Below are 57,671 nucleotides of genomic sequence, written 5' to 3'. Positions count from 1 at the left end.
CATAATGCTCTGCTATGAATTCGAAAAAACTATCTCCATATTGTTCTTGGTGAAAAGAAGCGTGCTCCAAAAGTATATTGAGTTTAGAAACATCATCAAAACCAATATTGAAACTTTGAAAAAGTATCAGATTTGCAAATAGTATGGAAAACAACTTTGTCATATCGTCTATCAAAAATAAATAAAAAACTTAAGATTAATTGACACTTAGGTTACATTGTTAAACAATAGCACTTAAAAATAGGCTTTAAGCTGTATTGTTCCAGTATGAATAGTTTTACTCATTTCGCTTTTTCTTCCAAAATAATTAATATTTAAATCTAAAAATTTTGTTAGTCTTTTTTGAGCCAACAAACTCCAAGTAAAGTTTTTTCCGGGTTGTAAACCTTCCATCATTTGATAACCGACTGGTGAATTTGAATTTCCCTCAAACTTATTTGAAAAATAGTTAACCTCTCCAGTAATTGTCGATTTTTGGCTATTTGAAATCGCAAAAGACATTCCATACTTTTGCTGATTTAATGTTTCTAATCCACCAATTTTATTTTCTTTGTTTGAATATTGGTAGTACACATCAAAACGTGAAGAATCATTAAACAAATATGAGAGTTTTGGGATTAATTTTGTTTCATCAATGTTATAATTCTTGCTTACAAAATTTTCGCTGTTACTTTTATTCGTATTGAATGACGATCCTAAAGTTAGCAGCCACGTATTTATTATTTTATGACTAAAGTTTAATTGATGGCTCTTCAAATTATTTTCAATAAAGCCGAAAGACAAAACATTTCGAGCTTTATTAGATAAGTATGTATAAGATGTTGTATAATGCTGCTTTCCTCGATTAAAAAATAGCACATTTCTAAAATTTAATTGTAGCCCTAATTGATTTTCCGCATTACTCTCAAAAGGATTTAGGTTAAAATTATTTCCTTCTCTTTTTACTTTTCTATCAATTAAGTAAGATGTCTGATTATAAAAATGAGACCAGAATTTTTCACTCTTATTTTCTGATGATGACCAAATTGATGGATTAATAGTTAATGTTTGACTTAATCTATTTTGATGCGTTTTCAAGAATATTTGATTTGGCAATAATACTCTTATATACTTTCCTTGGTCTTGAAATTGTGCTACTTCAAATTCTTCTAGTTCTTGAATCCCATTGTTATTATAGTCAATCCAAGTATAAGTCCCTTGTCCTGGTTCAACTTCAACATAGGTAAATTCTTGCTGAGGTAATGTTCCAGAGTTAGTTTCAAAAACTGTATTCCAAAGTAAAACTTGCTTAAATAGTTTTTGGTTGTATTGAATCCTTGAGTTTAGAGACTGTTCATCATCAACAGTATCATCCTCACTGTTTAAAAGACGGTAATTTGTATAAATGCTTAAATTGGTATTATTATTTTGTATAAGCTTTGAATTTATATAATATGTATTAGATGTATTTACCTTTTGAAGTTGCCCATTCTTAATACTATCGTTTACCCTATTTTTATAACCAACTTCCACAAATACGTTGGTACTATCACCAATTCCTGTAAACACTTCATAAGATGAAAATTTTTGACTTAAAGATGTTAATGTATTCGTTAATTTTTCCTTTTGCTCATTATCTTCAATAGCCACTTTTGTTCCAATCCATCCTTTATTAAAATTATAAGCAATTCTGTTAAAAGATCTTGAAAATTCCGAAGTATTTAAACTTGAACTGGATGCTAAAAAGCTTGAATTGGAAAATACATTAAACCTTCCTAACCTCAAATCAGCTAAAATAACATGTCGATTCCCATTAAAATTTTCAGAATACCCTAAATGCTCAAATTGATAGGTAGCTATGCCTTTATTACTATGAACTAACTGCAACCCTGTTTTAAATAATTGTTGATTTCCAAGAGGCATATCTAAATTCCAATCTCTATTAAATTCCGCATAATATAAACGCTCAATAGTTTTAAAATCTTTTTGAATATAATCCCCATCAACAAAGGCATTTAAATTCCAGAGACTATCATTTTTAATAATATTTTGGGTGATTTTTAATTTGCCAGCAAATCCATTATTATTTGTGTCATCTAATGCCGAAAATGTGTTAAGATCGTTTTTGCTAGCAGAAATTTCAAAATCAACAGTTGTTTTTTCCGAAGGTCTATAAGCCCCATTTACAACAGCTATTTGTAATTTTGTTGGAGCGATTAATTGTAATATAGGCTCGTAATTTCCTTGAGGCACACCTAAAATTGGTTCTACGTATTCATAAATTGTAGAAATAGCATTGGTGTTACTCACTATATAATTGCCTTGATTATCACCAACTATTGTAAACCTTACACCAAATAGTTCATCATTTGGGTCATTAGAAAATACGAATGCTTCAACACCACTTATAATTTCTTTTTTATACAGAATTCTATTCTCATTAAAAGCTTCAGGAACTGCCGAAGGTGCTACCATTAAAGTACTATCGTCTCCTGCATCTTTTAATATTTGTACTTGTTCTGTCGAAAGATTTTGCTGTAATGGCTGGTTTTTTGCATCATTTTCGGTATAAACCGAAGCACCTATTTTTAATTTTTCGCTTTGATAATTGCCTCCTCCATAACCAACAAATCGTGAATAATTTCTATCACTAAATTGATAATCTACTACAATTCGCATTTCGGAAGTAATAGGATAGGTTGCATTAAAAATAATTTCGCCTGCATTATAATCAATAATGTAGTCGTTATTCTCGCCTCGTTCTAAAGCAATTCCATTTACATACACTGTTTCACTACCAGACACAATTAACACAAATAGTTCGCCATTTTGTCCTTGCAATTTATACGGTCCTTGATTACCTTCTTGTCCTTTAAAAGTACTACTACTAAATTGTCCTCTAACCAAAGCTCCAGCTGCAAAAACATTCGATTTAGAATCGTTTCCATTTAAATTAGCATTAATAGAGAGTCCTTGAACACGCTTTGAAAATTGTCCGAAATAAGAATCTGTGTTTTGCAAATCGATATCTCCAGCACGTATATTCCAAGTATCACTATACAATTCAATAAATATTTGGTCAAATTCATCCAAACGCTGTGAATAACCACTTTCTTGTAATGGAATATTAGCATCTTGTATAGAGGCTCTCAATGAAACTTTATCATTTAATTTACCTAAAATTTGTAAATCCAATTCACTATTTAAAACCGAATTTTGATTATTCCCAATAGTAACACCTCTTGAAATACTTCCAGTTGTTGTTAAACCATCAAAAGGAATAAAGTTATTTGTTTCACTTGGTTGTGATAACTTATATAACTTATCTAAATTACTTGTGTTTTCAACAATAATACTCTCATCTAATTGCTTATAGGTTCTTGTTAAAAAGTCTGGGTAACGCAAATATTCTATAATAATAGAATCGGTTTCAATAGGTTTTTTAAAAGTTAAAAGCGCTCTAGAAAAATCAATAGTATAAAACGTAGAATCTAAAGCAACTCCACTTTTAAGCTTTACTAAAAATTTACTAGAATTAATACTCACACTATCCACCAATATAGAATCTTTAACAATAACCTTTTTAGTCTTGTAATTAGAAGTTTGCCCTTGAGAAAAGCTCAAAAAACAAAAGAAAAAAAAGAAAAAAGTTAGTGTTAATTTCATCTAGTATGATAAACTAAAAAGCTTGTAAAATATTTTGTTAATAGTTTTAGTTAAAACTCCTTTAAAATAATAGTGTAAAAGTACAGCATTATTTATTTTAGCTGAAACCAACTTTCCTTATATGAAAGGGAAGTTATCCCAACCATGTGTTGGGACCTTTTCAAATTAAACTAAAAATTAAAAAGATTCCCATTTTCATGGGAAAACAATATGAAAATCATTTCTTATAACGTCAACGGAATTCGCGCAGCAATTAACAAAGGTTTTATTAATTGGTTACAAAGCGCTAGCCCAGATGTGATTTGCTTACAAGAAATAAAAGCATTAGAAGAGCAACTGGATTTGTCTGTTTTTGAAAACGCTGGATACAAACATAATTATTGGTTTAGTGCTCAAAAAAAGGGCTACAGTGGTGTGGCAATTTTAAGTAAACTAGAACCTGACCATGTAGAATATGGCACAGGAATCCCTACAATGGATTTTGAAGGACGAAATATTCGTGCCGATTTTGGAGACCTTTCTATAATGAGTATGTACTTACCTTCTGGGACAAATCAAGAAAGACTTGATTTTAAGTTTAACTATATGGACGAAATTCAAGAATATTTAACCTCCCTTAGAAATAGCAAACCAAATTTGGTTGTATGTGGTGATTATAATATTTGTCACGAAGAAATTGATATTCACAATCCTAAAATGAAAAACGTTTCAGGTTTTTTACCCGAAGAACGTGAATGGCTTGGTGGATTTATTGATAGCGGATTTATAGACTCCTTTAGACATTTAAATAGCGATTTACAGCAATATAGTTGGTGGAGTTATAGAGCTAATTCAAGAGCCAATAACAAAGGTTGGCGTTTAGATTACGCTATGGTAGCAAAACCATTACAAGAAAACATTAAAAGAGCCGTTATACTCACTGAAGCTGTGCATAGTGATCATTGCCCAATTTTAGTAGAAATAAAAAAGTAATCAAATCTATATAATAGCCTAACAACAAAAACAATAACAGTTATGATTAAAAAAATTTCATTAATAGCAATAATAGCAACACTTGCTGTGTCATGTGTATCTCCAAAAGTTTATAAAGAGTTAGAAGATAAATACACAAACTTAAAAAAGGAACACAGGCAATTATCCGACGATAATGAAACACTTCAAAATGCTAAAATCAAATTAGAAAATAGCTTAAAAGATCTTCAAAAAAACTATGATAATGCAGTTGCTACTCGCGATAAATTACAAAGTGAATACAATGCTTTAAAATCTAATTACGATAATTTAACAGCATCGTATGATGCTTTAGAAAAAAATAGCTCAGCAGCTATAGCAGAAAATGTAAAAAAGAACAGAGAATTATTGGCACAACTTGAAGCTAAAGAGCAAGCACTTGCAGCTGAAAACTCAAGACTGGAAGCTCTTAAAAAACAGTTAGAAGATCGATCTAATCGTGTTGCAGAATTAGAAAGCGTTATCGCTGCAAAAGATAAAGCAATGACCGATTTAAAGAATGCTATTTCAAAAGCATTAACCGATTTTGAAGGCAAAGGCTTAACAGTGGAGCAACGTGATGGAAAAGTATATGTTTCTATGGAAAATAAGTTGTTATTTGGCTCAGGAAGTTGGGCGGTTGGCTCAGAAGGAAGAAGAGCAGTACAGCAACTTGGTGCAGTTTTAGCAGATAATCCTGAGATAGCCATTTTAATAGAAGGCCATACTGACAATGTACCTTATAAAGGAAACACACAATTAAGCGGTAACTGGGATTTATCTACTAAAAGAGCAACAGCCATTGTAAATATTCTAAGAGAAAATGCTAATATAAATCCTGAAAATTTAACAGCTGCAGGACGTGGTGAATATGCTCCTATAGATACTAACGATACTGCTGAAGGGAAAGCAAAAAACAGACGAATAGAAGTGATTTTAACACCAAAATTAGACGAACTTTCTAGGTTACTTAATGATAATTAATAATTGCGCACAATTTAAACTAAAAGCAGATGAATAAAGTTGAAGCCAGATTAACTGAATTAGGAATTCAACTGCCTGAAGTTCCTAAGCCAGTTGCAAATTATATACCTGCGAAACAGACAGGAAATCTAATTTATGTTGCAGGACAAATTCCTGTAGAGAATGGAGTCATAAAAAAAGGAAAACTTGGAAAAGATTTAAGTTTAAAGGAAAGTAAATATGCAACTAAACTTTGCGCAATAGGTTGTTTAGCTGCAATTAAAACTATTTGCTCGCTAGATAAGGTAACCAGTATTGTTGCTATGCACGGATTAGTAAATTCTACTTCAGAGAATACCGAACAAGCAGATGCTATGAATGGTGCTTCCGATTTTGTTGTTGAAGTATTTGGAGAAATTGGAAAACATACTCGAACAGCAGTTGGTGTTAGTGTGCCTCATAATATTGCAGCTTCAGTATATATGGTAGCTGAAGTTGAGGAATAAAAACTATTCACAAACAGGTTGTTATTCCAAATTTGGCAAACATATGAGAGAAACAGTATTCTTAACATTTTGGGTTCTTCTTTTAACAACTTTCACGAGCTGTACAGAGGAATATCCTGAAAATCTAAAAGTTGGAACCTTTAAAACTACGACTGAATTAAATACTGTGAAATATTTATATCGGAATTATGATTATCAATATATCTATTCGGAATCTCATCCTAGTGGGAATAAATTATCTAAAATAACGTGGAAAAACTCTGGTTATGAATTAGAAACTATAAATAAAACAAGCAAGTTTGATTCTTTGACTCAAACTATAGTTCTTGACAAATATGAAAAGAATAGTTCATTTACAGAAACTACGTTTACAGATGGAATTGGATTAAAATTCACAACGGAATGGACAATGATTGACGAATCACCTGACCAGAAACTAATTGAAATAATGAAAGAAAACGGAATTAAACCGAAATAAATACGTTTGCCAACACCGTATATAAAAAATTGCTGGTATTTGGCTTAAGCAAAGGTCATTACTCCTTTGCCACGTCTGAATTTTCTTCGGAAATTCCTCGCACGCAAACCCGCAACTTTCCATATGCAAACTCGTTAATAATACAATTATATTAATAACCTTTTTCAGCTCTTAAAACATGAAATACACAACTCTACCAAACACCAATATAAAAGTCAGTAAAATTTGCCTAGGCTCTATGACTTGGGGTAATCAAAATACCGAAGTTGAAGGTCATGCACAACTAGACTATGCTTTTGACAATGGCGTAAATTTTATTGATACAGCAGAGTTATATCCTGTCCCAGCAACTGCCGAAACACAGGGTAGAACCAGTTACATTATTGGTACATGGCTGCAAAAAACAGGAAATCGTGATAAGGTAATATTAGCAAGTAAAATTGCTGGAAATGGCGATTATACAGCACATATTAGAACTACTGGGTTTAGTCCAGATTCCATACGAGACGCTATTAACAAAGAGTTGAAACGCTTGCAAACTGATTATATTGATTTGTTTCAGTTACATTGGCCAGAACGACAAACTAATACATTTGGAGTTAGAGATTATGCACACAACCCAAACGACCCATGGCAAGACAACTTTAACGAAGTACTTCAGACCTTAGATGAAGTAATTAAAGAAGGTAAAATTAGACATGTAGGCTTATCTAACGAAAAAGCTTGGGGAACCATGCGTTATTTAGAAGAATCTAAAAAAAATAATTTGCCTAGAATGATAACCATACAAAATGCGTATTCCTTATTAAATCGCGTATTTGAAGGTGACATGGCTGAAGTTTCGATACGCGAAAATATTAAACTATTGGCTTATTCTCCATTAGCATTTGGTGTATTATCTGGTAAATACATTAAGGGTACTGCTGCAGAAAACTCAAGATTAAAACTATTTCCAAGATTTGCAAGATATAGTAGCGTACAAGCTACCGAAGTTACAAAACTATACTTACAATTAGCCGAGGATAATAATTTAAGCTTAACACAAATGGCATTAGCATTTGTAAACCAAAGACCATTTATTGCAAGTAATATCATTGGAGCAACAACTGTCGAGCAATTAAAAGAAAACATTGATAGCATTAATGTAGAGTTAAGTAATGAGCTTATAAAAGAAATTAACACCATACATGCTGCAATCCCTAATCCAGCACCTTAAATTTAAAAAGTCATTAAATCAAAAAAGCCTTACTCGCATTGAGTAAGGCTTTTTTTATAATGTAATTTCGTTACCATTTTTGTCTAAAAAATGATACTCTAGATATGTGTAAGCATCTCTTGGTAATATTTTTACCCATTTTTTATGTTCAAAATACCATTTTGAACGTTGTGATGGAAAACCTTTTGTTAAAAAGGCTGCTATAAAAGGATGTGTGTTTAAAGTCACCTTTTTATAGTCTTTTTTAATAATCAAGTCCAGATCATGTTTGATTTTTTCTACAATCTTAATTGGAGCTTCAACCTCATTTCCATTAACAACTCCATTAGGGTTTTCCTCTCGGGTTTTAATGTTCATTTCAGGTCTTACTCGTTGTCTGGTTATTTGTATCAATCCAAATTTACTTGGAGGCAAAATTTTGTGTTTTGCTCTATCATCTTTCATTTCATCACGAAGATGATTAAAGAGCTTCCTCCTATGATCAGCAGAAGCCATATCTATAAAATCGATAACAATAATGCCTCCCATATCACGTAAACGTAACTGTCTTGCAACTTCTGATGCCGAAATTAAATTAACTTCTAATGCTGTATCCTCTTGGCTTTTTGCTTTATTAGAACGATTACCACTGTTTACATCTATTACATGAAGTGCCTCGGTATGTTCTATTACCAAATACGCCCCTTTTGCCATAGAAACAGTTCGTCCAAAGGATGTTTTAATTTGTCTTTCTATTCCAAATTTTTCAAAAATTGGAACGTTAGACTGATACAACTTAACTATTGATTCTTTTTTTGGTGCAATTTCTTGCACATAATCTTTAATTTGAATGTAAAGCGATTCATCATCTACTACTATTGAGGAAAAAGAATCATTAAATATGTCTCTTAAAATTGAAGAAGCTTTATTCATTTCTCCTAATACTTTACTTGGATGACTTGCTCTTTGTAGCTTTTTACACATTGCGATCCAACGATCGTACAAATTTTGTAAATCTCTGTCTAGTTCTGCTACTTTTTTGCCTTCTGCAACTGTACGTACAATTACTCCAAATCCTTTGGGAGTAATACTTTTTAATAATCGTTTTAATCTGTCTTTTTCTTCTCTACTCTCAATTTTTTGAGAAATTGAAATACGGTCAGAAAAAGGGACTAATACCAAATATCTACCTGCAATGGATATTTCCGAACTAATTCTCGGTCCTTTAGTAGAAATAGGTTCTTTAACGATTTGCACTAATGCAGACTGATTTGATTTTATGGCATCATTAATTTTGCCGTCTTTATCAATATCTTTTTCAAATGGGAAATCTTTTAAAGAGTAATCTTTAAGTTTACCTGTGCTTACACGTTTGATGAATTTTAAAAGGGAAGGAAGTTTAGGACCTAAATCATGATAATGCAAAAATGCATCTTTCTCATAACCTACATTAACAAATGCGGCATTTAGACCTGGAACAGATTTTCGAATTTTGGCTAAAAACACATCGCCAACCGAAAAATTGCTGCCACCTTCATCTTTTTGTAATTCAATAAGTTTTCCATCTTTTAATAAGGCAAAATCAACATTGTTTGAACTAGATCTAATGATCAATTCTTTATTCATTTTGTTAATTTTTATCCATACAATTAATGTACAGATGGATTAAACATATTATTTGATTCACAGGGTTTTAATCCAGGAAATTCATGATTACGTTAGGTAGTAACATAATTAATACATGAATTTAATATCAAAGAACGATTTTTAAATAAAACTGAAAAAGTAGTTGTACAACTACTTTTTCAAATTATTTTTTCTTGTGACGATTAGCGCGTCTTCTTTTTTTACGCTTATGCGTCGCTACCTTGTGTCTTTTACGTTTTTTACCACTTGGCATAAATAATGCTTTTTTAAATTAATACTTTTTTTAATGTCTTATTTTACTTCAACATTTGCTTTAACACCTTCTACAAAAACTTTAGCAGGCTTAAATGCTGGTATATTATGAGCTGGAATTTTAATAGTTGTATTTTTTGAAATATTTCTACCTGTTTTCTCTGCTCTTGTTTTTACGATGAAACTACCAAAACCTCTTAAGTAAACATTATCTCCTCCTTCTAAAGAGTTTTTAACTTCTGTCATAAAAGTTTCTACTGTTGCTTGTACATCTCCTTTTTCAATTCCTAATTTCTCAGAAATTTTAGCTACTATATCAGCCTTCGTCATTATTAATTATTTTTAGGGTTATCTATTTATTATAAGGGTGCAAATATATGTATTTTATATTCAATATTTCAAGCCTAAATCATTAAATTTTAATCCAATAAACGTTTATTTTTGCAGCTCATATATTTTTTAAATGATTTTTTCTGATATTTTAATTAGCTGGTATTCAGTACATAAACGTGATTTGCCTTGGAGAAGAACTAAGAATCCTTATTTAATATGGCTATCTGAAATTATTTTACAACAAACACAAATTAAACAAGGGCAGCCATATTACGAAGCTTTTGTAAACAAATTTCCTACTGTAAATGAACTTGCAAATGCTAAAGAATCAGAGGTTTTAAAATTGTGGCAAGGTCTAGGGTACTATTCTAGAGCTCGAAATTTACATTTTTCGGCCAAATACATTTCAAAAGAACTACAGGGTAATTTTCCTAAAACTTATAAAGAATTGCTAAAACTTAAAGGTGTTGGCGATTATACAGCAAGCGCTATTGCATCTATTTGCTATGATGAATCTACTGCTGTAGTCGACGGAAATGTATACAGGGTTTTATCTAGATGTTTTAATATTGACACACCAATTAATTCTGCAAAGGGTATTAAAGAGTTTAAAGCCTTAGCGCAACAACTTCTTCCAAAAGCTAATATTGGCGATTACAATCAAGCCATTATGGAGTTTGGCGCTGTACAATGCAAACCAGCAAATCCTAATTGTAATGAATGTCCTTTAAGTATTAGTTGCAAAGCTTTGAACCTAAATAAAATTAGTGTGCTTCCTGTAAAGCTTAAAAAGACTAAGATTAGCAAAAAGTATTTTAATTTTTTGGTGTTTCTTTCTAATGATAGCAAAACTATACTCGAACAGCGAACTGAAAAAGGCATTTGGCAAAACCTATATCAGTTTCCTTTAATAGAGTCACAAAAAAGTTTGACGAGAGAAAACTTAAAGTCGCATTCAAAAATTAAGGATTTATTAAATGAGAATGCATATGAACTTAGTTTATATAATGACAATGACATAATTCATAAACTATCCCATCAACATTTGTATACTAAGTTTTGGGTTATTGAAGCTCATACTCTTCCTAAAGGAAGTATTCCTATATCAACAATTAGACAATATCCTGTACCAATATTAATCGGAAATTTTATTGAGCAATTTAATTTTTAAAAGCTTTTTTATTACTTTTAAATAAATCAATTTAAAAACCACTAATTTTGTGGTCTAAAACAATTTATTATGTCAGGAACGTTAAACAAAGTAATGCTAATTGGGCATTTAGGAGATGAAGTGAAAATGCATTATTTTGATGATAAAAATTGTGTTGGTCGTTTTCCTTTAGCAACCAACGAGACTTATACAAATAAGCAAACCAATGAACGTGTGACTAATACTGAATGGCACAACATTGTTGTACGTAATAAAGCAGCTGAAATTTGTGAAAAATACTTAAGTAAAGGCGATAAGGTATATATAGAAGGAAGAATTAAAACACGTAAATGGCAAGATGACAAGGGTAATGATCGCTATTCAACCGAAATTTATTGTAACGACTTTACATTTTTAACAACCAAAAACGAAAGTGGTAATACTCCGGGAACTTCTCAAGCCTCAGCCACTCAGTCAACACAAAACCAAGTAAGTGAACCTATTGGAGATGATAATGATGATTTACCATTTTAATATTAACCAAAACGTATAAATTTGGATTCTGACCCCATTAGTTTAACAATATCTCTTACTGCCATAGATACTTCAACAGTATCTGGAATTATATTGTTTTTTTTACTGTTACTATGTTCTGCATTAATTTCTGGTGCCGAAGTTGCATTGTTTTCGCTAACGCAATCAGATTTTGATAATTCTACTGAAGAATCAAAACCTCTAGAAATTATCTATAAGTTATTAGAAAAACCTAAGAAGCTTTTAGCGACTATTTTGGTAGCAAATAACTTTATAAATATTGCCATAGTTATATTGTTTGCATATTTAAGCGAGTTTTACTTTGCAAATTTATCTCCTACTTGGTTTAAGTTTTTAATTGAAGTTGGTGTAGTCACTTTTCTAATTTTATTATTTGGTGAAATTTTACCTAAAATTTATGCGAGTAGAAATAGTCTGAAATTTGCAAAATTTATGGCGTATCCATTACGCGTTTTAGATGTACTAATTTCTCCTTTAAGTTTACCTATGCGAAGTATTACTATTGCAATACATAATAAGTTAGGAAAGCAAAAATCTAATATTAGTGTTGACCAATTATCTCAAGCATTAGAACTAACTAGCGAAGAAGACACTACTAAAGAGGAGCATAAAATACTACAAGGCATCGTATCATTTGGAAATACTGACACCAAACAAGTAATGCGTCCGAGAATAGATATTTTTGCTCTAGACAATACCACTAAATATATCGATATCGTTCCAGAAATTATTAAAAATGGCTATTCTCGAATTCCTGTATATCAAGATAATGTCGATAATGTTATAGGCATATTATATGTAAAAGATTTGTTGCCTCATATAGGAAAAAAGCAATTTAATTGGACCTCTTTACTACGCGACCCTTTTTTTGTTCCTGAGAATAAAAAGCTGGACGATTTAATGCAAGAATTCCAAGAAAAGAAAGTCCATCTAGCTGTTGTAGTTGATGAGTATGGAGGTACTTCAGGAATTGTATCTTTAGAAGATGTTATTGAAGAAATTGTTGGTGATATAAGTGATGAGTTTGATGATGATGATCTCATCTATTCAAAATTAGATAATAATAACTTTGTTTTTGATGGTAAAACAACTTTAAAAGATTTTTATCGTATTATTAAAGCTGAAGATGAAAGTGTTTTTGAAGACAAAAAAGGAGAAGCAGAAACTATTGCAGGATTTGTTTTGGAAATTTCTGGAAACTTTCCAAAATTAGATAGTAAAATAAATTTTGAGAATTACGTTTTTACTATAGAATCTTTAGATAAAAAACGCATTAAACAAGTAAAAATCACCATTAATTAAATGAGAAATATCTTTTTATTAGTATTAACAGTGTGCTGCATTTCTTGTGGAAATGATCCAATTCCTAAACCAAAAGCGTTTTTACGATTAGAATATCCTGCGCATCAATATATACCAATTGAATCTGAGCTTCCTTTTGCTTTCGAAAAAAATATGTTTGCTAGAGATATTAGCAATATAAAAGTGTCTCCTGATGAAAAGTCTTATAGTTTAGACATTTCTTACCCTTCGTTAAAAGGCACTATTTATATTACCTACAAAGAGATTATTAATAAGAACCTAGAACCCTACTTAATAGATGCACAAAATATTACTCAAAAACATTCTCAAAGAGCCGATGAAATTATAGAACAACCTTTTTTAGACCCTATGAATAAAGTTTATGGGATGTTTTATGAAGTTGGTGGAAATGCAGCTTCACAATCACAGTTTTATGTAACTGATAGTATAAACCATTTCGTTACTGGGTCTTTATACTTTTATGCTAAACCAAATTACGATTCTATTCTTCCAGCGGCAGATTATTTAAAGAAAGATATTCAGCATATTATGGAGACTATTCGTTGGAAAGAATAAAAGGTTATACTACAGTAGTACAACCTTTTCTAATTAACTAAGCTATAAGCTTAAAAATATAGTTCTGTAATTTCTCTAAAGTATCCTTTTTCCTAGAGGTCGGAACTAGTAGAGATATATTATTATTACTTCCTCCGTAAGAAATCATTCTTACATTTACATCTTTTAAAACTTGAAATAATTTAAATGTTTTTGGATGATGTACAATTGAGTGTCCAACCAAACATATAATACTTTGATTTCTGTCTACCTCAATTAATGCAATTTTTTCTAATTCAGTTATAATATTGTCAAGATTAGAATCATCATCAATAGTCAAGGACACTGCAACTTCAGATGTGGTAATCATATCTATAGATGTTTCAAATGCCTCGAAAATCTCGAAAACTTTTTTTAAGAAACCATGAGCCTGTAGCATTCTACCAGATTTAATTTTTATTGCTGTTATATTGTCTTTCGCAGCAATTGCTTTAATTCCGCTTTTTGAATTGTTATTAGTGATTAAAGTTCCTTGAGCTAACGGATTCATTGTGTTTTTTAATCGCACAGGAATATTATCAATTCTAACTGGTGTTACAGTTTGAGGATGTAATATTTTTGCTCCAAAATATGCTAATTCTGCTGCTTCATCATAAGACAAGTTTTTAATTGGCTGTGTGTGCTCTACATATCTAGGGTCGTTATTATGCATCCCATCAATATCTGTCCATATTTGAACTTCTTCAGCCTTTGTAACTGCACCTAGAATAGTAGCTGTATAATCGCTCCCTCCACGTTGCAAATTTGAAATGTTTCCGTGTTCATCTATACAAATAAAACCTTGAGTTACATATATAGTAGCTGTATTAGCGTTATTAAATACCGTATTAAAATGCTGCTTTATATAGAAAAAATCTGGCTCTTTTGTTTTATCTATTCTCATAAATTCTAAAGCTGAAAGTAAAGTAGATTTAATACCTTCTTGATTTAAAAAGCTATTAAACATATATGTGGATAACAATTCACCTTGGGCAATAATTTTATTTTCTAACAAAGTAGAATAGTTTGAGTAAGTAGATTCTACTAGAAAATTAAAAATAGAGTTAACATATTCTTTTGCAGCTTCTTTATAGGTTTCATTTGTAAGTAAGTTCTCTAACGTATTAAAGTAATGGGTATGCAATTCATTTATTTGATCTAATGCTTTATTGGATTTACCATCTGCAATACAATTAGCAATAGAGACTAAAGCGTTTGTTGTACCTGACATTGCGGATAGAACGACAATTTTACTTTGTCCATCATCAATAATATTCTTAACGTTGTTTATGTTTTCTACAGATCCAACAGAGGTACCTCCAAATTTTAAAACTTTCATCTGTTCTTTTTTTATTACTATTTAATTGTCATATGGAATTCGCCATTGAACATCTCGGTTGGTATCCTCTCAATTGTTATGGCTCATTTCATATAAATAATTTAATATCAAAACTAAATAAGATAATAACTACCACCACTTTTTTTAATAAAAAAGTTTAAATTTGCACATATTGTTAATTATTTAACACATGAAAACAATTGCAAGCTGTGTAGAAGATGTACTTATTACACAACCATATTTAGAAGAAGCTTTATCGCGAGGCATCATAAATTACAGTGCCTTAGCCGAAGAACTGCAACAACCAATTAGCAATATGCTAAAAAAACCTGTAAAATCGGCAGCTATTATGATGGCTTTAAGGCGCTATAATTCACCTATGGTTCCAGGGCATTCGTTAAAGATGAAAAAAATCATCAATAACTTAGGCGATATCACTGTACGTTCTAACCTTACTGATTTTACAGTTAAAAACTCTCATACATTAATACAAAATCATTCTAAAATATTAGAAAAAGTAAAAGGTCAATCTAAATTATTTTACACCTTCACGAGAGGTATACATGAAAGTAATATTATTATTTCCAGCAGTTTAAAGCCTTTTATTATGGAATGTTTTAAAGATGAAAACCTTATAGCCATTCAAGATGGGCTGTCTGCTATAAGTATAAATTTGCCTGAAGAAAACTCTAAAATTGCTGGCTTATATTACCATTTTTTTAAACGCTTAGCATGGGAAGGTATTACTTTATATGAAGTTGTTTCTACTACCAACGAATTTACCATTTTAGTAGAAGAAGATTTTGTAGATAAAGCTTTTTCAGCAATAAAGAGGTTAAAAAAGTAGTAGTTTAATATTCCACTTTTTTGTTATTTAACTTATTGGTTTTTATAAATACGCTTTATTAGGCTAAATTGTATAGTTTTTGTAGATTTAAAGTCGCATTAACACTATCATTATGAGTAGATTACCAATATTAACTCTTTCAAAAGTAATTCATAGAAAACAAAACCAAATTCTTATTAGTTTCAAACATAATTGGTCCTTAATAAATGTTGTAAAACATTTACCAAATGCTAAATGGAGTACCACATTAAAAAGTTGGTATATAAAAAATAATTCAGAAAATTTGAAACAGATTTATTCAATTTTTAAGGGTCATGCCTACATTGATAACCGTTTGCTGTTCGATAAAAAAACTGACATAAAAGCAAAATTTCCAAATAAGCGAAAAAGACATTTAACACAGCAAAACAAGGATATCCTAAATAATTTTTATAGGTATTTAATTGGCAAACGCTATAGTAAAAGTACAGTGCTTACCTATAGTTTTTTTATAGCTGATTTTATAGAGTTCCACAACAATAAAGCTTTAAAACATTTAACCGTTAAGGATGTTGAAATGTTTATTGAGATGGTATTTATTAAACGAAAATATTCTATTAGCACGCAGCGTCAATTTATTAGTGCAGTGAAACAGTTTATTGTTTTTTATCCCAAAACTGGCATTAGTGATTTAGCACTAACTAGACCAACTAAATCTAAACTTCTACCTACTGTACTCTCACAAGAGGAAATGATTACCATAATACAATGCACTAAAAATTTAAAACATAGAGCGATATTAGCACTTATTTATTCAACTGGATTACGTATTGGCGAATTGTTGCATTTGAAATTAGCTAATATTCAAATACATAGAAAACAGCTTTTTATTCATCAAGCAAAAGGACGAAAAGATAGATATGTCACCCTTGCCGATAGTTTTATGCCTTTATTGCAAAATTATTTAATGACTTATAAGCCTAAAGTTTATTTTGTTGAAGGTGCTATTGGCAAACCATATTCAGCAAGTAGTGTTAGAAAGTTTTTATCGCGATCATGTAAAGCCGCTAATATTGATAGGCGTATTACTCCACATACGTTAAGACACAGCTATGCGACACATTTACTTGAGAGTGGTGTTGGTCTAAGACATATACAAGAATTACTTGGTCATGTAAAGCCCGAAACAACAATGATTTACACCCATGTAGCACGTAAAGATTTATTAGATATAAAAAGCCCATTGGATTATGCTATAGAGCAAGTAACAAAAACCAATAAAGTGGAACAAAAGTTCCTATTATCCCGAGAATAATTTGGGATAATGAGTATATTAGTCCACATATAACTAGATGGTATGTAATTGCCTGCGGCACGTAGAATCGCGTTTTGCAAACGCTTCCTTTCTACTAATTACATACCATCGTCCACTGTTAATTGCACCTCGCCAAATTAATTGTATATTTATTCGAGTCTACGAGAACTCCTCACGAAACTACACACATCAGCGTGTATAGCGAATGAGGCGCAATTATGGCTCTCCGTGAGGCGCGCCTCACTACGCCATACACAGTGGACGATGGCAACAATTTGAAAATCCCATAAGCAATTTATGAAAGCAAAGTATTTAGTATATCTCGTAATAATAAGTTTGATTTTAAGAATCGGATTAAACCTATCAATGTCATTAATTCTTACTAATACAAAAATGGAGCCTTTAACTTTTGGAATTATTGGAGGCGGAATTAACATTTTAGTCTTTCTGTCTATTGTTGGTTTACTTATTAAGATTTTCAGATACCAAAACAAAAAGGATTTTTTAAACTCTTGAATTGAATCGAATTGGAAATGACTATTAAAGAACTTAAAACTCTAGACCATTTTATAGAAAGAACTTCTATGTGGATTTATCCAATTGATAGAAACACAATAACTTCATTTATTCACGGATTTCAAGCTGGTTCTGACAATAAATGTTTCACATCCACTCTAAAAAATCATCTTGAATCTAAACATAATATTTATGGCTCGAATCAAGGATGGCCGAATCAAGTATCTTTATATGCGGAAAAAAAAGAAATGAATTGGAGTAATGCCTTTTTTGAATTAGGAAAAATTATATTAAAAGAATTAAAAAAACTGTAGCCAACAACGTGTATAGTCAATTGCTTGGTTCTTACCTACTCGGAAAATCCTACGGATTTTCCTCTGGTTCGTTTTCTTTTGCTAACTTAGTTCTAGCCAACGCAACTAACCATACACGAACACGTTGGCAATAATTAGAGAAACCTAATGAGAACGATAATACTTATAATATTTTTGACTTATTTCAATCAATCTTTTGCGTGTGAATGCAAAACTTACCCGATTACAAGTGAAAAAAGTCAATCGGAACTGAAATTAGAAGGCAGTTTTAAAAGTTCGACTGTAATTTTTTACGGGAATTATGTTGGAGATGGAAAGTTTGAAACTATAAAACTGTATCGCGGAAAAAAAATACTGCCGAACCAAAAACTTATTGAAGAAAAAGAAGAAAAAAATAATTGCGACTACTTCTTTGAGAAAAACAAAAAATATTTAGTTTTTGGGAAAATAGACGAGAATGGAAAATTGTGGACAAGCGTCTGCGTTTCGAATTCTCAAATTGACAATAAATCGGAACTGAAATTCGTAAAGGAGTATTTAAAAAAATAACTATTGCCAACACCGTATATAAAAAATTGCTGGTGTTGGGCTTAAACAAAGGTCGTTGCACGTTTGCTAACTCTGATTTTCCTGCGGAAAATCCTCGCTCACAAACACGCAACTTTCCATATACAAAAACGTTGTGCAACATTTGAACAAAACCCGTAAATGAAAGAAAATTACTCGATATTTAGAAAATTCTCGACTTTAGAACAAGCTACTGAATTGAAAGACTTGTTAAACGAAAACGGAATTGAATCAATTCTTGCGGACAACGTTCCACCTGTTGATGTAACTTTCTCTGGAAGCACTTTAAATAATCAAGTTGAAATCCGAATTAAACAATCTGACTTCAAAAAAGCTGAAGAAATTCTAGAGAAAAATGCGGAGGAATTAATTGACCAAATTGACAAGGACTACTATTTATTTGAATTTACTGACGAGGAACTTTATGAAGTCTTATTAAAGTCTGATGAATGGAATGCGTTTGACTACACTCTTGCTCAAAAAATTTTAAAGCAAAGAGGTAAATCGGTTGATAAGGAACTTCTGAACTCATTAAAAAACGAACGATTAAAAGATTTAGCAAAACCCGAAGGAAATCAAAAACCTTGGATTATTGGAGGTTATGTTTTTTCAATTTTAGGTGGTTTTTTGGGACTAATAATTGGATATTTCCTTTGGACATCGAAAAAGACTTTGCCAAATGGACAAAAGGTTTATTCATATTCGGAAAATGATAGAAAACACGGAAAATATATATTTTACATTGGATTAATAATTGCACCAACTGCAATGCTTTTAAAAGTAGTTAGTCAATTTTAAAATAAAAAACGTTGCACAACAAAGTATAAAATTAATGCTCGGGTCTGTGCTTAATCTAGCGATTAGTCCTGTTTTGTTACATCTGATTTTCCTGCGGAAAATCCTCGCGCACAAAACCGCACTAATCTTATACATAACCGTTGTAGCCAATTTAAGAAACTACGGAAAGATAAAACCGGATGTAACAATAAAAAAAATAAACGACCTATAAAGTATGATGAACATAAACAATGCTTCCGAATTATTAAACACTTTACTATCTCAAACGGATAGAAAATCTGAAAAAAAAGTTTATAACTGTTTTATTCGAGCATTATCCTCTTTGGAAAAAAGAGATTTAACTGAAAATCAATCGCGATTAATACAAGAAAAACTTTCTTCATTGAATTTAAAGACAACAACGGAAAACCAAAAAAAATACTACAAACAAAAGCTTTCTGAATTTAAGGCATTTCTGAAAAATGAATTTTCTTTCACGACTGAAAAATATTACACAGAATTAGGAATGATTTACGGAATGAGTTTAGGAACAGGAATAGGTTTATCAATTGGAACTGCTATTAGCCCAAGTTTAGGGATAAGTATTGGATTATCTATAGGAATTGGTGTTGGAATGTTACTTGGAATGATGTATGGGGCAAGAAAGGATGCTGAAGCCAAAAGACAAGGAAGAGTTATTTAAAAGAATAATCCGAATAAAAACTGGCTACAACAATGGCTATAAGTAATTGCTTGTTCTCGCCTACTTCTGAAAATCCTCGCGGATTTTCAGTTTGGTGTGTACTTGCAAAGTTAAGTGCTAACCCATGCAACTACTCATAGCCGAGACCGTTGTGTTTCATTCGGAAAAAGCCAACCGCACATTAAGCACATTTGGTTTTTACCACCACAGAATCCAACACTGAAAAACCAAAAGAGCTTAATCTTCCCACCGCTCTCAATAGTTACGATTTTGACTTTCTTCCTGTTGGATACATGACTTGTTTCTCCTTGAATTGACCAATTTCCTCCCGAAGTGTTTGATTGATACTTTGAATCAAGTCATTTTGGACTTTCATTATCCTCAATAAATCGTGCATTGCATTTAGATTTTCTAATTGTTTATAGACAATTTCTTCTAAATCGGCTTTGGTATATCTTTTGCTCATAATTAAATTTTAAACTATTCAAAAAAAACTTTAAAAGAATATTATTATGCCTTTAAAGCATAACAAAGTTATTAAAAATATTTAAATGAACACTGTAAAGCATAAAATAATGCGAATAACATCTCAAATGAAGTTACTATATTTGATTTTTAACGATAAATATTCATCATGAATAAAGAAATTTATAATCGTATAAAGGCAGTTTTAGCGGAACAAGGAAAAACCAATAATTGGCTAGCTGACCAATTGGAAATGAACCGAACTACTGTTTCCAAATGGTGCAGAAACGAAATGCAACCAAGGGTTGAAACTTTGTTTCAGATTGCTAATGTTCTGGAAATTGATGTTCGAGAACTTCTTGTTTCAACTAAAGAATAAAATATGATGGAACATTTAGAAATTATACTACCCCTTACCCTACTAGTATTGGCATTTGGTTTAAAGCTCTCAATCGACAGAAATATTGAAGTACCTAATATAATACAAGCATTATGCGAACTACCTGTTGATGTCATTTTTCTTTCAATATCATTTTTGATTGCTTTTACAATATCTAAACCCGCTGACCCTAGTGAAGGTTTATTTCTTACCATAGCTTTTATAGTAGTATCAGTCCTAGTCGTCATTTTATGGAGAAAAAGCCTGAAACTCTATGAGCGTAAAAATAACTTTTGGGTACTTCTGCTCTGCATAAATATGGCAATATCCATATTCGCATTAATGCAGTCCACAGGTGTTTTATTAAAAACAGAGAACCCAAATCAAACTGAGAATACCGAACTAAACATAAATAAAGATGGAGATTAATAGCATAACGATAATAATTACAGCCGTTGCAAGTATTTCCGTTAGTGCAATAGCATTCCTTTTATATGCAAATCTCAAGAAAAGCAGATATGATAAGGAAAACAACAAAGCTGTTCTCGATAGCATTAGACATACTTTGGAGCAGAAAATGTATGGCTTAAATGATAGACTGGTGCAAAATGAAGAAAGATGGCGAGATGTTAACCATCTCCTTCTCAATAAAGAATACCTTGAAAAAGAAGAATTAATTAAAGAAAGACGCATAACTTATCATTCGGGTTTTCTTAAAGCTCACGGAATCTCAGAAAATGAACTGAATATTGATAACCGTTTAATTTTCGTTTTAACACCCTTCAATGACCGATATTATGATGAGTTTAAAATAATTAAAGCTACTTGTGAAAATTTAGGATTTAAATGTATTAGAGGAGATGAAAAAGAATTCAAAGGAGATATTTTTCCTGAAATGCTTAGATATATGGCAAAATCTCGAATAATTATTGCAAATATTAATGGAAGAAACCCCAATGTATTGTACGAATTAGGAGTAGCACAAGCAATGGATAAATCAGTAATCCTAGTTTCAAAGGAGCCTAAAGACCTTCCTATTGACATCCAATCTCAGCGATTCTTAATATACTCTGATTCTGATTCTTTGAAGGAATCCTTAAAAGTGGAACTAAATAAGTTGATGTAAATTCATAAATGAGCAGATTACAATCCATAGAAAATGAACTTGTGTCTATCAATGAAACTATTTTTCAGGAATTGTGCGATAGTTTCCTTGCAATAAGGAACAATAACTATTCAACATTGTCTAGGGTTGGAAGTCAAAGTGGAAAACAAAAAACAACCAAAGGAACTCCCGATACTTTTCTTTTGCTTCCAAATGGTAAGTACATTTTTGTTGAACATTCTACTAACGTCTCAGCTGGCGTGTCAAAACTGAAAGATGACATTAGTAAGTGTATTGATTCTGAGAAAACGAGGATACCAATAAATCAAATTGCAGAGATTATTCTTTGTTTAAATTTTAATTTAAAACCTAATGAAACCCAAGAATTAGTTAGTCTTCTAAAAGACACAAGAATAGGGTTGAATATATATACTCTTGATTTATTAGCTATTGAATTACACTTAAACCATCGTGATTTAGCACATGAATATTTGGGATTACCCTTGGATACAGGGCAAATTGTTTCAATTGAAAAATTTATTAATGAATACAATAGGGCTTCTAAAGGAATTTCTACTCCGCTTGATAATACTTTTTTACATCGAAAAGAAGAACTCAAAGAATTCAAGGAAGCAATACATTTCAATGATTTTATTATACTAACAGGTGCTCCAGGAATAGGCAAGACGAAATTAGCATTAGAGGGGCTTAAATCTTTCCTTTCAGAAAATTTAGAATTTGGAGCTTATTGTGTTTCATACAAGCATCACACACTCCTAGATGATTTATTTCAATACTTTGATACTGACAAAGACTATGTCCTTTTTGTTGATGATGCTAACAGAATTGATGCTTTCAACCAAATAACAAGCTTCTATAGAGCATCAAGAACAGGTAGATTGAAAGTAATAATTACAGTAAGAGATTATGCTTTTCAGGAGATAGGAATTTTATGCCAAGAGTTTTCTCCTAAACGAATTGAATTAGATAAATTTTCAGATGAGCAGATTATTGAGATAATCAAACAAATACCTTTTGAAATTCTCAACCCAGATTATCATAAAGAAATAGTCAGAATAGCAGACGGAAATCCAAGGCTAGCTATTATGACATCTTTACTCGCAAAAGCAGAGCAAAATATATATTCATTAAGAGATGTATCTGACTTATTTGAAAATTATTTTTCAACTTTTATTAAAGATGATGGTGAATTTGCTAGAGAATTAAACATTAAATGCCTTGGTTTAATAGCCTTTTTCTATACTATTCCATATAAAGACAAAGAGATTACAAGTTCTATATTAAACCATTTTGAAATTGACTATTCATCTTTCATTGATGCAATCGACAAGTTAGATAAATTGGAGTTAGTCGAAATTCAATTTGAACACGTTAAGATCCCTGAACAAAACCTGTCAACATATTTCTTCTATAAAGCATTTATTAAAGACAGTCTTCTGTCATTTGAAACGTTACTAAATAATTATTACGGTAGCAATAAAAACCGTTTCAAGGACTGTATTATTCCTGCAAATAACACTTTTGGTGTTGAAAATGTAATGGACAAACTCCAACCTTTTTTAAGAAATTATTGGAAATCAATTCAAAATAATGAAGAAAAAGGATTCAATTTTTTATCTACGTTTTGGTTCTATCTTTCCTCAGAAACTTTTGACTTTATCTACCAAATAGTTAAAAATTTACCTGAAGTTACTTCAGCGAATTACAAAGTAACTTATGAGAATAATGATTTTTCGTATAATCGAAATAATGTCTTAGAGTTAATTGAGAATTTTTTCAGATTTCAACAGAAAGACTTAAAAGATTCTATTCAATTGGCATTTGAATATGTTCGAAAAAGGCCAGAACATTTACCTGAATTGATTTATTCAATTCGTGCACAACTAATATTTGATAGAGATGATGAACATTCCGGATTTAGAAGGCAATTAATATTATTTGAGACAATTTTAAATGAGCTAACCAAAAAAGATAAGCTTTATTCAGTGGCCTTTTATGAACTATCAAAATCTTTTTTAAAGTACCAATACCATCATACAAAAGGAGGAAGGAACCACTCGTTTTACATGTATCAATACCCTATACCAAACATTAAAATTATTCAAGAATTCAGGAGTGATATTTGGAATGCGGTGAATGATAATTATAATTTTTATCCAAATGAATCTTTGAACCTACTAAATGATTATGCTACTGTTAATCCTGACGTAATTCAGGACATAATGAAATTTGATGTTCCATTTGTATTAACCATAATAGAAAATCATCTCACCTCTGATTCCTTTGACCATTGTAAATTTGTGCAAGACCAAATTAGATGGTTTAAAAGAAAGAACATTTCTCACCCTTCATTTGATTCATTATCCAACTCATTTAGAAACTCTACCTATGAAACATACTTAAAAATTGATTGGAACAGGTTTCGGGATAAGGAAGATTACGAATTTGATGATTATAGAGAATATGAAAGATTAAAAGAAGAAGAAATAAGAACTTCATTTATTTTAGAGAATGAAAAAGGAGCTAGGGATTTCCTTAAAGTATTTACTTTTTTAAAAGAGAAAGCCAAAAACGAATGGAATTATAATAACTCTTTAGATTTTATTGTTGATGAAAATTACAAGCATAGTCCAAGAATTGGAATAGAGCTACTTTTAAGAATTATTGAGAACAATGACCAAATTAACTACATACCTAGAACAATATTTCGAAATCATTTAAAATCAGATGTTGATTCTAAGAAAATTTGGTCAGTGGTACAACAGAATGATTTTAACCTTAAACCACATTGGGAACTTTCATTTTACGATTACTTAGATGAAACTTTATTAAATAAAAAATATGTTGATTCTCTGATTACCACAGTGAGCAGTATGGAAGGCTCAAATACTATTCATTTTGACCGATTACAGCGTTTTTTGTCTGTTGAACCTAACTTATTCCAAATCATATTAAAACAAATAGTTCAAAAAAATGAGGATGGGGCTAGATTAAATGTTTGGATGGATTTCTTCAGTACTCATTTTGATAAACTAGGAGATGATGTTGAACTTATAAAAAAAGCATACATCCAACAGGATAAAATTCAAAATCATTTTGATTATGAAGGCAAAGGGTTACTTAATATTTTAAATGAAACACCTGAGTTTCTCATAGAATATGTAGATAGTTTATACTCTGAAACACGTCATAGTTTTTTAGATGACCATAAGCAATTAGGATTTGTATGGCAAGTAAATGATATCGAATCCGTATTGAAAGACGTTTTTGATTTAGTAGTTAACAAAGGGCTTTATCTGGGAATTCTTAAACACTTTTGTAATGCATTCTTTTTTGGTATTCCCGAAAATTTTTCAGAAAAGGCAAAAGAATTTTTACTCGAATATGTCAAAGAGAATCATAGTGATTATAAAAAAATGAATGCGGTTATTGATATCGCTCGACATTCAATGAAAGACACTTTTAATGACATACTATTATTGTATGTTTCATTAAATCAAGATGTAGAAGTTTTCTCCAAAATTTGGTGGAGAGGTAATGGAGGAACTTATTCTGGAGATGTGATAATCGGAGATATAGAAGCTACTGATTGGAGAAACATTCTTTCTATAGTTGAAAAATCTGAGGTTGGAATAAAATTGATTCCAATTAAGAAATATTTGAATGAAAGTGTACAAAGCGCATTGAGAAGTGGAGATAGAGAAAGAAAAAGGAGGTTTTTAGAAAGATATTAAATACCAACTCCTAGCAACCATACACATTGCCAAGTCGCTCAAAAGCCAACCGCATAAACCAAAACTTGTCAAAGAGTATGTCTGCCCCAACGCTGAAAAACGAAATGAAAAATAAAAAACGAAAACACAACACTATGTATAGTGCATAGCACCCTGCGGGATGCTACGACACCATACACAAACCGTTGTGTTTCATTAAAAAGTCATCAAATAATGAATATTAAAATTCGAAATGCTGAACTTGAAGACCTAGCTGAACTTCAAAATCTATTCTCGGATACAATCATGGAAACTTGCCAAAATGAATATTCATTAAATCAAAGAAAAGTATGGAGTAACGCTGTGAAAAAAACAGAAAAATGGAATAAATCTTTAAAAGAAGAATTTTTCATAGTGGCGGAAAATGATGGAATGATTGTAGGGTTCAGTTCTCTTAAAAATGAAAATTATTTGAATTTAATGTATATACATAAGGACTTTACTCGGAAAGGAATTGCAAGTAGACTTTATGAAAACATTAAAACAAAATCTATTGAATATGGAACTAAAAAACTGAGTGCCGACGTCAGTAAAACTGCTAGACCATTTTTTGAAAAATTAGGATTTAGAGTTTTAAAAGAAAATAAAAATATTGTAGACAACGAAATTGTGATTAATTACAATATGTCTGAATGAAAAACGAAAACACAACACGGTGTATAAAACATAGCTAATAAGTGCTTAATCGAAAGGGTTGTGTATATTTAGAAAGTCCGCCAAATTTTTAATTTGGCTTTTAAAAAGAGAAAAATTAAAAACAAAATATAAAATTCGGCTCTGTGTTAATCCGAAAAGTTAGTGTTTTTTTACACGCTACGTTTCATACACAGATCGTTACCAACAAGCTGAATGAACGAACTTTTAGAATTAAATAAAAGATTTTTAATTAAAGGCTATTTGTGGATTAGTGGAATTCTGACGAGTGGATTCTCAATCTATCTACTTTTCTTTTATTCAGAAATTACGACTAAATGGATTTTCATAATTTATTCTATAACTCTGATTTTTGCGCCTGCATTTGTTCTATCTGCTTGGATTTTCGACTGGTTTCGAAAAAGGAAATATAAAAATCGGATTCTTTCTAAAAAACCATATTCGGAATTGGAAAAAATTGGATTTACCAAAAAGGCTATCAAAACAAACCATAACAGTTTAGTTGACTATATTAAATTCGCTGAAATTAATGAATGTCAAGTTGCTTTTGATATTGATATAAGAAAACCAAAAATCGCAGAGTTTAGCATTTATGGGCTGACTGACCATCTGAATTCTAAAGACTATTTGCGAAAAGCGAAAGAATATGACTATTCGAATATTGACTTCTCTCGCCACTCTTTTACAAAACGAATTGATACGAGAAAAGAAAAACTTAACTCAATACAAGAATTAGAAAAAATATTAACGGAATTGACTCATATTGCGAAAAAGGAAAAATATGAACCGATTCCAATAACGGAAATAAAGCCAGTTGGTAACAACGTGTAAAAATAATTGCTTGGTACTTGCCTACTCGGAAAATCCTGCGGATTTTCCTCTGGTTCGTCCCATTTTTATTAAGCTAGTTGCTTAATCACGCAACTATCCTTACACAAACCGTTGGCATTAATGCAAAATCAACCTAAATCTTCGAATGAAAAAAATTTTTATATCATATAGTTGGGGAAATAAAGAACATCAAGATTGGATAGTTAATCTTGGAAAAAGATTAATGACAGATACCGTAGATGTTATTTTAGATAGATGGAGCTTAAAAGACGGACACGATATTCATAGTTTTATGGAAGAAATGGTGAAGTCAAAAGATATCTTCAGAGTATTAATAATCTGTGACAAAAAATACTCTGAAAAAGCTGATGATAGAGAAGGTGGTGTCGGAACTGAAACACAAATAATAAGTCCTAATTTATATTCTAACGAAAAGCAGGAAAAATTTATTCCAATTGTTCTTGAGAGAGATGAAGATGGAAAAGCATATTTGCCAGTTTATTTGTCAAGTAGAAAATATATTGATTTTTCACAAGAAGAAGATTATGAAGATAGCTATGAAGAATTATTAAGAAATATTTTAGAAGCACCTTCAATACCAAAACCTAAACTTGGAACAAAACCACCGACTTATATAACTGAAAATAAAGTTGATTTATCAGAAACTAATAGTAAAATTAGAACTATTGAGAATCAAATCAAGAAGAACCAAACTTTCAATCAAAAATATGGGTCAGATTTTCTAGATTCTTTTTTAGATAAATTATGGGATTTTAATCTTGCAAATTCACCTAATGACATTAAGGGTTTTGGAGAAATGCTAACGGAGACATTGAAGAATTATAAACCATTAAGAGAGGATTTCATAAAATTCATTGACTTATTAACGTCAAATAAAACGGGTTTTTCAAGTGAAATTGTCATCGAATTCTTTGAAAACAAACCAATGTATCTAAAACCAAGAGATGAAAGAAGTAGCTGGTCAGGTAATGAATTTGATACTTTTAAAATAATCTTCCAAGAATTGTTTATTTATACAATTGCAGTTGGTATAAAAAACAAAGATTATGATTTCATATCGGAATTACTTCATTCTAAATATTTTATTAAAGACCCATATAGAAATAATCAAGAACCGAGCAGCTTTCCATTTTTATATGAATACCATCAAAATTTAGAAAATTATATCAATCAAACATTTAATAAAATTACTGGTTTTGGACATTATATAATCACAAATCTATCTGACCAAATAAATAAACAAGTATTAATATTTTCAGATACTTTATGTTATTGTATTAGCTATTTAGAAACAACTAACCATTACGACCGTTGGTTTCCAAACACTTATTTATATGGAGAAAGAAACGGTGGATTTAATTTTTTTGACAAGATGTCTTCTCAAAAACATTTCGAAAAGATAAAAACTATTTTTGATGTTAAAAATGAGAGTGAATTAAAAGAGAAACTTATAAAGAATAAAGAAAATTCTGGTGATAGAATTAGATATGGAAATGGAGGATTTAACCCTGTTCCATTTGTCTACGAACTAATTGACCCAGAAAAAATATCCATTTACAGATAGAAACACTAATGCCAACACCGTGTATAGTTCATTGCTTCTGAATTTCCTAATCGGAAATTCCTCGCACTTTTACTATCTTGGTTTCTTAATCTGAAAATCCTCGCGGATTTTCACGCAACGAAACCATACACAAACACGATGGTATGTAATTGCCTGCGGCACGTAGAATCGCGTTTTGCAAACGCTTCCTTTCTACTAATTACATACCATCGTCCACTGTTAATTGCACCTCGCCAAATTAATTGTATATTTATTCGAGTCTACGAGAACTCCTCACGAAACTACACACATCAGCGTGTATAGCGAATGAGGCGCAATTATGGCTCTCCGTGAGGCGCGCCTCACTACGCCATACACAGTGGACGTTGGCAACAATTTTGAATAAAAACTGTAACTTAATAGAAAACTGACAGACTTATTCTTCAATCAATCAATCAATCAATCAATCAAAAAATAATAAAATGAATTCATCTATTAAAGCACTAATTATCGCTTTCATAACCCTTTTAACACTAAATTCTTTTTCTCAAAGCACAAATAAAGAACTATTTAATAGAATTGACACTTATTTGGAATCAAGCGTAACGAATGGCTTTTCTGGAGTTGTTTTAGTTTCTAAAAAAGGAGAAATTATTTTATCTAAAGGATATGGATGGGCTGATAGGAAAAATAAAATACCTAATTCACCATCAACCGTTTTTAATATTGGTTCTGTAACAAAACAATTTACAGCATCGGCTATTTTAAAACTCGTAGAGCAAGGAAGGATAAAAGCATCTGATAAAATAGGTTCATATTTTAATCAGGCACCTATAGACAAAAGGGATATTAGTATTCATCAATTATTAACTCATACTTCAGGAATTTCTAATAGAACTGGAGGATTCAGATACAATGAAGCAAGTAAAGAACAGTTTTTAAAAGATTTTTTTGAATCAGAATTACAATCTAAACCTGGTACAAAGTACCAATATGCAAATGCCAACTATATTATACTTACTGCAATAATAGAATCTGTTTCAGGACAAACGTATGGTTCTTTTCTAAATGATTATTTGTTTGTGCCTTCTCAAATGAAAAGTACAGGATATAAGAGTATCAATTTTGGCACAGAAAGATTAGCACATGGCTATTACTATAACAGAAATGATGAGCAATGGGCAGATTGGGGAACAACCCAACAGCACCTACCTTACAATGATAAACATTGGTATAGTATAGGTAAAGGTGACATTCATTCCACAATTGAAGATTTATATAAATGGCATATTGCTTTAAAAAACAATGTAGTTTTAGCATCAGAAACAAGACTAGTTCAAGAAACACCGTATGTAGCCGAAAATGATAAAATGACATCTTTTTATGGATATGGTTGGGCAATATCTCAAAGTAATAGAGACACTAAAATCGTTGCTCATAATGGTAGTAATGGGCTGTATTTTGCAGATTTTGTTAGATTTATAGATGATGATGTGGTTGTTATATATATAACAAATGTGTTTTTAGGAAGTGAATCAGAAAACGTTGCCCGAGAAATAGGTAAAATGATTTTTGATTCAAATTATAACAAAACACCAATTTCCAAGAACATTTATGAGTTAATTCATGAATTTATGAAAACGAATCCATCTTCAAATGCAGAAAAATTACCCGCTTATTTAAACAAGAATCTTAATTACGATTTTAGTAATCATGCAATTCTTAACCAACTAGGATATAGCAGATTAAAAAAAGAGGACAAACCTGATTGGGCGTTAGAATTATTTAAACTTAATGTGAAGTTATTCCCTGAAGATGGCAATTTATGGGATTCACTTGGTGAAGCTTACTTAAAATACGACAAAAAAGAAGAAGCCTTGAAGAGTTACACAAAAGCAGTGGAATTAGGTAGTGAAAGCTCAAAGAAAACATTGAATGAGTTGTTAAAAAAAGACTAGAGTAAAAAAACTGTTGCCAACAACGTATAAAATTAATTGCTAGTGCAAGCCTACTTACGAAAATTCTCGCGGATTTTCTATTCGGTTTTTATTTGCTAAATTAGGTACTAAAAAACACGCAACTAATCTTATACAAACACGTTAGGCACAAGGCGGAAAAACTTCAGAACCAATTAAAAAGTGAAAGATAAAATTCAAAAATATGACTTCAAAGAAGGGCTTCCGCAGGAGTTTGAAATCATAGACTTTGATTTCCTTTTTAACGAATTTTCTGAAGAAATACAAAAACCTCACAGAGCGGAATTTTATCAAATATTTTGGTTTCAAGAAGGTTTACCAACTCACAATGTGGATTTTAACCCCATAAGTATCAATCGCAATTCTTTATTGTTTATCAATAAAAACAGCGTTCAAATTTTTGACACCAAAACAAAATTTAAAGGAAAAGCCATTCTGTTTACCGACAATTTTTACTGCAAAACAAGGTTGGATACTCAATTTTTAAAAGGCACAATTCTCTTTAATGATTTGCTTTCTGTTGCTCAAATCAATATTTCAGATTCGATTATCGAGACAATATTTAAGCAACTTGAAACCGAAACAGAAAATCTAAAAGATGAATATCAAACTGACATTATTAGAAATAACTTGCGGAATCTCTTGTTGCATTCTGAAAGGGAAAGAAAAAAACAAGGTTTTGTCCCATTAGACAAAGACACGAATTTAGAATTTGCCTTGACTTTCAAAGATCTTTTGGAAAACAATTTTATCCAACATAAAAATGTAGGTTTTTACGCAAACAAAATGAATATTTCTCCAAAAAGGTTAAATCAAACGACTTCAAAGATATTTGGGAAATCGCCTAAAAATATCATAGATGATAGAGTTTTGCTTGAATGCAAGCGATTGTTGGCTCATACCAGCGATAGCGTTAAAGAAATATCCTATTCATTGGGGTTTGAAGAACCAACCAACTTTATCAAATACTTTAAGAAACACACAGGGGTAACACCAATTTCCTTTAGCGAAAAATACATTTAGGCTCAAAAGTATCATTCAAAGACCTATTTGTATAGCCACTTTTCTTCTTCCTTGCCGCAACTTTGCAGTATCAAATTAAAATCAAAAAAATGAAACAGATACTATTAAGTACAACAGTAGTTTTAGCAATGGGCTTGACTTCTTGCAACGGACAACAAAAACAAAACATAGAAACTAAAAAAGAAGAAAAAATGGAAATCTCAAACAAAGAAAAAGTAGTTGCTCTTTTAAAAAGCATAGAAACAGGAGCTCAAGAACCAGTTGGATACATTAATCCAGACAAGTACATTCAACACAATCTTGGAGTTGAGGACGGACTTGCAGGATTTGGAGCATTGTTGCAACAACTTCCACCGAATTCAGCAAAAGTAAATACTGTAAGAGCATTTCAAGATGGAGATTTGGTTTTTGCCCAAACCGATTACAATTTTTTCGGACCAAAAATAGGTTTTGACATTTTCCGTTTTGAAGATGGTAAAATTGTAGAGCATTGGGACAATCTGCAAGAAAAACCAGAAACCCCAAACCCGAGTGGACACACAATGGCTGACGGAATAACCGAAATTACAGATTTGGACAAGACCAAAGAAAACAAAACGTTGGTAGAAAACTTTGTGAACGATATTTTGGTAAATGGAAAAATGGAAAAATTAGCAGGATATTTTGATGACGACAATTACATTCAGCACAATCCGCAAATTGCAGACGGACTATCAGGGCTTGGAAAAGCATTGGAATATATGGCTTCACAAGGTATTACAATGAAATACGATAAAGTTCATACAGTAATGGGAGAAGGAAATTTTGTATTGGTAGTAAGCGAAGGTTCATTTGCAGACAAACACACTTCATTTTATGACCTTTTCAGAGTTGAAAATGGAAAAATTGCAGAGCATTGGGATGTCATTGAGACCATCATACCCAAAAGTGAATGGAAAAACGATAACGGAAAATTCTGAAAAAGCCCAGTGCCTAACATTGTATAAACGCAATAGCGGCTTGAGTGCCAACTCGAACCGCTATTGCGTTTAATTAAGTATCTTACAATCCGAAAGTAAGTCTCAAAAAAATCCGCTACTGCGCTTATACGAGACCGATGGTATGTAATTGCCTGCGGCACGTAGAATCGCGTTTTGCAAACGCTTCCTTTCTACTAATTACATACCATCGTCCACTGTTAATTGCACCTCGCCAAATTAATTGTATATTTATTCGAGTCTACGAGAACTCCTCACGAAACTACACACATCAGCGTGTATAGCGAATGAGGCGCAATTATGGCTCTCCGTGAGGCGCGCCTCACTACGCCATACACAGTGGACGTTGTGCGTAATTATGACAAAACTCACGAACTACATATTAATTCTAACTTTTCTAGTTGCAAATTCTGTGAGTGGACAAAATATGGAATCTAAAATTCAAGAATTGATTGACATAAAACTTGTCAACTCTGAACAAGCCAAAGAGATGACTGAACTGCTTTCTCGAGTTGAAGAACAGTTGACAAATGGACAATACATTTATGCACTATTTCAAGCGGAATTTAAAAAACAAACAGGCTATCAGTATTCGAGTTTTGGAACCGTAATGGACTATGGAGACGAGAAACTAAAAAAAGCCGAACAAAATCAAATAAATGGACTTCTTCTTGACTATCTCACAAAGATAAAAAAGGTTGAACTTATAAACGACAAACAAATTAGTGAGCAATCAGACAGAATAAACAACAACGAATACATCCATCTTTTCCAATTTTTACCTGATTTAACCAGTCAAGTCAATTTTGAGGAATGGATGAGTTATAAGAGACTTGACACCTACAGAAAAGGACTTTTTGAAAATGAAATTATTGATAAAAAAGAAAATGACAGATTAAAGTCAGTCATTAATGATAATAAACTAAAGTCGCCCTTTCAACTTATTGATTATTGCGAGAAAGCGAGATTTTTAGATTTATCAAAATACTCTAACGACCCGAAAATTTATTTAGAGCAAATTCATAAACTGACTTCCGATATTTTGCCCGAATTAGACTTTACCGACTTCAAATTTGAGATTAAAGTAGATTCGACAGAGTCTTTTAGTGACTATATTTCTCACGACTTAATTACTTCCATAAAATCAAACGGAAAAACATACAAACAAAAGAGTTTTATTTCACCTGACGACATTGGAAAAGACAACAATTATTTAGGTAAAATCGATGAACAAGAGTATTATCAAATCTTCAATAAAATTCTGAAAGATTCTCAATCACCTTACAGATTGCATTTAATCAAATCAAGTCATAATCACAGACAAGGAAGTGCGCAACAATATTTTGGAATTGTAGCATTAAAAAAGAACCAACTCAAAATGTTTCGATATGCAGATAGCTATTGGAACTTGAGTTATGAAAGCTTCAAAAATCCTTTAACAACCAAAAAGATTAACAATGCAATTAAAGACTATCAAAAGTTAGGATTGCTGGCTCATTTAAACAAAGACCAATTAATCAGAAGCTTGGAAACTGTTAAAGAAAAAGAGAATAGAAATCTTAATGATGTGCTGATTTCATTTCCTGAAGTAATATTGTCTTTCGATATAGAGTTAGGAAATTTGGAAAATCCATACGAGGAAATTGTATCTGAATATTCAAAAATCTCACATCAAGAATTTAATCCAATAAATATCAGTGACAACTTTGATTTACAAAAGGAGACAGTTTCATTGTCTTTTGATTTTAACAATAAAACTTACGAAACTGAATTCAAAGTTGACGGAGATTGGATTGATACGAGATTTTTTGAATATATGAATGACGTAATAGCAGAGAACAAATTAAATGGGAAATTTTACAGTTTGTATGGAGATGGTGCAGAATTAATTTATTTGACAACTGAGCAATACAAACATATTAGAGAAAACAAACTTTTGGTTTTTACAGATGAATGGGAAAGCCAAATGGACGAATAAAAATAACTCCGCACAACAAAGAACTGAGTTAAAAACAAGCAATATTAAGCTAATTTAGAAACAAAATTTTCATCATAAGGTAATCCACTTTTTGCAATAGCAAAAACCTGTTTTAATAATTTATTTGCAACTGCTATTAACGCTAGTTTTAACTCAGTTCTTTGTTAGCTACTGGCTTTTTTCTTTAGTTTTAGAACAGTATTAGTAAAATAAATATAAAAGTCAAAATTCCAATTACGGTTGTAAATATTCCAGTTTTTTTAGATTTAGTCCAGCCAGATAAAGCTATCATTGATACCAATGCCATAATTCCTAAAATAAGGGTTATACTCCCATAACTCGATAAACTCTTTACATTATCTTCTGTAAATTCGAAGGGATATCCATTTGATGTTATCATCATTACTCTTGTCATTATGAATAACGATATCAAAAAGAAACTGGCGGATAAAACAGTCACTTGCATAATTGTTCTTAACAAACGAGTATTTGTGTCCGAAATTAATAGATTGGCAATTACTGCAATGGAAAACCCTCCTAATAATGAATCAATCACTATTATTTGGTTTGAAAGACTGTTGAAATATTCAAATAATGATTCTTCCATATTAATTTTAAATTTTATTCTTTTGTGCAGCTTGTAGTTAGCTTTGTATATGATTCATTGTTACTTTTGACTTCGCCAAAAAGCTGTTTAAAATAACGTATTAGCTGTTATTAAGTGCCTCGTTGTTTAAGAGGTTTTTAATTAAATTAACTATAACGAAGGTAACTAATGCTGGAAGCACCCAACCTAAATTTTGCTTTGCAAAAGGTATTACTCCCTTGATGTTTTCTAACCAATTGGCTTCTATTAAAAAGCCTAAAAAGTCAGGAATACTAAAAATAAAGGTTACTAAAACAACTGTCTTAAACACTAGTTTAGTTGCATATTTCTGTGGTATCACATTTAATAAAATAAGTACAATCGTTAAAGGGTAAATAAACATTAAAGCTGGTAACGCCACAACAATAATATAATGTACATCAAACTGTCCAACCAAAACACCTAATAAACAAGCTATAATAGCTGTAATTGTATAAGCTAATTGAGATTCTTTAAATAAGCCTTTAAAAAAATCGGCCGTACCAACAATAACACTTACGGCTGTAGTAAAACAGGCTAACGAAATAAGCACACTCAAAAACAAATTGCCAATATTTCCAAGGGTTTTTAGACTCAAGCCTTTAAGCAACTCTGGTCTGGTAATTGAAGGTTCAAACTCATTGTTATGCAAAGCACCAACAGCTATCATTCCTGCGTATATTATAAATAACCCAGAAGCTGCAACCAATCCAGATTTTGCAATAATCACTTTTTTATCTTCAAAAGAAATCCCTCCTTCAAGATTAAGTGAAATAATAACAACACCCCCAATTAATATGCCACCAAGAGCATCATAGGTTTGATACCCTTCCAATAATCCAGCTACTATAGCTGGTGATTCTATAACCGAAGCATTCATACTTTCTGGTGACGTAAAAAGACCAATAATTATGATAGCTAAAAGAATAAGTACAATTAAAGGAGTTAAAAATTTACCAAGTATGCTCAATATACTATTCCTTTTCATAATAAAGAAAAACGCTAGACCAAAATATAAACTACTAGTTAAAAGTGAAGAGGTATTAAAAAAAGGTTGGATTGCCATTTCGTGAGTTACCGCAGCTGTTCTAGGAATTGGTAATGCAATTGCAATTGCATAAACACATAAACAAAACACCAAACTAAATAATGGTGATACTTTTTTACCAAAATCTAACATAGTTCCTTGCAGTCTTGCATGACCAAACAAAGCCAATAACGGAATAACTGTTGCAGAGGTCACAAATCCGAGTGTTACCAACCACCAATCTGGTCCAGAATTAAAACCTAGCTGTGGAGGTAATATTAAATTTCCTGCTCCAAAAAAACTTGCAAATAATGCAAAACCTATTATAAAGATTGTTTTCCTATTATTCATTTCATAAAATTATCTTTGCTCAAGATATGAAATTTGATTAATGAACACTTTTATTTTATTTAAAAATGCTAAAATGCATTACAACGATTATGGCAAGGGAGATGTTGTGGTTTTGCTGCATGGCTTTTTAGAAAGCTCAACAATGTGGCATAATTTTATTCCACAATTCTCCAAAAATAATCGTGTTGTAACCATCGATCTTTTAGGACATGGATATAGTGAGAGTATAGATAACGTCCATTCAATGGAGCTTATGGCTGAAGCAGTTAACGAAATATTATCTCACTTAAAAATCAAAAAAGCAACGTTTATTGGTCACTCCATGGGAGGTTATGTTGCTTTGGCATATGCAAAATTATTTTATTCAAAAGTTTCTGGTCTTTGTTTAATGAATTCAACTTATAAAGATGATGATGCTGAGCTTAAGTTATTACGTACTCGCGCTAATAAAATGGTGGAAAGTAATTTTAAGAGTATGGTGCAACTGTCTTTTATTAACTTGTTTGCGCCTAAAAGTAGAATAGATCATAAAGAATCCATTAAATCTGCTTTATCTGAAGCATTAAAAACCTCGGTTAATGGATATATTGCAGCTCAAGAAGGTATGAGAATTAGATTAGACAGCAAAAATATATTTGAAAAACTAGAATGTAAAAAACTTATTATTATTGGTGAAAAAGATACTGTTATTGATGGTCGCATTTTAAAAGAAGAGAGCAATGAATTGCTAACAGAAATTGTAGAATTACCAAATGGACATATGAGTCATATTGAAGATAAAGAATCTTTTTCTTACATTATTATGCATTTCATCGAAAATTTATAATCTTTCAGCGTTTATTTGTATTTTTTTTCTAAGTTTACTACCCCAATAACCAATATAGTTTATGAAAACAACTACTTCAAACTTTCAAACTAATCCATCGACTTCTGTTTCAAAATTATACTGTAATATTTTTGGTCATCACTATGAAGTATCAAAGCTAGTGACTAAGCACGTAAAAGAATATACTTGTAAATGCTGTAAAAAACAATTGACCACAAATAGTAATGGTCGTTTAACTGAACTTACACCTACATTTAAAGAAATAAATACTATTTTAGAATATATCCATACAAAAAGAAAGTCTAAGCTTAAGCAAAAAATGTACGCTACAACTGCTGCTTAATTATTACTATAAAACACTTAATTTATAGTTTTTGAAACCAACCACTTAGCTAAAAATATTTAGCTTAAATTTTAATGCCAAATAACCTTCTTCTCTTTTTCTTAACTTCATTTTTAATTAAAAATGTTTCGTTCAAAGAAAAAAATAACCTCTTTAACGAATACTTGCCATTAAATCCTTTTATTTTTGCAAAAAAAATTACTTTTAATATTCCCTCATTATTAATTAGCTAAAACTAAAAGGTTTGAAACATTTATATTGTTCCTTTTTTGGTCATGATTATTTAGTAACAAAAAATGTTACCTATCATGTAAAAGAATACACTTGTAAAAATTGCAAAGAGCAAGTTACTACAAATGGTAATGGTAAATTAACTTTATTAACTCCTAAGTATAAGGAAATTAATGCTGTTCTTGAAAGAATTCACAACAACAGGCTTAGGAAAAAAAATATTCCTGTAATAGATTTAAGCGAAAATTCTTTATTCCGATTGGCTAAGTGAGTTCCAACCTTGAGCTTTTAAAGGTATTTTTTCTTCGGCTCTTGTTACTAAATGCATCCCTGCACTCTTATCAGTAATATACCCAATAACAGTTAAGTTAGGATTAGCCTTTATTTTAGGAAAATCTTCTTGAGAAATTGTCATTAACAACTCATAGTCCTCTCCTCCATTTAAAGCAATAGTCGAACTATCAATATTAAACTCCTCGCAAGTTGTAATTACTTCAGGGTCTAACGGAATCTTATTCTCATATACATCACAACCCACTTCTCCTTGTTTGCATAAATGCATAATTTCAGAAGATAAACCATCACTAATGTCAATCATCGATGTTGGCTTCACATTTAGTTCTTTTAAAAGTGTTACGATATCCTTTCTGGCTTCAGGTTTTAATTGCCGCTGTATTATATAAGTGTATTGATCTAAATCTGGTTGATTGCTCGGGTTTACTTTAAAAACCTCCTTCTCTCGCTCTAAAACTTGAAGTCCCATGTATGCTCCTCCTAAGTCTCCTGTAACGACTATCAAATCGTTTGGTTGAGCTCCTTTTCTGTAAACTATCTCATTTTCGTTTGCCTCACCAATGGCTGTTATCGAAATTAATAATCCAGACATTGAAGACGTAGTGTCTCCGCCTACCACATCTACATTATACATTTTAGCAGCAGCTTCAATTCCTTCATATAATTCTTCTAGCGCTTCCAGTGGAAATCTATTTGATACAGCAATAGAAATTGTTATTTGAGTTGCTGTAGCATTCATAGCATAAATGTCTGATAGATTCACCATTACTGCTTTATAGCCTAAATGTTTTAATGGCATATAGCTTAAATCAAAATGTACGCCTTCAATCAACAAGTCTGTTGAAACTACTACTTTTTTATCATCAAAACTGAGAACAGCAGCATCGTCACCAATACCTTTAAGCGTACTTTTATGGCTAATTTTAAAGTTTTTTGTTAAATGGTCTATGAGTTTAAATTCCCCTAAACTACTTAACGGTGTTCTTGTTTGGTTTTTATCTTCTATCATGCTGCAAAGATATAGCAATTCCTTTTATTTACTCGATAATCGAGATTTAAATACACCAAAGTTTGTCTCGAAATCAAAATTAGTTTCCTGTAAATACCTCATGCTCATGCACCGAGTTAGTTTACTAATAAATCATATTCTATAAAACAAAAAGAGCACCTTAAATTTAGGTGCTCTTTTTTGATGAAATATAGTATTATCTAAGTTTATAATATTTAAAAACTGGATATGCTACAGGTTTATTCTCAATCCCTTTTTCTTTAAAATAATCATCAAAGAAATTCCAAGTTACTAAACCATCATCTGATTGTGGTTCTAACATATAAAAAATAAGGTTTGACAATGGTTGCGCCATATCTATCCAATAATCTCCTTTTTTAAATCTTTTTGTTTTAGCAACAAATTCTCCTTTAGCATTTGCCATAAAATGACCTTCAAACTTACGTTTCGAGAGGTTTAAATCAGACATTATGAACTCCTCTCCAACTGCTTTTTTCGATGCCTTCAATTCTGTTACTTCTATACCTTGCTTTCTTAAATGATCTACAATATGTTTCATAGATTTAGGTAAAAAATAACCTCTTGGTAAGGTGCTTTCTACTTCTGCTTCAAATTTTGAGTAATTTTGAACATTTGGAATATCTATAATCTTTCCAGAACGTATGTATCTTTCTTCACCAGCTTCATTATTATAAGTAATATAATCGTAAGTTCTTAAAGTAAAGGTGTCCTCTAAAGGAACCATTTTAAAACGTACTCCTTTTTTTGCGCTACCTGCATTTTGCTTTACATTATCAATAGCATCTTGAGTTGCCTTAGCATTAATCTCTGCCATTTTCTTGCCATTATTATGCGTGAATTCTAAAATTTCAGCTACAAAACCATAGGTACCATTCATACGTTTGTAAAAACGATCATGCGCAAAGGCTTCACTTAAAATACCCACTTTATTCCTTAAACCCATTTGGTTTACAATGTATCTTGGATGATGATTGTACGTATAAATAGCTTTCGCAGGCCAACCTTGACGTAGCGAATATCCTCCATAAGGTCCTAGTTTAACACCATAATTTTTATCAATAGATTTTACAATACTTGGCAGCATAGTATTCCATGTAAAATCGTAAGGTGCTTTTTCACCAGCATAATGATAACTTGGTGCGTAAGTTATTCCGTATCCATGCCAAGTACCATTGGTAGTATGTAAATCGACCAACATTTCAGGATCCCATTTTAATATAACATTTTGGACTAATCCTTCAGTTTCAAAAGCTTCCATTTTAACACCATCTCTATTTAAATCAAACCCTTGACTATTGGCTCTAATGCCAACTTCAACAGGACTATCTTCTTGTGATGGTCGTCTACCTTTCTCCATTTTATCATTAGAATCTGTGTTATATATTGGTGCAAAAATGATAATTTGATTATCTAGTAAGTGCTTCTTATCTCCTAACAAAATATCTCGCATTAATTGCTGCAACACTTCTTTGCCTTCAACTTCTCCAGAATGAATATTCCCTTGAACATACATAACTGGTTTCCCTGAATCTTTAGCTTCTTGAGGTGAACTTATTTTTGGGTTTGCCATTACAACAACTGGAATGTCTTTTCCTTCCATGCTTTTCCCCATAAATTCAAGATGCACTAAACTAGATTTACTTTTAATTGCTTTTATAAAATCCATTACCTCAGCGTAAGTTGAGGTTTTTTGGTAGTTAGACTTTTCAGGCGTTGTTATCAAATCTGCACTCCAAGGGGTACTTTGAGCTGTTAATTGTAGACATACTAGAAAGGCTGCTAGTCTTAAAAATGATTTCATATTAAAAATGGTTAGGTTGTATAATCTGCTCATAAAAATAATTCATTGCATAACTACACAATTATTTTATCTACAAATTAACATATAGTTAACTTTTATAAGAGCACGCATGCAGCTATCTTTTTTTATAGTATTTTAGTACTTAAAAAAGAATTACATGAAAAATATTAAAACACCGTTTTTAACTGTTTTATTGGGAACTTTTATATTAGTTTTTCAGCAAAGTTGCTCTAAAAACAATACGTTTAACGATAATAATCCCACTCCAAATATCACTAATGTAATATGTGAAAACGGATTTGCAGGAGTATTTCCTTGTAATGATTATGATTTACTAGCCCACATAACTTTAGAAGAACTAAAAGGAGGTATTGAAGGAAATGATTCTTGGGGATGGACAGACTCAGCTACAGGAAAGGAATATGCCTTAATGTGTACATCTTCTGGAGTTTCTTTTGTAGATATTTCAAACCCTATAGATCCTATATTAGTTGGAATTTTACCAACAGCAACAACTAATAGTTCATGGAGAGATGTAAAAGTTTACAATGACCATGCATTTGTAGTTAGTGAAGCATCAGGACATGGTATGCAAGTTTTTGATTTGTCAAGATTAAGAGATGTAACATCAGCTCCAGAGACTTTTACTGAAGATGCTCGTTATACACAATTTGGAAATGCACATAATATAGTAATTAATGAAGATACTGGTTTTGCTTATGCTGTAGGAACTAATACTTATAATGGAGGTCCACATTTTGTGAATATTCAAAATCCAACAAATCCAACATCAGCTGGTGGTTATGGAAACGATTCGTATTCTCACGATGCTCAAGTAGTTACTTATAATGGCCCTGATACAGATTACGCTAATAGTGAAATACTAATTGGAAGCAACGAAAATGAAGTAGTTATTGTAGATGTAACCGATAAAAATAACCCAACCAACATATCTAGTATCTCTTACTCTAATATTGGTTTTACTCATCAAGGATGGTTTACTGAAGACCAAAAATACTTTATTCTTGGAGATGAAACAGATGAGATTAATTATAATACAAGAACTAGGACTTTGGTGTTTGATTTTACAGATTTAGACAACCCAACATTCCATATGCAACACCTTGGACCAACAACGTCTATAGATCACAATGTATATGTCAAAGGAGATTTACTGTATCAAGCAAATTATACGTCTGGCGTTAGAATCATTGATATTTCTGATATAGAAAACAGCATAATAACCGAAGTTGGTTCTTTTGATACGTATCCAGAAAACAATAGCACATCCTTTCATGGAGCATGGAATGTTTATCCTTATTTTGCTAGCGGTAACATAATCATTAGTGATATTGAAAGAGGTTTATTTATTATTCGCAAAAGCGGAAGTTAAAATGAGAAAACTATCCTATTTCTTTTGTATGGTATTCTGTATCAGCTCTACTTCTTGTTTTGAAGATAGCGATGATGGCTATATGTCCATTTTTAATGATGTTGCCTTTATAAACACTTTTGGAGGTTCACAAGAGGATCATATTGTTTCAATAATAGAAACTTCTGATGGCAATTTAGCATTATTCGGTTATACAAATAGTATTGATGGAGATATTACAGATAAGACATTACAAGAAAACGACTATTGGTTAATTAAAATCACTCCTGATGGGAACCTGCTTTGGAGTAAAACGTATGGTGGTAGTGGGGATGATGTTGGTCAAAAAGTAGTAGCCACAAATGATGGTGGTTTTGCTATAACGGGATATAGCATGAGTAGTGATGGTGACGCAAGTAATAATGAAGGTTTTCATGATAATTGGCTTTTAAAATTAGATGCAAACGGCAATATATTATGGGAAAAAAGCTATGGCTTTTCTGGTCATGATCATTCTTACTCAATTATACAAACAAACGACGGAGGGTTTTTAATGACAGGCTTCTTGGATGTAACAGCTTCGGGAGGGCTTGGGAACACTAGAATCAACAACTCCAAACGACATGGAATTGGTGAGTTTTGGTGTCATAAACTTGATGCTAGTGGTAATATAGAATGGCGTAGGTATTTTGGAGGCACAAATAATGATCGCTCTTTTGATGTAGTGCAAGCCAATGATGGAGGATATGTAGTTACAGGATTTTCAGAAAGTGATGATTTTGATATTACTAATAGCTATGGTTCTTACGATTATTGGGTTATTAAATTAGATACAGCAGGCAATTTACTTTGGGAAAAATCACTTGGTGGTTCCGAAATTGACCAAGCTAGATCTATTGTAAAAACTAATGATAATGCATATATAATAGCAGGAAATTCTTTTAGCACTGATGAAGATGTTTTCTTAAACAAAGGAAATTCCGATTTCTTTATTGTTAAAATAGATGATAATGGAAGTGTTAAATGGCGAAAAACCTATGGAGGTTCCAATTTTGACTATGCAACATCAATTTCTGCTTCAACTAATGGGTTTCTAATCGCAGGAAACTCAAAAAGTAGCGATAAGGCTGTAACTTCTAATTATGGAGAAAATGATTTTTGGGTCATTAAAATTAACGCAAATGGCAAACTTTTAGATCAGAAAAACTTTGGTGGCTCTGGATTAGATTTCGCTTTTGATGTTTTAGAAACTACTCAAGGCGACATCTACATTGTTGGTGAAACTGAAAGCAATGATTACGACATTATAGAAAATAATGGCCTTAAAGATGCAATGGTTGTAAAGGTAAATAACTAATCTGCTTTGCATAACAAAAACCTATCTAACTATTAGCTAATATAATGTTAGGTTTTCTTTAAAAACAGTACATAAATTGTATATTTGTTCTCTATTTAGAAATAATCTATATAAGAATATGATCAAGGTTTCTGAAACAGCTAAAAAGAAGGTCGTTCAGCTAATGCAAGATGATGGCTATAATGCCTCAACAGATTTTGTACGCGTAGGTGTTAAAAGTGGTGGATGCTCTGGGTTGTCGTATGATTTGCAATTTGATAAACAACAGCAAGATGACGATAAGGTTTTTGAAGATAATGGCGTAAAAATCATTGTTGACAAAAAGAGTTTTTTATACCTTATTGGTACTACTTTGGAATATTCTGGAGGATTAAACGGAACAGGATTCGTGTTTAATAATCCTAACGCAAACCGAACTTGTGGTTGCGGCGAAAGTTTCTCCTTATAATTTACAAAAATGAGCAAGTATACTGAAGACGATTTAAGAGAAGAGCTTAAAACCAAAGAATACGAATATGGTTTTTATACAGATATAGAGTCTGATACTTTACCTATTGGATTAAATGAAGACATTGTTCGAGCCATTTCTAAAAAGAAAGAAGAGCCAGAATGGATGACTGAATGGCGTTTAGAAGCTTTTAAAGTTTGGAAAGAAATGATCGAGCCTGAATGGGCAAATGTACACTACAAAAAACCAAATTTTCAAGCTATTTCATATTATTCTGCACCAAATAGCAAGCCAAAATATGATAGCCTCGATGAGGTAGATCCTGAGCTTTTAGCAACATTTGAAAAACTTGGTATTTCAATAGATGAACAAAAAAAGCTAGCCAATGTTGCTATGGATGTTGTAATTGATTCGGTTTCTGTTGCTACTACTTTCAAAAAAACATTAGCAGAAAAAGGAATTATTTTCATGAGTATTTCTGAAGCTATAAAAGAGTATCCAGAACTAGTGAAAAAATATTTAGGAACAGTTGTCCCTCAAAAAGACAATTTTTATGCAGCATTAAATTCTGCCGTTTTTAGTGATGGTTCTTTCTGTTATATTCCAAAAGGCGTTAGATGTCCTATGGAATTATCAACCTATTTTAGAATTAATCAAGCAGGAACAGGACAGTTTGAAAGAACACTAGTTATTGCTGATGAAGGCAGTTATGTAAGTTACCTTGAAGGATGTACGGCTCCTAGTAGGGATGAAAACCAACTACATGCCGCAGTTGTAGAATTAATTGCTTTGGATGATGCCGAAATAAAATATAGCACAGTACAAAACTGGTATCCTGGAAATGCCGAAGGTAAAGGTGGTGTTTACAACTTTGTAACTAAAAGAGGTTTATGCGAAAAAAACGCTAAAATTTCTTGGACACAAGTAGAAACTGGAAGTGCAGTAACATGGAAATATCCATCATGTGTGCTTAAAGGAGATAACTCAGTTGGAGAATTTTATTCAATTGCTGTTACCAACAATTATCAGCAAGCTGATACTGGAACGAAAATGATTCACTTAGGAAAAAATACTAAGTCCACCATTATCAGCAAAGGTATTTCAGCAGGGAAATCTCAAAACAGTTATCGTGGTTTAGTACAAATTAATTCACGAGCAGAAAATGCTAGAAACTTTTCGCAATGTGATAGTTTGTTAATGGGTAATGAATGTGGTGCACATACATTTCCATATATAGAAGCAAAAAATAAGTCTGCTAAAATAGAGCATGAAGCGACTACTAGTAAAATTGGAGAAGACCAAATTTTTTATTGTAACCAAAGAGGTATTGATACTGAAAAAGCCATTGCTCTTATCGTAAATGGTTTTAGTAAAGAGGTCTTAAATAAACTTCCAATGGAATTTGCAGTTGAAGCTCAAAAATTATTAGAAATAAGTTTAGAAGGGTCTGTAGGATAAAATTTAATATACTATGAAAAAAATACTTTTACTATTAGCAATTATTGTATTTGTAAGCTGTAAAAACGAACCAAAATCAGATGAAAATACTACTTTAGAAAAACCAGATACTACAGAAAAGACTGAGAAACAAAGTGATGGTTTAACACTTCTAAAAGGTGAATTTATCTATTATGCTGATGCAGCTGTTTTACAAACTCATAATGAGATGTATGGCGTTGTTATAGACGAAAAAATGCATGAATTGAATGAACAAGTCATTAAATATAAAACTGCTGATACAGACATGGTTCCTGTAGAAATAAGAGGTAAAATTACACTCAAACCCGAAAATGAAGAAGGGTGGAATTACCGAGTTGAAATAAAAGAAATATTAAAAGTTAGCAAACCAAATCCTGAAGGAAGCGAAATCATAACCATAGGAAAAGATTAATATGTTAAAGATTAAAGATTTACACGCAAGTGTTGAAGATAAAACAATATTAAAAGGCATTAACCTTGAGGTTAAAGCTGGAGAAGTACACGCGATTATGGGGCCTAATGGTTCCGGAAAAAGCACTTTAGCTTCTGTTATTGCAGGAAAAGAAGAATATGAAGTTGAAAAAGGGGAGATACTTCTTGAAGATCATGATATTGACGAATTATCTGCCGAAGAGCGTGCACATAAAGGCATTTTCTTGTCATTTCAATATCCTGTTGAAATTCCTGGAGTGACTGTAACTAATTTCATGAAAACTGCTATCAACGAAACTCGTAAAGCTCGTGGTTTAGCGGATATGCCAGCTAATGAAATGTTGAAGCTTATTCGCGAAAAATCTGAATTACTAGAGATTGACAGGAAGTTCTTATCACGTTCCTTAAACGAAGGATTTTCAGGAGGTGAAAAGAAACGAAATGAAATCTTTCAAATGGCAATGTTAGAACCTAAGCTGGCAATTCTTGATGAAACAGATTCTGGATTAGACATTGATGCACTTCGCATTGTTGCAAATGGTGTTAACAAACTTAGAAGTAAAGATAATGCTACCATTGTTATTACGCATTATCAGCGTTTATTAGATTACATAGTGCCAGATTTCGTACATGTACTTCATAATGGTAAAATTGTAAAATCTGGAGGAAAAGAATTAGCTCACGAGTTAGAAGAAAAAGGATACGACTGGATAAAAGAAGAAGTGAACGCTTAAATACAGTCGCAGTATTTAGTCGCAGTAAGCAGTTTGCTCGCTCATCACTAAATACTAGAAAACATAAATAGTAAGCAGTTCATTCTTAATTTTTTTACTGAAAACTGAGACTGTGACTGAAAACTGAAAACATGGAATTAAAAGAAAAATTATTATCATCATTTTTAGCTTTCGAAAATCAAGTAGATGTAGACACCTATGTTCATGATATTAGAAGTGAAGCCATCAAAACTTTTGAAACTAAAGGCTTCCCTAATAAAAAGGATGAAGCTTGGAAATACACGTCTTTAAATAAAATTTTAAAAGAAGATTATAGTGTATTTTCTAAGCAAGAAAATGCTTTAGAATATAGCGATGTCAAAAAATACTTTATTCACGATATCGATTCTTACAAAGTTATTTTTATAGACGGTAAATATTCTTCTCATCTTTCTGAAACTACTCACGATGGTATGGATGTTTGCTTAATGTCTGCCGCTTTAACAAAACCAAAGTACCGTTTAGTTATTGAGAATTACTTTAACAAGATTGCAAAAGACGATAGTTTAGCCGCATTAAATACGGCATTTTCTCAAGAAGGTGCTTTTATACATATTCCAAAAAATAAACTAGCAGAAAAACCTATTCAAATTGTTCATTTTTCAACAGGAAATGAAGCGGCTTTAATGCTTCAACCTAGAAACTTGATTGTTGTTGGTGAAAACTCTCATGTGCAAATTATTGAGCGGCATCAAAGTTTAACATCTAACCCAGTTTTAACAAATTCGGTTACTGAAATTTTTGCAAACAAACGTGCTATTGTAGATTACTATAAAGTACAAAACGATGAGCAAAACGCATCTTTAATTGATAATACATATATCAACCAAAAACAACAAAGTCATGTCTCTGTACATACGTTTTCTTTTGGAGGAAAGCTAACTAGAAATAATTTAAGCTTTTTCCAAAATGGAGAGCATATTGATTCAACACTAAAAGGCATTACTATTATTGGCGATAAACAACATGTAGATCATAACACACTTGTCCATCATATTGAACCAAACTGTGAAAGTCATCAAGACTATAAAGGTATTTTTGCTGACAATTCGGTTGGTGTATTTAACGGAAAAGTTGTAGTTGAAAAAGAGGCACAAAAAACCAATGCCTTTCAAGCAAATAACAATATATTAATAAGTGATAAATCTTCTATTAATACAAAACCGCAATTAGAGATTTTTGCAGATGATGTAAAATGTTCTCATGGTTGTACAATTGGACAATTAGATGAAAGCGCAATGTTCTATTTACGTTCTCGAGGCATTCCTGAAAAAGAAGCCAAAGCATTATTAATGTATGCTTTTGCGAATAATGTTTTACAAAGCGTAAAAATACCTGAGTTGAAAAATCGAATTAACAAGTTAATAGCCAATAAATTAGGTGTTAGTATTGGATTCGATTTATAGTCTAACACTCAATTCACAAAACTAAATCATGCTAGATGTTAAAGCTATAAGAAAAGATTTTCCAATACTTTCACGCAAAGTAAATGGGAATTCCTTGATTTATTTGGACAACGCTGCAACCTCACAAACGCCTCAACAAGTTATTGATGTAATAGTTGATTATTACAGTAATTATAATGCCAACATACATCGTGGTGTGCACACATTAAGTCAAGAAGCCACAGATAAATACGAAGAGGCTCGACATAAAATTCAAACACATTTTAATGCTGAAAAAGCCCATGAGATAATTTTTACTTCTGGTACTACGCACAGTATTAATTTGGTTGCTAACGGATTTGCGTCTTTATTAAATTCTGATGATGAAATTATAGTATCAGCCTTAGAACATCATAGTAATATTGTGCCTTGGCAAATGCTTTGCGAAAAAACTGGAGCTACATTAAAAGTAATTCCAATGAATGAAGATGGCACTTTGATTATGAGTGCTTTTGACAAATTACTTTCAGATAAAACCAAGCTTGTTTTTGTCAATCATATTTCTAACGCGTTAGGAACCATAAACCCTATTGAAGAAATAATAAAAAAAGCACATCAAGTAGGTGCTGCTGTTTTGGTAGACGGCGCGCAAGCTTGCCCTCATATAAAACCTGATGTACAAAAACTAGATGTAGATTTTTACGTAGCTTCAGCTCATAAAATGTGTGGACCAACTGGAGTTGGTATGCTTTACGGAAAAGAAGAGTGGTTAAATAAATTACCGCCTTACCAAGGTGGTGGTGAAATGATTGCCGAAGTCACTTTTGAGAAAACTACGTATGCTGATTTACCACATAAATTTGAAGCTGGCACACCAAATATTTGTGGTGGAATAGCTTTTGGAGCAGCTATAGATTATATGAATGCTGTTGGTTTTGAGAATATAGCAACTTATGAAAACGAGTTGCTCAATTACGCAACTAAAAAGCTTTTAGAAATTGATGATTTACGAATCTATGGTCATTCAAAAAATAAAACCTCTGTAATCTCCTTTAATATTGGTTCTATTCATCCATACGATATTGGTTCTATTGTTGATAAACTAGGTATCGCTGTCAGAACTGGTCATCATTGCGCGCAACCAATTATGGATTTCTATAAAATCTCTGGAACTGTTCGTGCTTCTTTTGCCTTTTATAACACGTTTGAAGAAATTGATACATTTCTTCAAGCAATAAAAAAAGCTTCTCAAATGCTTTCTTAGCATAATTATCTGAAAATCATTTAGTTGAATCTTTCAAGAAAAATTTTCCATATTTCTAATTATGCATTTTGTCGAAAAAGTTATTTTTTTCTTAACAAAATGTTAATTATTTCTTAAAATATTAATATATTCTCAATTATTAACATAAATCAATTATTCAAATATGAAAAAAGTACTTTTAAGTATGGCTGTAATAGCCTTAATTTTTACCGCTTGTAGCGATGATTCAAAAGAAGAGTTTAACAATGACGAGCTCAATCAAGAAGAAATCAATAATGCAATGGGACAAGCCGAAAAGCAATGTTTTACTATGGAAATATTAGAGGAAAATATTTCAAATGACCCTTCAATAATTAGTAAAATGGCAAAAATTGAAGACCAAACAAGAAGGTTTATCGAAAATGGCGAAAATTTAAGATTAGTAAACGGTAAAATTCAAATACCTGTTGTTTTTCATGTAATTTATAGAACTTCAAGCGAAAATTTACCATTATCTGTTCTTCAGGGACAAATAGATGCGTTGAATGAAGATTTTAATTTACAAAACCCAAATAGAGGGGCTATGCCTTCAGAGTTTGCAGGAGTTGAAGCGAATGTAGATATCGATTTTGTTATTGAAGATGTAATTCGAGTCCAAAATTCTAAAAAAAGAAGCTGGAGACCAAATGATGACATGAAGTTTTCTTCTAAAGGGGGAAGTAACGTTGTAAATCCTCAAGAATTTTTAAATGTTTGGATTGTAAACTCTATGCCATATAGAGGAGGCCAAATTTTAGGGTACGCACAGTTTCCAGGTGGTAATTGGGCAACAGATGGTGTAGTACTAGCCAAAAATTTTGTTGGTGCTACTGATAGAACTGCTACTCATGAAGTTGGACACTGGTTAAACTTACGTCACATTTGGGGTGATGGTGGATGTGGTGCTAGCGACTTTGTTGCTGATACTCCAGATGCAGATGGTCCAAGTCGAGGATGTCCCACTTATCCAACCGTTGAATGCGGAAGTAATAATATGACTATGAACTTTATGGATTATTCTGATGACAGTTGTATGTATATGTTTACTCAAGGTCAAAAATCTAGAATGGATGCTGTTTTTGCTTCTAATGGATTTAGAGCTACTATGGCTGACTAAAATTAGTATAAATATAAAAAACATAAAAAGACGCCAAAATTGGCGTCTTTTTTGTACATTAAATTGAACCTTTATTTTTTGAATTATGAAATTACTATTAACAATACTTTTTATATTTATACTACCTAAAGAATGTAATAATATGACTTCAAACTTAACTGCTTTACAAGAACGACAAGACACTATCACAATAACCTATGAAGCTGTTTCCAGAGGGTTTTTTGAAGAGATTTCAGTATCAAATAATTCTTTTAGCATTTGTAACGATCTAAATAGAAAAGAATATAAAACTTATGAATGTTCTGAAAAAGACTGGAGTGAAAGTTTAGAGTTGTTATCTAAAATTAATATTCAAGAGTTACCAAAATTGGTGGCACCAACGTCTATGAGACAATATGATGGTGCAGCTCATGCAACACTTATTATTAAGGATGGTGATAATAAAATAAGGTCAAATACATTCGATCATGGTCATCCACCAGAAGAAATTAAAGCATTGGTAGAAAAGCTTCTATCTTTTAAAAAAATAGCCATAAAACAATAAGGAATTGTATTTTTGCATAAAATAAATTGCTGTGACAATTAAAGATATACAAAACGAGATTATTGATGAGTTCTCTATGTTTGACGACTGGATGCAACGCTATGAATATATGATAGAACTTGGCAAGTCTTTACCTCTTATTGAAGATCAATATAAAACCGATGACAACATCATTAAAGGGTGTCAAAGTAAGGTTTGGGTTCATTCCGAAATGAAAGACGACAAGGTAGTTTTTACTGCAGATAGCGATGCGATAATTACTAAAGGCATCATTGCCATTTTAATTAGAGTATTCTCAAACCAAACACCTCAAGAAATTATTGACGCCGACACAACTTTTATTGACGAGATTGGATTAAAAGAACATTTGTCACCAACTAGAGCTAACGGTTTAGTAAGTATGATAAAACAAATAAAAATGTATGCCATAGCATACCAAACGCAAGTAAAATAATGAGCACAACACAAATAGATGTAAACGCCTTAGGCGAAAAAATAGTTCGCGTTATAAAAACAATATTCGACCCAGAAATTCCAGTAGATATTTATGAACTTGGCCTTATCTATGACGTTTTTGTTAATGAAGACTACGAAGTTAAAGTTTTAATGACTCTAACTACACCAAACTGTCCAGTAGCAGAAACGTTGCCAATGGAAGTTGAAGAAAAAATTAAGTCTATTGATGAAGTTAAAAGCGCGGAAGTAGAAATTACTTTTGATCCGCCTTGGAGTCAAGATTTAATGAGCGAAGAAGCAAAGTTAGAATTGGGTATGCTGTAGATTAACATCTTACGCCTCTTTTAATAAAAATAAAAGACTATACTCTATTAAATAAGGTTATCTGCAAGAATGTCGTAAAAATGCCGTATAAAAACCGTTATCAAAAAGATAGTTTCATAAGTAGTTTTGACAAAAATTAAACAAAATTAGTTATGAATGAATTAGGTGATAAAATTAGAAACGTAAGAAAGAAAAAAGGTCTATCTCAAGAGGAATTAGCTGAATCTGCTAAAGTTAATTTAAGAACAATTCAACGTATTGAAAATAATGAAAGTGAACCTCGAGGAAAAACACTTCATTTAATTTGCGATGTGTTAGATTTAAACGCTGAAGATATTTTAGATTACGGAAAACAAACTGACACAAATTTTTTAGTTTATTTTCACTTATCTGTATTAATTGGTTTAGTAATTCCCTTAGCTAATTTTGTAATTCCATTCATTTTATGGATAACAAAAAAAGATAAAATAATTGGATTAAAGAGTATTGGTGCTAATTTATTGAATTTTCAAATCGTATGGAGCTTTATTGCATTTTTAATACTTACGTCAAGCGCGTTTTTAAAAATTGTACACTTAGAAATTGGTCCAGGGAATTTTATTCTTTCGTTTTACATATGGATAATCCTTTGTATAATTAATATTATACTACCTATATTATTTGCAACTAAAATTAAAAAAGGAAAAATTGGAGATTTCTATCCAAATATAGTTAAACTGATAAAATAGCCTAGTAATACAACTCTATTTATATTAACTTTATATCATCAATAAAAAAATGACAGACGAAATCATAAATCGCGTAGCGAATAGTAAATTAATAACCATAGACTTAGAAGACTATTATCCAGATGGGGCACGTGTTCTTTTAGATATTAAAGATTGGTTATTGGAAGGCTTAGTATTACGTGAGAAAGATTTTAGACAACAAGCTAGTGAACACCATTGGAAACAGTATAATGGTCGTTTTGTTGCTTTAAGTTGTTCGTCTGATGCCATTATTCCTGCTTGGGCTTATATGCTGTTGTCTACATATCTAGAACCTTATGCTACTAAAACTGTTATAGGCGATTTAAAAACATTAGAAACTTCTATTTACCAAGATATTATTTCGAACTTAGATATTACTGAATTTCAAGATAAGCCAATCATTATAAAAGGTTGTTCTAACAAACCTATTCCAGAAAACGCTTATATTCAACTTACAATGAAGTTAAAACCTATTGCAAAATCTATAATGTATGGTGAGGCTTGTTCTTCAGTGCCTCTTTATAAAAAACTTAAATCTTAAAAAGTTGTGACTTAACTGCTTTTGAAGGGTCTTAACTATAATTCTAAACAAAAAGTCTACAAAAACAATTAACTTAAATCGAATGAAAAAATTAGTATTATTAGCCACTTTTTTTTGTGCTATAGCTTTCACACAAGCACAAACAAAAGAAGAGTTGAAAGCACAAAAAGCTGAAAAACAAGCCGAAGCTGATGCTGCTCAAGGAGAAGCAAATGCCATTCAAGCACAAATTGATGCCTTACCAGGTTGGAGAGTTGGTGCTTTTGGAACTATTGGTGGAAGTCTATCAAATTTCAAAAACTGGTACTCACAAGGAACACCAAATAACTCTTCAGGAAACATTGGTTTTACTGTAAATGGATATGCAAACCTTATTGAAGATAAATTCTTTTGGAGAAACTCTTTATCTACCAATTTAAATTGGGTAAAATTAGATAACAAGGATACAGATTTAGATGATGACAGTTTTAATCCAACCACTGATGTATTTAATTTATCGTCACTTTACGGTAGAAAACTTAGTGAAAAATTTGCTATCTCAGGTTTAGCAGACTATAGAACTACACTTTTAAATAATTTTAATGACCCAGGCTATTTAGACCTCGGTGCTGGTGCCACATGGACTCCTGTTGAAAATTTAATTGTGGTAATTCATCCATTAAACTACAACTTTGTGTTTAGCAGTGGCGATACCGTGTTTGACTCTTCAATGGGTGCTAAAATTGTTGCAGATTATACAAGACAAATAGGTGCTATTAACTTTAAAACTAATTTTTCAACATTTCAAAGTTATAAGTCTAGTGACTTATCTAACTGGACTTGGACCAACTCATTTGGATACACATTATGGAAAATGATTGGTGTTGGTTTCGATTTTGGTTTAAGAAGTAACCAACAAGAAGCTGCAAACTACCAAGGTGTAGCCCTAGAAGATGCCGATAACGATTTGCAAAGTTATTATACGTTTGGATTGAGCTATAAGTTCTAATCAAACACAAAGAATTCAAATATAAAAAGCCGCATCATGCGGCTTTTTATTTTATATTTAATTATAGTTTTATTTGTTTAAACTTATTAAAATCTAAAAAATAAGTCATTTTTAACGATACAGTATTACTACTATTTTCTTTTAAAGTTGTACTTAAATTATTGAAATATGATGATTTAATATCATCGTCATAATAATTAGCTCCAAGTTTATAACCTAAACTTAATTCACTAGCAGGAGCAAATTGCCATTTTGCAAGAAAATCTATATTGAATGAATTAAAGTTATCATCAAAATCATTTGGGTTGATATTATAATTATTATTACTAAAATCACCAGATTCTAATAGTGTTAATTGTTCACTATAGTCCACTTGTATCCAATAATGACGAAGTCTTGCAGACATACTTAGTTTAGAATTTATTGAATAGTTAATCGTTAAGGCATTGTTTAGTTGTTTAATCTTTCTTTTTCCAAAAATAATATCATTACCTTGATTAGTAATAAACCCAACTCCTTTAGGTTTACTTTCTAAATCTTGACTAAAATATGCAAATAAGTGCTGTCCTATTCTTGCTCTTAAGCCATATCCAGCAATAAACTCATTTTTATAAAGATTGGAATTATAGTATTTTACAAATACTGTATATCCTGCAAATGAAAAGTTTTTATTTCTGTTTGTTTGATACTCAAAAAATAGTTCTGTTTGAGCTGGTATATTAAAATGTCTGTCCTTAGCTCTAGCTTCATAAAAATTTTGTCCTTTCGGTAAGTATGTAAAATCTGTAAAAATTGTGTGATTATTCTCTTTAAAAGTAGCGCTTGCGTTAAGCTTGTAATATGCTTGTTCAAGTTCCATTAAACTATGATAATAACGCTGTGAGTGATCAAAATTTATTCTGTAATTAGAAAAAGTGTTCTTTGGGTTATTGTTAGAATAAGCTACATTTCCTCTAAAAGTTAATTGATTGTTTCTTGTTAAAAAACCAAAATCATTATTGTCATATTTATCATCCAGTAGTTTTGCTGATATTCCTCCTGTCCAATTGCCACTAACTTTTGACAGGTATGCAAAATATTCATGTCCAAATTGATCTTTGCTATTAGAAACATATTTTTGAGAAATAGCTTTTTTGAAAAACATAGAATATGTTCTATTTTTATTAAACCATCTATATAATAATGCTGTTAGATTGGCATCATATTCTTGCCCACTTCTTAGTACCGAATTGTTTAAAAATGTTATTGACGAATTATTTTTTAGCGCTTTATCTACAACTATAGAATTATAATTAGTTAATGGGTTTGTTGTTACCTCTCTGGTTGTCCCTGTAACTGTATTTAACACTTTCGCATCACTCTTAGCCGTAATTCCATTTAAAACCCCTATAGATAAGCCATTTTCTGATTTGCCCGTAATCTTTAATAAATTTAAAATGTTTGATGCTATTGGGTTTTCGATAATATCTTCATTTTCAACTAAATCAATATTGTTTTTATTAATTGGTTCTCCTCCAATTCTACGAGTGTATAAATACCCTCCTTTATCAAATACCTCTGTTCCTTCTATAAAAAACTGTCTGTTTTCATCATACTTTACTTCAAAAGGCGATAGATTAAATATTTGATCGTCTGATGGAGCCTGGCTAAAATCAGGAATTAGAGACATATCCAAAGTATAGGCATTTTTATGCACGTATTTTAAATCTAACCCTCCATTAATTGTTGTTTTATTATCTCCTGTTGGGCTTTTTTCATTAACCACAGAAACAAAAGGGTTAAAAGATAGATTTAACGGTGGATTAATATTTGTTAAACCTTCTAAAACTCCAAATTGATTTAAATAACCATCAACTTCTAGTTTAATAGGATTCCAAAAAGATTCTTCGTTCAACTTTGTAGACATTCTTTGAAAGTTGATTTTAAAACTGTCCGTTTTTTCTTTAGGAAATCGAATACTATTAAACGGAATTTTAATTTCTACTATCCATTTATCATCATATAATTTTACAGCACTTTCCCAAACAACATTGAAGTTATTATATCCACTTTTTCTACTTAATTTTTCATCAAATTGTACTCCTGCAGCAGTTACAGTAAAGTCGTATCCTTCTCTAGCTTCCCCAAAGGGATCTAATTGTATTCCAAAAAAATCAGAACTACCTAAATCATCTCTAGCAGTTAATTGATTATTTATTTCTTCACGATTTTTAACATACAGTATTCCTAAAACATAAAGGTAACTTTCATCTTGTAGTAAAGCTATTTCTGTATTTCTTATTGATGGCTTACCATTATCTGGTCTAGTTTGAGTAAAATCCCCCTTTATAATGTGTTTCTTCCAATCTGCTTCATTTACTTCACCATCTATCTTTATGACAGCAGATCTTTTATGTATAGTTACATGCTTTTGAGCAAGCATTATAGTAGATAAAAATGATAAGCATAAGATTAGTAAATAACTTCTTTTATTTGATTGATTCATAATTTTCTTTTTAGTTAAAAATCTAGGTTAGGTAGAGAAATAATTCGTCTATTTATTTTTAGACAGCTGTTTTAATTTCTTTATAGCATTCTTATTTTCAGAATTTAGTTCTAGACTTTTTTCATAGTTTTGAATAGATTTTTCAATATCTCCATCTTCCATATATGCCTCGCCAAGAGAATCGTAAGCATCGTACGACTTAGAAAAAGCATATACTTCCAGTTTAAAAAGTTGAATTGCTTTTTTGTAATATCCTCTTTTTATCATTTCATAACCTTTCGCATTCAAATCCCTTTCAGACAAACTTTCTGCATTATTTTGAATCATATATTTTGCATATTCTAAGCCTTTATCAAAACAAGCCTCTATGACTTGTTTCGTATAGAAATAACTATCTATCATTGATGTTGATTTGGCTAAAATTTTGTGTATATAGAATCTAGCATCTAAAAAACCTTGATCTGCATCTTTATTAGTTAAAATAATTACAGTATAATTTTGTTTCTCATATACTCTCCATTCACATCCAACTCCAAAATGACCTCCACTATGACCATACATTTTTGAATCTGCTGTATCTGGAAATTGCATTCCGTAACCATACCATTCATCATCAGATTTTTGAGTTTTCATGAGGTTAGTGTAATTGCTATCCAACAGTCTATTTTCTTTAAATGCTAACACAAACTTATATAGGT

At 31.4% G+C, this 57,671-nt stretch carries 57 protein-coding genes and 1 pseudogene (2 of these 58 cut by a window edge); 45 read left to right on the top strand and 13 right to left on the bottom strand.

Annotation, left to right across the window (positions count from 1 at the left end; all coding sequences use genetic code 11):
• Nucleotides 1-163, bottom strand: partial view of a hypothetical protein gene (locus tag ABGB03_RS15610; protein WP_347923718.1) — the 5' portion only. 227 nt of this gene lie to the left of the window's left edge; the window shows 163 of its 390 coding nt (coding positions 1-163); it begins with the start codon at nucleotides 161-163; the stop codon falls past the left edge of the window.
• A gap of 71 nt (nucleotides 164-234) precedes the next feature.
• Nucleotides 235-3,645, bottom strand: a complete 3,411-nt coding sequence (locus ABGB03_RS15605) for a hypothetical protein (protein ID WP_347923716.1) — start codon at nucleotides 3,643-3,645, stop codon at nucleotides 235-237.
• Nucleotides 3,646-3,855: 210 nt separating this feature from the next.
• Between ABGB03_RS15605 and ABGB03_RS15600 the strand changes: the two genes are divergently transcribed.
• From ABGB03_RS15600 to ABGB03_RS15580, 5 genes are all read left to right on the top strand, one after another.
• Nucleotides 3,856-4,617 (top strand): exodeoxyribonuclease III, encoded by a 762-nt coding sequence (locus ABGB03_RS15600; RefSeq protein WP_347923714.1) that lies wholly within the window; start codon nucleotides 3,856-3,858, stop codon nucleotides 4,615-4,617.
• A 42-nt stretch (nucleotides 4,618-4,659) separates the two neighbouring features.
• Nucleotides 4,660-5,619, top strand: a complete 960-nt coding sequence (locus ABGB03_RS15595; RefSeq protein WP_347923711.1) for an OmpA family protein — start codon at nucleotides 4,660-4,662, stop codon at nucleotides 5,617-5,619.
• A 29-nt stretch (nucleotides 5,620-5,648) separates the two neighbouring features.
• Nucleotides 5,649-6,104: a RidA family protein gene (locus tag ABGB03_RS15590; RefSeq protein WP_347923709.1), complete on the top strand. Its 456-nt coding sequence runs from the start codon at nucleotides 5,649-5,651 to the stop codon at nucleotides 6,102-6,104.
• Nucleotides 6,105-6,147: 43 nt separating this feature from the next.
• Nucleotides 6,148-6,582 carry a hypothetical protein gene (locus ABGB03_RS15585; protein WP_347923707.1) on the top strand — a complete coding sequence of 145 codons (435 nt, stop codon included), beginning with the start codon at nucleotides 6,148-6,150 and terminating at the stop codon, nucleotides 6,580-6,582.
• A 178-nt stretch (nucleotides 6,583-6,760) separates the two neighbouring features.
• On the top strand, nucleotides 6,761-7,798 hold the full coding sequence (locus ABGB03_RS15580; protein WP_347923705.1) for an aldo/keto reductase: 1,038 nt from the start codon (nucleotides 6,761-6,763) through the stop codon (nucleotides 7,796-7,798).
• A 54-nt stretch (nucleotides 7,799-7,852) separates the two neighbouring features.
• Here the strand turns inward: ABGB03_RS15580 and ABGB03_RS15575 are convergent, their stop codons facing one another.
• Together ABGB03_RS15575 and ABGB03_RS15570 are read right to left on the bottom strand one after the other, a co-directional pair.
• A complete protein-coding gene (locus ABGB03_RS15575) occupies nucleotides 7,853-9,403 on the bottom strand; it encodes a ribonuclease E/G (RefSeq protein WP_347923703.1) in 1,551 nt (516 codons plus the stop codon).
• 312 nt (nucleotides 9,404-9,715) lie between these two features.
• Entirely contained in the window at nucleotides 9,716-10,006 is a 291-nt protein-coding gene (locus tag ABGB03_RS15570) for an HU family DNA-binding protein (RefSeq protein WP_167606817.1), read from the bottom strand.
• A gap of 133 nt (nucleotides 10,007-10,139) precedes the next feature.
• Here ABGB03_RS15570 and mutY point away from each other — a divergent pair, with 133 nt between their 5' ends.
• From mutY to gldD, 4 genes are all read left to right on the top strand, one after another.
• Nucleotides 10,140-11,180, top strand: coding sequence for an A/G-specific adenine glycosylase (gene mutY / locus ABGB03_RS15565; RefSeq protein ID WP_347923700.1), 1,041 nt, complete (start codon nucleotides 10,140-10,142; stop codon nucleotides 11,178-11,180).
• Nucleotides 11,181-11,249: 69 nt separating this feature from the next.
• Nucleotides 11,250-11,693, top strand: coding sequence for a single-stranded DNA-binding protein (gene ssb / locus ABGB03_RS15560; protein WP_347923698.1), 444 nt, complete (start codon nucleotides 11,250-11,252; stop codon nucleotides 11,691-11,693).
• A 21-nt stretch (nucleotides 11,694-11,714) separates the two neighbouring features.
• The gene (locus ABGB03_RS15555; RefSeq protein ID WP_347923696.1) at nucleotides 11,715-13,016 is read left to right on the top strand and encodes a gliding motility-associated protein GldE; all 1,302 of its coding nucleotides are present in this window, start codon (nucleotides 11,715-11,717) and stop codon (nucleotides 13,014-13,016) included.
• A complete protein-coding gene (gldD, locus tag ABGB03_RS15550) occupies nucleotides 13,017-13,592 on the top strand; it encodes a gliding motility lipoprotein GldD (RefSeq protein ID WP_347923694.1) in 576 nt (191 codons plus the stop codon).
• Between the two features lie 37 nt (nucleotides 13,593-13,629).
• Here gldD and ABGB03_RS15545 read toward each other — a convergent pair whose 3' ends face one another.
• The gene (locus ABGB03_RS15545; RefSeq protein ID WP_347923692.1) at nucleotides 13,630-14,949 is read right to left on the bottom strand and encodes an aspartate kinase; all 1,320 of its coding nucleotides are present in this window, start codon (nucleotides 14,947-14,949) and stop codon (nucleotides 13,630-13,632) included.
• 190 nt (nucleotides 14,950-15,139) lie between these two features.
• Between ABGB03_RS15545 and ABGB03_RS15540 the strand changes: the two genes are divergently transcribed.
• From ABGB03_RS15540 to ABGB03_RS15510, 7 genes are all read left to right on the top strand, one after another.
• Nucleotides 15,140-15,796: a hypothetical protein gene (locus tag ABGB03_RS15540; protein ID WP_347923691.1), complete on the top strand. Its 657-nt coding sequence runs from the start codon at nucleotides 15,140-15,142 to the stop codon at nucleotides 15,794-15,796.
• A 112-nt stretch (nucleotides 15,797-15,908) separates the two neighbouring features.
• Nucleotides 15,909-17,090 carry a site-specific integrase gene (locus ABGB03_RS15535; protein ID WP_347923689.1) on the top strand — a complete coding sequence of 394 codons (1,182 nt, stop codon included), beginning with the start codon at nucleotides 15,909-15,911 and terminating at the stop codon, nucleotides 17,088-17,090.
• Nucleotides 17,091-17,456: 366 nt separating this feature from the next.
• A complete protein-coding gene (locus ABGB03_RS15530) occupies nucleotides 17,457-17,606 on the top strand; it encodes a hypothetical protein (RefSeq protein ID WP_347923687.1) in 150 nt (49 codons plus the stop codon).
• A gap of 17 nt (nucleotides 17,607-17,623) precedes the next feature.
• On the top strand, nucleotides 17,624-17,920 hold the full coding sequence (locus tag ABGB03_RS15525) for a hypothetical protein (RefSeq protein ID WP_347923685.1): 297 nt from the start codon (nucleotides 17,624-17,626) through the stop codon (nucleotides 17,918-17,920).
• Between the two features lie 147 nt (nucleotides 17,921-18,067).
• Entirely contained in the window at nucleotides 18,068-18,469 is a 402-nt protein-coding gene (locus ABGB03_RS15520) for a hypothetical protein (RefSeq protein WP_347923683.1), read from the top strand.
• A gap of 159 nt (nucleotides 18,470-18,628) precedes the next feature.
• The gene (locus ABGB03_RS15515; protein WP_347923681.1) at nucleotides 18,629-19,285 is read left to right on the top strand and encodes a hypothetical protein; all 657 of its coding nucleotides are present in this window, start codon (nucleotides 18,629-18,631) and stop codon (nucleotides 19,283-19,285) included.
• Nucleotides 19,286-19,499: 214 nt separating this feature from the next.
• Nucleotides 19,500-19,967 carry a hypothetical protein gene (locus ABGB03_RS15510; RefSeq protein ID WP_347923679.1) on the top strand — a complete coding sequence of 156 codons (468 nt, stop codon included), beginning with the start codon at nucleotides 19,500-19,502 and terminating at the stop codon, nucleotides 19,965-19,967.
• Between the two features lie 262 nt (nucleotides 19,968-20,229).
• Here ABGB03_RS15510 and ABGB03_RS15505 read toward each other — a convergent pair whose 3' ends face one another.
• The gene (locus ABGB03_RS15505) at nucleotides 20,230-20,433 is read right to left on the bottom strand and encodes a hypothetical protein (protein WP_347923677.1); all 204 of its coding nucleotides are present in this window, start codon (nucleotides 20,431-20,433) and stop codon (nucleotides 20,230-20,232) included.
• 168 nt (nucleotides 20,434-20,601) lie between these two features.
• Here ABGB03_RS15505 and ABGB03_RS15500 point away from each other — a divergent pair, with 168 nt between their 5' ends.
• The 11 genes from ABGB03_RS15500 (at nucleotide 20,602) to ABGB03_RS15450 (ending at nucleotide 34,713) form a co-directional block, all read left to right on the top strand.
• Complete coding sequence (locus tag ABGB03_RS15500) at nucleotides 20,602-20,811, top strand: helix-turn-helix transcriptional regulator (RefSeq protein WP_347923675.1); 210 nt, start codon at nucleotides 20,602-20,604, stop codon at nucleotides 20,809-20,811.
• A 3-nt stretch (nucleotides 20,812-20,814) separates the two neighbouring features.
• On the top strand, nucleotides 20,815-21,240 hold the full coding sequence (locus tag ABGB03_RS15495; protein WP_347923673.1) for a hypothetical protein: 426 nt from the start codon (nucleotides 20,815-20,817) through the stop codon (nucleotides 21,238-21,240).
• Nucleotides 21,230-21,937: a hypothetical protein gene (locus tag ABGB03_RS15490; protein WP_347923671.1), complete on the top strand. Its 708-nt coding sequence runs from the start codon at nucleotides 21,230-21,232 to the stop codon at nucleotides 21,935-21,937. The genes ABGB03_RS15495 and ABGB03_RS15490 overlap by 11 nt, the downstream gene beginning before the upstream one ends.
• Nucleotides 21,938-21,945: 8 nt before the next feature.
• Nucleotides 21,946-25,671, top strand: a complete 3,726-nt coding sequence (locus ABGB03_RS15485; protein WP_347923669.1) for a hypothetical protein — start codon at nucleotides 21,946-21,948, stop codon at nucleotides 25,669-25,671.
• Nucleotides 25,672-25,812: 141 nt separating this feature from the next.
• Entirely contained in the window at nucleotides 25,813-26,346 is a 534-nt protein-coding gene (locus tag ABGB03_RS15480; protein WP_347923668.1) for a GNAT family N-acetyltransferase, read from the top strand.
• A 213-nt stretch (nucleotides 26,347-26,559) separates the two neighbouring features.
• Nucleotides 26,560-27,195, top strand: a complete 636-nt coding sequence (locus tag ABGB03_RS15475; protein ID WP_347923666.1) for a hypothetical protein — start codon at nucleotides 26,560-26,562, stop codon at nucleotides 27,193-27,195.
• A 145-nt stretch (nucleotides 27,196-27,340) separates the two neighbouring features.
• The gene (locus ABGB03_RS15470; RefSeq protein ID WP_347923665.1) at nucleotides 27,341-28,780 is read left to right on the top strand and encodes a TIR domain-containing protein; all 1,440 of its coding nucleotides are present in this window, start codon (nucleotides 27,341-27,343) and stop codon (nucleotides 28,778-28,780) included.
• A 461-nt stretch (nucleotides 28,781-29,241) separates the two neighbouring features.
• Complete coding sequence (locus tag ABGB03_RS15465) at nucleotides 29,242-30,717, top strand: serine hydrolase domain-containing protein (RefSeq protein WP_347923663.1); 1,476 nt, start codon at nucleotides 29,242-29,244, stop codon at nucleotides 30,715-30,717.
• Between the two features lie 180 nt (nucleotides 30,718-30,897).
• On the top strand, nucleotides 30,898-31,758 hold the full coding sequence (locus ABGB03_RS15460; protein WP_347923661.1) for a helix-turn-helix domain-containing protein: 861 nt from the start codon (nucleotides 30,898-30,900) through the stop codon (nucleotides 31,756-31,758).
• 89 nt (nucleotides 31,759-31,847) lie between these two features.
• A complete protein-coding gene (locus ABGB03_RS15455; protein WP_347923659.1) occupies nucleotides 31,848-32,717 on the top strand; it encodes a nuclear transport factor 2 family protein in 870 nt (289 codons plus the stop codon).
• 445 nt (nucleotides 32,718-33,162) lie between these two features.
• Complete coding sequence (locus tag ABGB03_RS15450; protein WP_347923657.1) at nucleotides 33,163-34,713, top strand: hypothetical protein; 1,551 nt, start codon at nucleotides 33,163-33,165, stop codon at nucleotides 34,711-34,713.
• Between the two features lie 44 nt (nucleotides 34,714-34,757).
• Here ABGB03_RS15450 and ABGB03_RS15445 read toward each other — a convergent pair.
• The 3 genes and pseudogenes from ABGB03_RS15445 to brnQ all read right to left on the bottom strand — a co-directional run.
• Nucleotides 34,758-34,862 (bottom strand): annotated as a pseudogene (locus ABGB03_RS15445) (IS110 family transposase); the annotation flags it as partial.
• Nucleotides 34,863-34,903: 41 nt separating this feature from the next.
• On the bottom strand, nucleotides 34,904-35,320 hold the full coding sequence (locus ABGB03_RS15440; protein WP_347923655.1) for a hypothetical protein: 417 nt from the start codon (nucleotides 35,318-35,320) through the stop codon (nucleotides 34,904-34,906).
• Nucleotides 35,321-35,420: 100 nt separating this feature from the next.
• Nucleotides 35,421-36,716, bottom strand: a complete 1,296-nt coding sequence (brnQ, locus tag ABGB03_RS15435) for a branched-chain amino acid transport system II carrier protein (protein ID WP_347923653.1) — start codon at nucleotides 36,714-36,716, stop codon at nucleotides 35,421-35,423.
• 40 nt (nucleotides 36,717-36,756) lie between these two features.
• On the opposite strand from brnQ, the gene ABGB03_RS15430 reads away from it, so the two are divergent.
• The 3 genes from ABGB03_RS15430 to ABGB03_RS15420 all read left to right on the top strand — a co-directional run bounded on the left by ABGB03_RS15430 (nucleotide 36,757) and on the right by ABGB03_RS15420 (nucleotide 38,387).
• A complete protein-coding gene (locus tag ABGB03_RS15430) occupies nucleotides 36,757-37,542 on the top strand; it encodes an alpha/beta hydrolase (protein WP_347923651.1) in 786 nt (261 codons plus the stop codon).
• Between the two features lie 61 nt (nucleotides 37,543-37,603).
• Nucleotides 37,604-37,885, top strand: coding sequence for a hypothetical protein (locus ABGB03_RS15425; RefSeq protein WP_347923649.1), 282 nt, complete (start codon nucleotides 37,604-37,606; stop codon nucleotides 37,883-37,885).
• 244 nt (nucleotides 37,886-38,129) lie between these two features.
• Complete coding sequence (locus ABGB03_RS15420; RefSeq protein ID WP_347923647.1) at nucleotides 38,130-38,387, top strand: hypothetical protein; 258 nt, start codon at nucleotides 38,130-38,132, stop codon at nucleotides 38,385-38,387.
• On the opposite strand, the gene thiL is transcribed toward ABGB03_RS15420, so the two are convergent.
• Nucleotides 38,367-39,419, bottom strand: coding sequence for a thiamine-phosphate kinase (thiL, locus tag ABGB03_RS15415; protein WP_347923645.1), 1,053 nt, complete (start codon nucleotides 39,417-39,419; stop codon nucleotides 38,367-38,369). The two genes, ABGB03_RS15420 and thiL, sit on opposite strands and share 21 nt — an antisense overlap.
• Before the next feature lie 196 nt (nucleotides 39,420-39,615).
• Nucleotides 39,616-41,241 carry a M14 family metallopeptidase gene (locus ABGB03_RS15410; RefSeq protein WP_347923643.1) on the bottom strand — a complete coding sequence of 542 codons (1,626 nt, stop codon included), beginning with the start codon at nucleotides 41,239-41,241 and terminating at the stop codon, nucleotides 39,616-39,618.
• A gap of 157 nt (nucleotides 41,242-41,398) precedes the next feature.
• On the opposite strand from ABGB03_RS15410, the gene ABGB03_RS15405 reads away from it, so the two are divergent.
• The 15 genes from ABGB03_RS15405 to ABGB03_RS15335 all read left to right on the top strand — a co-directional run bounded on the left by ABGB03_RS15405 (nucleotide 41,399) and on the right by ABGB03_RS15335 (nucleotide 54,488).
• Nucleotides 41,399-42,634 carry a choice-of-anchor B family protein gene (locus tag ABGB03_RS15405; RefSeq protein ID WP_347923641.1) on the top strand — a complete coding sequence of 412 codons (1,236 nt, stop codon included), beginning with the start codon at nucleotides 41,399-41,401 and terminating at the stop codon, nucleotides 42,632-42,634.
• A gap of 1 nt (nucleotide 42,635) precedes the next feature.
• Nucleotides 42,636-43,970 (top strand): hypothetical protein, encoded by a 1,335-nt coding sequence (locus ABGB03_RS15400; protein WP_347923639.1) that lies wholly within the window; start codon nucleotides 42,636-42,638, stop codon nucleotides 43,968-43,970.
• Between the two features lie 118 nt (nucleotides 43,971-44,088).
• A complete protein-coding gene (locus ABGB03_RS15395; protein WP_347923637.1) occupies nucleotides 44,089-44,418 on the top strand; it encodes an iron-sulfur cluster assembly accessory protein in 330 nt (109 codons plus the stop codon).
• A gap of 9 nt (nucleotides 44,419-44,427) precedes the next feature.
• Nucleotides 44,428-45,876: a Fe-S cluster assembly protein SufB gene (sufB, locus tag ABGB03_RS15390; protein WP_347923635.1), complete on the top strand. Its 1,449-nt coding sequence runs from the start codon at nucleotides 44,428-44,430 to the stop codon at nucleotides 45,874-45,876.
• 13 nt (nucleotides 45,877-45,889) lie between these two features.
• Nucleotides 45,890-46,309 (top strand): hypothetical protein, encoded by a 420-nt coding sequence (locus ABGB03_RS15385; RefSeq protein ID WP_347923634.1) that lies wholly within the window; start codon nucleotides 45,890-45,892, stop codon nucleotides 46,307-46,309.
• Nucleotide 46,310: 1 nt separating this feature from the next.
• Entirely contained in the window at nucleotides 46,311-47,063 is a 753-nt protein-coding gene (gene sufC, locus ABGB03_RS15380) for a Fe-S cluster assembly ATPase SufC (protein ID WP_347923632.1), read from the top strand.
• A gap of 131 nt (nucleotides 47,064-47,194) precedes the next feature.
• Entirely contained in the window at nucleotides 47,195-48,508 is a 1,314-nt protein-coding gene (gene sufD / locus ABGB03_RS15375) for a Fe-S cluster assembly protein SufD (protein WP_347923630.1), read from the top strand.
• Nucleotides 48,509-48,536: 28 nt separating this feature from the next.
• The gene (locus ABGB03_RS15370; RefSeq protein WP_347923628.1) at nucleotides 48,537-49,751 is read left to right on the top strand and encodes a cysteine desulfurase; all 1,215 of its coding nucleotides are present in this window, start codon (nucleotides 48,537-48,539) and stop codon (nucleotides 49,749-49,751) included.
• Nucleotides 49,752-49,914: 163 nt separating this feature from the next.
• The gene (locus ABGB03_RS15365) at nucleotides 49,915-50,886 is read left to right on the top strand and encodes a zinc metalloprotease (RefSeq protein WP_347923626.1); all 972 of its coding nucleotides are present in this window, start codon (nucleotides 49,915-49,917) and stop codon (nucleotides 50,884-50,886) included.
• Between the two features lie 85 nt (nucleotides 50,887-50,971).
• Complete coding sequence (locus ABGB03_RS15360) at nucleotides 50,972-51,430, top strand: hypothetical protein (RefSeq protein ID WP_347923624.1); 459 nt, start codon at nucleotides 50,972-50,974, stop codon at nucleotides 51,428-51,430.
• Nucleotides 51,431-51,461: 31 nt separating this feature from the next.
• On the top strand, nucleotides 51,462-51,884 hold the full coding sequence (locus ABGB03_RS15355; RefSeq protein WP_347923622.1) for a SufE family protein: 423 nt from the start codon (nucleotides 51,462-51,464) through the stop codon (nucleotides 51,882-51,884).
• A complete protein-coding gene (locus tag ABGB03_RS15350) occupies nucleotides 51,884-52,210 on the top strand; it encodes an iron-sulfur cluster assembly protein (protein WP_347923620.1) in 327 nt (108 codons plus the stop codon). Before ABGB03_RS15355 ends, ABGB03_RS15350 begins: the two co-directional genes overlap by 1 nt.
• 152 nt (nucleotides 52,211-52,362) lie before the next feature.
• Nucleotides 52,363-52,938 (top strand): helix-turn-helix domain-containing protein, encoded by a 576-nt coding sequence (locus ABGB03_RS15345; RefSeq protein WP_347923618.1) that lies wholly within the window; start codon nucleotides 52,363-52,365, stop codon nucleotides 52,936-52,938.
• A gap of 49 nt (nucleotides 52,939-52,987) precedes the next feature.
• Nucleotides 52,988-53,500: a DUF2480 family protein gene (locus ABGB03_RS15340; protein WP_347923616.1), complete on the top strand. Its 513-nt coding sequence runs from the start codon at nucleotides 52,988-52,990 to the stop codon at nucleotides 53,498-53,500.
• 82 nt (nucleotides 53,501-53,582) lie between these two features.
• Complete coding sequence (locus ABGB03_RS15335) at nucleotides 53,583-54,488, top strand: DUF3078 domain-containing protein (protein ID WP_347923614.1); 906 nt, start codon at nucleotides 53,583-53,585, stop codon at nucleotides 54,486-54,488.
• Nucleotides 54,489-54,549: 61 nt separating this feature from the next.
• On the opposite strand, the gene ABGB03_RS15330 is transcribed toward ABGB03_RS15335, so the two are convergent.
• Together ABGB03_RS15330 and ABGB03_RS15325 are read right to left on the bottom strand one after the other, a co-directional pair.
• Nucleotides 54,550-56,973 carry a DUF5916 domain-containing protein gene (locus tag ABGB03_RS15330; protein WP_347923612.1) on the bottom strand — a complete coding sequence of 808 codons (2,424 nt, stop codon included), beginning with the start codon at nucleotides 56,971-56,973 and terminating at the stop codon, nucleotides 54,550-54,552.
• Between the two features lie 48 nt (nucleotides 56,974-57,021).
• A protein-coding gene (locus ABGB03_RS15325) for a serine hydrolase (protein ID WP_347923610.1) crosses the window boundary here: on the bottom strand, nucleotides 57,022-57,671 show its end. The gene runs 787 nt beyond the window's last position; 650 of the gene's 1,437 nt are visible here — the last part of the coding sequence; the start codon falls outside the window, past its right edge; it ends in the stop codon at nucleotides 57,022-57,024.

This window comes from Pontimicrobium sp. SW4 (assembly GCF_039954625.1).
Classification (GTDB): domain Bacteria; phylum Bacteroidota; class Bacteroidia; order Flavobacteriales; family Flavobacteriaceae; genus Pontimicrobium.
Note: the sequence above shows the minus strand (reverse complement) of the source record. Positions and strands in the feature narration are given on the sequence as shown.

Excerpts from the sequence above, each read along its gene's own strand:
- ABGB03_RS15450 (WP_347923657.1), top strand. The coding sequence starts at position 33,163 with ATGGAATCTAAAATTCAAGAATTGATTGACATAAAACTTGTCAACTCT.
- ABGB03_RS15495 (WP_347923673.1), top strand. The coding sequence starts at position 20,815 with ATGATGGAACATTTAGAAATTATACTACCCCTTACCCTACTAGTATTG.
- ABGB03_RS15470 (WP_347923665.1), top strand. The coding sequence starts at position 27,341 with ATGAAAAAAATTTTTATATCATATAGTTGGGGAAATAAAGAACATCAA.
- ABGB03_RS15570 (WP_167606817.1), bottom strand. The coding sequence starts at position 10,006 with ATGACGAAGGCTGATATAGTAGCTAAAATTTCTGAGAAATTAGGAATT.
- ABGB03_RS15335 (WP_347923614.1), top strand. The coding sequence starts at position 53,583 with ATGAAAAAATTAGTATTATTAGCCACTTTTTTTTGTGCTATAGCTTTC.
- ABGB03_RS15440 (WP_347923655.1), bottom strand. The coding sequence starts at position 35,320 with ATGGAAGAATCATTATTTGAATATTTCAACAGTCTTTCAAACCAAATA.
- ABGB03_RS15490 (WP_347923671.1), top strand. The coding sequence starts at position 21,230 with ATGGAGATTAATAGCATAACGATAATAATTACAGCCGTTGCAAGTATT.
- ABGB03_RS15510 (WP_347923679.1), top strand. The coding sequence starts at position 19,500 with ATGATGAACATAAACAATGCTTCCGAATTATTAAACACTTTACTATCT.
- ABGB03_RS15360 (WP_347923624.1), top strand. The coding sequence starts at position 50,972 with ATGAAATTACTATTAACAATACTTTTTATATTTATACTACCTAAAGAA.
- ABGB03_RS15465 (WP_347923663.1), top strand. The coding sequence starts at position 29,242 with ATGAATTCATCTATTAAAGCACTAATTATCGCTTTCATAACCCTTTTA.
- gldD (WP_347923694.1), top strand. The coding sequence starts at position 13,017 with ATGAGAAATATCTTTTTATTAGTATTAACAGTGTGCTGCATTTCTTGT.
- ABGB03_RS15370 (WP_347923628.1), top strand. The coding sequence starts at position 48,537 with ATGCTAGATGTTAAAGCTATAAGAAAAGATTTTCCAATACTTTCACGC.
- ABGB03_RS15405 (WP_347923641.1), top strand. The coding sequence starts at position 41,399 with ATGAAAAATATTAAAACACCGTTTTTAACTGTTTTATTGGGAACTTTT.
- ABGB03_RS15455 (WP_347923659.1), top strand. The coding sequence starts at position 31,848 with ATGAAACAGATACTATTAAGTACAACAGTAGTTTTAGCAATGGGCTTG.
- mutY (WP_347923700.1), top strand. The coding sequence starts at position 10,140 with ATGATTTTTTCTGATATTTTAATTAGCTGGTATTCAGTACATAAACGT.
- ABGB03_RS15345 (WP_347923618.1), top strand. The coding sequence starts at position 52,363 with ATGAATGAATTAGGTGATAAAATTAGAAACGTAAGAAAGAAAAAAGGT.
- sufC (WP_347923632.1), top strand. The coding sequence starts at position 46,311 with ATGTTAAAGATTAAAGATTTACACGCAAGTGTTGAAGATAAAACAATA.
- ABGB03_RS15340 (WP_347923616.1), top strand. The coding sequence starts at position 52,988 with ATGACAGACGAAATCATAAATCGCGTAGCGAATAGTAAATTAATAACC.
- ABGB03_RS15605 (WP_347923716.1), bottom strand. The coding sequence starts at position 3,645 with ATGAAATTAACACTAACTTTTTTCTTTTTTTTCTTTTGTTTTTTGAGC.
- ABGB03_RS15575 (WP_347923703.1), bottom strand. The coding sequence starts at position 9,403 with ATGAATAAAGAATTGATCATTAGATCTAGTTCAAACAATGTTGATTTT.
- ABGB03_RS15485 (WP_347923669.1), top strand. The coding sequence starts at position 21,946 with ATGAGCAGATTACAATCCATAGAAAATGAACTTGTGTCTATCAATGAA.
- ABGB03_RS15400 (WP_347923639.1), top strand. The coding sequence starts at position 42,636 with ATGAGAAAACTATCCTATTTCTTTTGTATGGTATTCTGTATCAGCTCT.
- ABGB03_RS15590 (WP_347923709.1), top strand. The coding sequence starts at position 5,649 with ATGAATAAAGTTGAAGCCAGATTAACTGAATTAGGAATTCAACTGCCT.
- ABGB03_RS15580 (WP_347923705.1), top strand. The coding sequence starts at position 6,761 with ATGAAATACACAACTCTACCAAACACCAATATAAAAGTCAGTAAAATT.
- ABGB03_RS15430 (WP_347923651.1), top strand. The coding sequence starts at position 36,757 with ATGAACACTTTTATTTTATTTAAAAATGCTAAAATGCATTACAACGAT.
- thiL (WP_347923645.1), bottom strand. The coding sequence starts at position 39,419 with ATGATAGAAGATAAAAACCAAACAAGAACACCGTTAAGTAGTTTAGGG.
- ABGB03_RS15410 (WP_347923643.1), bottom strand. The coding sequence starts at position 41,241 with ATGAAATCATTTTTAAGACTAGCAGCCTTTCTAGTATGTCTACAATTA.
- ABGB03_RS15350 (WP_347923620.1), top strand. The coding sequence starts at position 51,884 with ATGAGCACAACACAAATAGATGTAAACGCCTTAGGCGAAAAAATAGTT.
- ABGB03_RS15500 (WP_347923675.1), top strand. The coding sequence starts at position 20,602 with ATGAATAAAGAAATTTATAATCGTATAAAGGCAGTTTTAGCGGAACAA.
- ABGB03_RS15385 (WP_347923634.1), top strand. The coding sequence starts at position 45,890 with ATGAAAAAAATACTTTTACTATTAGCAATTATTGTATTTGTAAGCTGT.
- ABGB03_RS15525 (WP_347923685.1), top strand. The coding sequence starts at position 17,624 with ATGACTATTAAAGAACTTAAAACTCTAGACCATTTTATAGAAAGAACT.
- ABGB03_RS15365 (WP_347923626.1), top strand. The coding sequence starts at position 49,915 with ATGAAAAAAGTACTTTTAAGTATGGCTGTAATAGCCTTAATTTTTACC.
- ABGB03_RS15595 (WP_347923711.1), top strand. The coding sequence starts at position 4,660 with ATGATTAAAAAAATTTCATTAATAGCAATAATAGCAACACTTGCTGTG.
- ABGB03_RS15530 (WP_347923687.1), top strand. The coding sequence starts at position 17,457 with ATGTCATTAATTCTTACTAATACAAAAATGGAGCCTTTAACTTTTGGA.
- ABGB03_RS15585 (WP_347923707.1), top strand. The coding sequence starts at position 6,148 with ATGAGAGAAACAGTATTCTTAACATTTTGGGTTCTTCTTTTAACAACT.
- ssb (WP_347923698.1), top strand. The coding sequence starts at position 11,250 with ATGTCAGGAACGTTAAACAAAGTAATGCTAATTGGGCATTTAGGAGAT.
- ABGB03_RS15330 (WP_347923612.1), bottom strand. The coding sequence starts at position 56,973 with ATGAATCAATCAAATAAAAGAAGTTATTTACTAATCTTATGCTTATCA.
- brnQ (WP_347923653.1), bottom strand. The coding sequence starts at position 36,716 with ATGAATAATAGGAAAACAATCTTTATAATAGGTTTTGCATTATTTGCA.
- sufB (WP_347923635.1), top strand. The coding sequence starts at position 44,428 with ATGAGCAAGTATACTGAAGACGATTTAAGAGAAGAGCTTAAAACCAAA.
- ABGB03_RS15600 (WP_347923714.1), top strand. The coding sequence starts at position 3,856 with ATGAAAATCATTTCTTATAACGTCAACGGAATTCGCGCAGCAATTAAC.
- ABGB03_RS15520 (WP_347923683.1), top strand. The coding sequence starts at position 18,068 with ATGAGAACGATAATACTTATAATATTTTTGACTTATTTCAATCAATCT.
- ABGB03_RS15425 (WP_347923649.1), top strand. The coding sequence starts at position 37,604 with ATGAAAACAACTACTTCAAACTTTCAAACTAATCCATCGACTTCTGTT.
- ABGB03_RS15545 (WP_347923692.1), bottom strand. The coding sequence starts at position 14,949 with ATGAAAGTTTTAAAATTTGGAGGTACCTCTGTTGGATCTGTAGAAAAC.
- ABGB03_RS15515 (WP_347923681.1), top strand. The coding sequence starts at position 18,629 with ATGAAAGAAAATTACTCGATATTTAGAAAATTCTCGACTTTAGAACAA.
- ABGB03_RS15475 (WP_347923666.1), top strand. The coding sequence starts at position 26,560 with ATGAACGAACTTTTAGAATTAAATAAAAGATTTTTAATTAAAGGCTAT.
- ABGB03_RS15535 (WP_347923689.1), top strand. The coding sequence starts at position 15,909 with ATGAGTAGATTACCAATATTAACTCTTTCAAAAGTAATTCATAGAAAA.
- ABGB03_RS15540 (WP_347923691.1), top strand. The coding sequence starts at position 15,140 with ATGAAAACAATTGCAAGCTGTGTAGAAGATGTACTTATTACACAACCA.
- ABGB03_RS15395 (WP_347923637.1), top strand. The coding sequence starts at position 44,089 with ATGATCAAGGTTTCTGAAACAGCTAAAAAGAAGGTCGTTCAGCTAATG.
- ABGB03_RS15505 (WP_347923677.1), bottom strand. The coding sequence starts at position 20,433 with ATGAGCAAAAGATATACCAAAGCCGATTTAGAAGAAATTGTCTATAAA.
- sufD (WP_347923630.1), top strand. The coding sequence starts at position 47,195 with ATGGAATTAAAAGAAAAATTATTATCATCATTTTTAGCTTTCGAAAAT.